Annotated in this window: 47 protein-coding genes and 2 tRNA genes (1 of these 49 cut by a window edge); 18 read left to right on the top strand and 31 right to left on the bottom strand. The window is 63.3% G+C overall.

Annotation, left to right across the window (positions count from 1 at the left end):
* Positions 1-23 (bottom strand) — tRNA-Val (locus tag RT131_RS01200) (it extends 152 nt beyond the left edge of the window).
* 96 nt (positions 24-119) lie between these two features.
* Complete coding sequence (gene uvrB, locus RT131_RS01195) at positions 120-2,138, bottom strand: excinuclease ABC subunit UvrB (RefSeq protein WP_313169544.1); 2,019 nt, start codon at positions 2,136-2,138, stop codon at positions 120-122.
* A gap of 152 nt (positions 2,139-2,290) precedes the next feature.
* On the opposite strand from uvrB, the gene RT131_RS01190 reads away from it, so the two are divergent.
* On the top strand, positions 2,291-2,836 hold the full coding sequence (locus tag RT131_RS01190) for a GspH/FimT family pseudopilin (RefSeq protein WP_313169542.1): 546 nt from the start codon (positions 2,291-2,293) through the stop codon (positions 2,834-2,836).
* A 35-nt stretch (positions 2,837-2,871) separates the two neighbouring features.
* Here the strand turns inward: RT131_RS01190 and RT131_RS01185 are convergent.
* The 12 genes from RT131_RS01185 to grxD form a co-directional block, all read right to left on the bottom strand.
* A tRNA-Asn gene (locus RT131_RS01185) sits at positions 2,872-2,948 on the bottom strand.
* Between the two features lie 46 nt (positions 2,949-2,994).
* Positions 2,995-3,426 carry a type IV pilin protein gene (locus tag RT131_RS01180; RefSeq protein ID WP_313169540.1) on the bottom strand — a complete coding sequence of 144 codons (432 nt, stop codon included), beginning with the start codon at positions 3,424-3,426 and terminating at the stop codon, positions 2,995-2,997.
* A gap of 12 nt (positions 3,427-3,438) precedes the next feature.
* A complete protein-coding gene (locus tag RT131_RS01175) occupies positions 3,439-8,094 on the bottom strand; it encodes a PilC/PilY family type IV pilus protein (protein WP_313169538.1) in 4,656 nt (1,551 codons plus the stop codon).
* The gene (locus tag RT131_RS01170) at positions 8,091-8,525 is read right to left on the bottom strand and encodes a PilX N-terminal domain-containing pilus assembly protein (protein ID WP_313169536.1); all 435 of its coding nucleotides are present in this window, start codon (positions 8,523-8,525) and stop codon (positions 8,091-8,093) included. Before RT131_RS01170 ends, RT131_RS01175 begins: the two co-directional genes overlap by 4 nt.
* Positions 8,526-8,580: 55 nt before the next feature.
* Positions 8,581-9,765: a PilW family protein gene (locus RT131_RS01165; RefSeq protein ID WP_313169534.1), complete on the bottom strand. Its 1,185-nt coding sequence runs from the start codon at positions 9,763-9,765 to the stop codon at positions 8,581-8,583.
* Positions 9,762-10,238 (bottom strand): type IV pilus modification protein PilV, encoded by a 477-nt coding sequence (gene pilV / locus RT131_RS01160; protein ID WP_313169532.1) that lies wholly within the window; start codon positions 10,236-10,238, stop codon positions 9,762-9,764. The genes RT131_RS01165 and pilV overlap by 4 nt, the downstream gene beginning before the upstream one ends.
* The gene (locus RT131_RS01155) at positions 10,235-10,750 is read right to left on the bottom strand and encodes a Tfp pilus assembly protein FimT/FimU (protein WP_313169530.1); all 516 of its coding nucleotides are present in this window, start codon (positions 10,748-10,750) and stop codon (positions 10,235-10,237) included. Before RT131_RS01155 ends, pilV begins: the two co-directional genes overlap by 4 nt.
* Positions 10,751-10,909: 159 nt before the next feature.
* A complete protein-coding gene (gene ppnN, locus RT131_RS01150) occupies positions 10,910-12,298 on the bottom strand; it encodes a nucleotide 5'-monophosphate nucleosidase PpnN (protein ID WP_313169528.1) in 1,389 nt (462 codons plus the stop codon).
* Positions 12,299-12,410: 112 nt separating this feature from the next.
* The gene (locus tag RT131_RS01145; protein ID WP_313169526.1) at positions 12,411-15,689 is read right to left on the bottom strand and encodes a carboxypeptidase regulatory-like domain-containing protein; all 3,279 of its coding nucleotides are present in this window, start codon (positions 15,687-15,689) and stop codon (positions 12,411-12,413) included.
* A gap of 239 nt (positions 15,690-15,928) precedes the next feature.
* Entirely contained in the window at positions 15,929-16,522 is a 594-nt protein-coding gene (locus RT131_RS01140; RefSeq protein ID WP_313169524.1) for a YhgN family NAAT transporter, read from the bottom strand.
* Entirely contained in the window at positions 16,519-17,262 is a 744-nt protein-coding gene (locus tag RT131_RS01135) for an SDR family NAD(P)-dependent oxidoreductase (protein ID WP_313169522.1), read from the bottom strand. Before RT131_RS01135 ends, RT131_RS01140 begins: the two co-directional genes overlap by 4 nt.
* Positions 17,259-17,579 (bottom strand): Grx4 family monothiol glutaredoxin, encoded by a 321-nt coding sequence (gene grxD / locus RT131_RS01130; RefSeq protein WP_313169521.1) that lies wholly within the window; start codon positions 17,577-17,579, stop codon positions 17,259-17,261. The genes RT131_RS01135 and grxD overlap by 4 nt, the downstream gene beginning before the upstream one ends.
* Positions 17,580-17,696: 117 nt before the next feature.
* Here grxD and RT131_RS01125 point away from each other — a divergent pair, with 117 nt between their 5' ends.
* A complete protein-coding gene (locus RT131_RS01125; protein ID WP_313169519.1) occupies positions 17,697-18,275 on the top strand; it encodes a Fe-Mn family superoxide dismutase in 579 nt (192 codons plus the stop codon).
* Positions 18,276-18,398: 123 nt separating this feature from the next.
* On the opposite strand, the gene RT131_RS01120 is transcribed toward RT131_RS01125, so the two are convergent.
* From RT131_RS01120 to purE, 3 genes are read right to left on the bottom strand one after another with little or no spacing between them, the layout of a single operon-like run.
* The gene (locus RT131_RS01120; protein ID WP_282267792.1) at positions 18,399-18,734 is read right to left on the bottom strand and encodes a carboxymuconolactone decarboxylase family protein; all 336 of its coding nucleotides are present in this window, start codon (positions 18,732-18,734) and stop codon (positions 18,399-18,401) included.
* 45 nt (positions 18,735-18,779) lie between these two features.
* Positions 18,780-19,940: a 5-(carboxyamino)imidazole ribonucleotide synthase gene (locus tag RT131_RS01115; RefSeq protein ID WP_313169516.1), complete on the bottom strand. Its 1,161-nt coding sequence runs from the start codon at positions 19,938-19,940 to the stop codon at positions 18,780-18,782.
* The gene (gene purE, locus RT131_RS01110) at positions 19,937-20,440 is read right to left on the bottom strand and encodes a 5-(carboxyamino)imidazole ribonucleotide mutase (RefSeq protein ID WP_313169514.1); all 504 of its coding nucleotides are present in this window, start codon (positions 20,438-20,440) and stop codon (positions 19,937-19,939) included. The genes RT131_RS01115 and purE overlap by 4 nt, the downstream gene beginning before the upstream one ends.
* Before the next feature lie 59 nt (positions 20,441-20,499).
* Here purE and RT131_RS01105 point away from each other — a divergent pair, with 59 nt between their 5' ends.
* The 4 genes from RT131_RS01105 (at position 20,500) to RT131_RS01090 (ending at position 23,082) form a co-directional block, all read left to right on the top strand.
* Positions 20,500-20,769 (top strand): Trm112 family protein, encoded by a 270-nt coding sequence (locus RT131_RS01105; protein ID WP_313169512.1) that lies wholly within the window; start codon positions 20,500-20,502, stop codon positions 20,767-20,769.
* A complete protein-coding gene (gene nadC, locus RT131_RS01100; protein ID WP_313169510.1) occupies positions 20,769-21,626 on the top strand; it encodes a carboxylating nicotinate-nucleotide diphosphorylase in 858 nt (285 codons plus the stop codon). The genes RT131_RS01105 and nadC overlap by 1 nt, the downstream gene beginning before the upstream one ends.
* Before the next feature lie 118 nt (positions 21,627-21,744).
* Complete coding sequence (locus RT131_RS01095; protein ID WP_313170196.1) at positions 21,745-22,662, top strand: DUF2272 domain-containing protein; 918 nt, start codon at positions 21,745-21,747, stop codon at positions 22,660-22,662.
* 69 nt (positions 22,663-22,731) lie between these two features.
* Positions 22,732-23,082: a DUF3301 domain-containing protein gene (locus RT131_RS01090; protein ID WP_313169509.1), complete on the top strand. Its 351-nt coding sequence runs from the start codon at positions 22,732-22,734 to the stop codon at positions 23,080-23,082.
* A 313-nt stretch (positions 23,083-23,395) separates the two neighbouring features.
* On the opposite strand, the gene RT131_RS01085 is transcribed toward RT131_RS01090, so the two are convergent.
* The 6 genes from RT131_RS01085 to RT131_RS01060 form a co-directional block, all read right to left on the bottom strand.
* Complete coding sequence (locus RT131_RS01085; protein WP_313169507.1) at positions 23,396-23,830, bottom strand: ClpXP protease specificity-enhancing factor; 435 nt, start codon at positions 23,828-23,830, stop codon at positions 23,396-23,398.
* Between the two features lie 80 nt (positions 23,831-23,910).
* Entirely contained in the window at positions 23,911-24,546 is a 636-nt protein-coding gene (locus RT131_RS01080) for a glutathione S-transferase N-terminal domain-containing protein (RefSeq protein ID WP_313169506.1), read from the bottom strand.
* A gap of 143 nt (positions 24,547-24,689) precedes the next feature.
* Positions 24,690-25,433 (bottom strand): cytochrome c1, encoded by a 744-nt coding sequence (locus RT131_RS01075; RefSeq protein WP_313169504.1) that lies wholly within the window; start codon positions 25,431-25,433, stop codon positions 24,690-24,692.
* Positions 25,426-26,688, bottom strand: coding sequence for a cytochrome bc complex cytochrome b subunit (locus RT131_RS01070; protein ID WP_313169502.1), 1,263 nt, complete (start codon positions 26,686-26,688; stop codon positions 25,426-25,428). Before RT131_RS01070 ends, RT131_RS01075 begins: the two co-directional genes overlap by 8 nt.
* Before the next feature lie 2 nt (positions 26,689-26,690).
* The gene (petA, locus tag RT131_RS01065; protein WP_313169500.1) at positions 26,691-27,311 is read right to left on the bottom strand and encodes a ubiquinol-cytochrome c reductase iron-sulfur subunit; all 621 of its coding nucleotides are present in this window, start codon (positions 27,309-27,311) and stop codon (positions 26,691-26,693) included.
* A 178-nt stretch (positions 27,312-27,489) separates the two neighbouring features.
* On the bottom strand, positions 27,490-28,413 hold the full coding sequence (locus RT131_RS01060; protein ID WP_313169498.1) for a lytic transglycosylase domain-containing protein: 924 nt from the start codon (positions 28,411-28,413) through the stop codon (positions 27,490-27,492).
* 208 nt (positions 28,414-28,621) lie between these two features.
* On the opposite strand from RT131_RS01060, the gene miaB reads away from it, so the two are divergent.
* The 8 genes from miaB (at position 28,622) to RT131_RS01020 (ending at position 37,549) form a co-directional block, all read left to right on the top strand.
* A complete protein-coding gene (gene miaB / locus RT131_RS01055; RefSeq protein ID WP_313169496.1) occupies positions 28,622-30,040 on the top strand; it encodes a tRNA (N6-isopentenyl adenosine(37)-C2)-methylthiotransferase MiaB in 1,419 nt (472 codons plus the stop codon).
* A 628-nt stretch (positions 30,041-30,668) separates the two neighbouring features.
* Positions 30,669-31,655: a PhoH family protein gene (locus RT131_RS01050; RefSeq protein WP_313169495.1), complete on the top strand. Its 987-nt coding sequence runs from the start codon at positions 30,669-30,671 to the stop codon at positions 31,653-31,655.
* Complete coding sequence (gene ybeY, locus RT131_RS01045; RefSeq protein ID WP_313169493.1) at positions 31,652-32,137, top strand: rRNA maturation RNase YbeY; 486 nt, start codon at positions 31,652-31,654, stop codon at positions 32,135-32,137. The genes RT131_RS01050 and ybeY overlap by 4 nt, the downstream gene beginning before the upstream one ends.
* A 267-nt stretch (positions 32,138-32,404) precedes the next feature.
* The gene (locus tag RT131_RS01040) at positions 32,405-33,013 is read left to right on the top strand and encodes a hypothetical protein (protein WP_313169491.1); all 609 of its coding nucleotides are present in this window, start codon (positions 32,405-32,407) and stop codon (positions 33,011-33,013) included.
* A gap of 71 nt (positions 33,014-33,084) precedes the next feature.
* Complete coding sequence (locus RT131_RS01035; protein ID WP_313169489.1) at positions 33,085-33,963, top strand: transporter associated domain-containing protein; 879 nt, start codon at positions 33,085-33,087, stop codon at positions 33,961-33,963.
* Positions 33,964-34,025: 62 nt separating this feature from the next.
* Entirely contained in the window at positions 34,026-35,198 is a 1,173-nt protein-coding gene (locus RT131_RS01030; protein WP_313170194.1) for a DUF4105 domain-containing protein, read from the top strand.
* A gap of 14 nt (positions 35,199-35,212) precedes the next feature.
* Positions 35,213-36,226 (top strand): magnesium and cobalt transport protein CorA, encoded by a 1,014-nt coding sequence (locus tag RT131_RS01025; RefSeq protein ID WP_313169487.1) that lies wholly within the window; start codon positions 35,213-35,215, stop codon positions 36,224-36,226.
* A 30-nt stretch (positions 36,227-36,256) separates the two neighbouring features.
* The gene (locus RT131_RS01020; RefSeq protein WP_313169486.1) at positions 36,257-37,549 is read left to right on the top strand and encodes a Xaa-Pro peptidase family protein; all 1,293 of its coding nucleotides are present in this window, start codon (positions 36,257-36,259) and stop codon (positions 37,547-37,549) included.
* Between the two features lie 310 nt (positions 37,550-37,859).
* On the opposite strand, the gene RT131_RS01015 is transcribed toward RT131_RS01020, so the two are convergent.
* The 7 genes from RT131_RS01015 to RT131_RS00985 form a co-directional block, all read right to left on the bottom strand.
* On the bottom strand, positions 37,860-39,227 hold the full coding sequence (locus tag RT131_RS01015; protein ID WP_313169484.1) for an NAD-dependent succinate-semialdehyde dehydrogenase: 1,368 nt from the start codon (positions 39,225-39,227) through the stop codon (positions 37,860-37,862).
* 296 nt (positions 39,228-39,523) lie between these two features.
* Positions 39,524-40,369 carry an ABC transporter permease subunit gene (locus RT131_RS01010; protein WP_293706776.1) on the bottom strand — a complete coding sequence of 282 codons (846 nt, stop codon included), beginning with the start codon at positions 40,367-40,369 and terminating at the stop codon, positions 39,524-39,526.
* On the bottom strand, positions 40,366-41,292 hold the full coding sequence (locus RT131_RS01005) for an ABC transporter permease subunit (protein ID WP_313169483.1): 927 nt from the start codon (positions 41,290-41,292) through the stop codon (positions 40,366-40,368). Before RT131_RS01005 ends, RT131_RS01010 begins: the two co-directional genes overlap by 4 nt.
* On the bottom strand, positions 41,289-42,419 hold the full coding sequence (potA, locus tag RT131_RS01000; protein WP_313169481.1) for a polyamine ABC transporter ATP-binding protein: 1,131 nt from the start codon (positions 42,417-42,419) through the stop codon (positions 41,289-41,291). The genes RT131_RS01005 and potA overlap by 4 nt, the downstream gene beginning before the upstream one ends.
* 571 nt (positions 42,420-42,990) lie before the next feature.
* On the bottom strand, positions 42,991-44,115 hold the full coding sequence (locus tag RT131_RS00995; RefSeq protein ID WP_312914405.1) for a polyamine ABC transporter substrate-binding protein: 1,125 nt from the start codon (positions 44,113-44,115) through the stop codon (positions 42,991-42,993).
* Between the two features lie 380 nt (positions 44,116-44,495).
* Positions 44,496-45,890 (bottom strand): glutamine synthetase family protein, encoded by a 1,395-nt coding sequence (locus RT131_RS00990; protein ID WP_313169480.1) that lies wholly within the window; start codon positions 45,888-45,890, stop codon positions 44,496-44,498.
* Positions 45,887-46,651 (bottom strand): gamma-glutamyl-gamma-aminobutyrate hydrolase family protein, encoded by a 765-nt coding sequence (locus RT131_RS00985; protein ID WP_313169478.1) that lies wholly within the window; start codon positions 46,649-46,651, stop codon positions 45,887-45,889. Before RT131_RS00985 ends, RT131_RS00990 begins: the two co-directional genes overlap by 4 nt.
* Positions 46,652-46,819: 168 nt before the next feature.
* Between RT131_RS00985 and RT131_RS00980 the strand changes: the two genes are divergently transcribed.
* The 3 genes from RT131_RS00980 to RT131_RS00970 all read left to right on the top strand — a co-directional run bounded on the left by RT131_RS00980 (position 46,820) and on the right by RT131_RS00970 (position 50,151).
* Positions 46,820-48,112 carry an FAD-binding oxidoreductase gene (locus tag RT131_RS00980; RefSeq protein WP_313169476.1) on the top strand — a complete coding sequence of 431 codons (1,293 nt, stop codon included), beginning with the start codon at positions 46,820-46,822 and terminating at the stop codon, positions 48,110-48,112.
* 126 nt (positions 48,113-48,238) lie between these two features.
* Complete coding sequence (locus RT131_RS00975; RefSeq protein WP_313169474.1) at positions 48,239-49,567, top strand: diguanylate cyclase; 1,329 nt, start codon at positions 48,239-48,241, stop codon at positions 49,565-49,567.
* Positions 49,568-49,689: 122 nt separating this feature from the next.
* On the top strand, positions 49,690-50,151 hold the full coding sequence (locus RT131_RS00970) for a bacteriohemerythrin (RefSeq protein ID WP_313169472.1): 462 nt from the start codon (positions 49,690-49,692) through the stop codon (positions 50,149-50,151).
* Between the two features lie 145 nt (positions 50,152-50,296).
* On the opposite strand, the gene RT131_RS00965 is transcribed toward RT131_RS00970, so the two are convergent.
* On the bottom strand, positions 50,297-51,595 hold the full coding sequence (locus RT131_RS00965; RefSeq protein WP_313169470.1) for an MFS transporter: 1,299 nt from the start codon (positions 51,593-51,595) through the stop codon (positions 50,297-50,299).
* Between the two features lie 592 nt (positions 51,596-52,187).
* On the opposite strand from RT131_RS00965, the gene RT131_RS00960 reads away from it, so the two are divergent.
* The gene (locus tag RT131_RS00960) at positions 52,188-52,622 is read left to right on the top strand and encodes a PepSY domain-containing protein (protein WP_313169469.1); all 435 of its coding nucleotides are present in this window, start codon (positions 52,188-52,190) and stop codon (positions 52,620-52,622) included.
* Positions 52,623-52,932: the final 310 nt, after the last annotated feature.

Raw genomic sequence — 52,932 nt, 5'->3', positions numbered from 1 at the left:
CTCTACCGCTGAGCTAACCGCCCTTCTCAACAACAATTAAGCGTTGCGAGGGCGCGTATCTTAACCCTGCTCTTCACGAAGAACAACCGTTTTCTGGAAATATTTCACACCGGGCCGCCTCAGCCCAGATTGGCTTCCTTCAGGCGGTGGATCTGGTCGCGTATGCGCGCAGCATCCTCGAACTCCAGATCGCGGGCGTGCTGGTACATCGTCTGCTCCAGCTCCTTGAGGCGTGCAGCCAGCTTGGCCGGCTCCAGCGGCAGGTAATCCGCCTCGGGCTCAGCCACGCGCCGACCCTTGCCCTTCGCATTGGACTTGGGCGAGCTTTCCTCATGCGCGCCTTCCAGGATGTCGACGATGGGCCGCATCACCGACTGCGGCACGATGCCGTGCGCCTCGTTGTACTCCACCTGCTTCTGCCGGCGTCGATCCGTCTCATCGATCGCCGCCTGCATCGAGCGGGTGATCTTGTCGGCATACAGGATGGCCTTGCCTCGCACATTGCGGGCCGCACGGCCGATGGTCTGGATCAGCGAGCCGGTTGAACGCAGGAAGCCTTCCTTGTCGGCATCGAGGATCGCGACCAGCGACACCTCGGGCATGTCCAGGCCTTCGCGCAGCAGGTTGATGCCAACCAGCACATCGAACTTGCCCAGACGCAGATCGCGGATGATTTCCACGCGCTCGACCGTATCCACGTCCGAGTGCAGGTAGCGCACGCGGATGCCGTGTTCACCCAGATACTCGGTGAGGTTCTCGGCCATACGCTTGGTCAAGGTGGTGACCAGCACGCGGTCGCCCATCTTGATGCGCTCGGTCGCCTGCGACATCAGGTCATCGACCTGGGTACCGACCGGGCGAATCTCCACCTGCGGATCGATCAGGCCGGTCGGGCGCACCACCAGCTCGGTGATGTCATCGCCCGACTCGCGCAACTCGTACGGACCCGGCGTTGCCGACACATAGATGGCGCGCGGCGACCGCGCCTCCCACTCTTCGAAGCGCAGCGGCCGGTTGTCCAGCGCCGAAGGCAGGCGGAAGCCGAATTCCACCAGGGTTTCCTTGCGCGACCGGTCACCCTTGTACATGGCACCGATCTGCGGAATGGTCACGTGCGATTCGTCGATGACCAGCAACGCATCCGGCGGCAGGTAATCGAACAGTGTCGGTGGCGGATCGCCAGCCGCCTTGCCGGTAAGGTGACGCGAGTAGTTCTCGATGCCGTTGCAGTATCCAACCTCGGCCATCATTTCCAGATCGTACTGGGTGCGCTGCGCCAGCCGCTGTGCTTCGACCAGCTTGTTCTGCGCATACAACTGCTCCAGCCGCTCCTTCAGCTCGACCTTGATGGTCTCGACCGCCGCCAGCACACGCTCACGCGTGGTCGCGTAGTGGGTCTTCGGATAAATGGTGTAGCGCTGCATCTTGCGCAGGCTTTCGCCGGTGAGCGGATCGAACATGCTCAGTTGCTCGATGTCACCATCGAACAACTCGATGCGCAGCGCCTCGCTGTCCAGCTCGGCCGGGAACACATCGATCACCTCACCGCGCACCCGGAAGGTGCCGCGCTGCAGCTCGTACTCGTTGCGGGTGTATTGCAGCTGAGTCAGATGCTTGATCAGGTCACGCTGATCGATTCGCTCACCCTTGGACAGGATCAGACGCAGCGACAGATAGTCTTCCGGCGCACCGAGGCCATAGATGGCCGACACAGTCGCCACCACGATCGCATCCGGCCGCGACAGCAGGGTCTTGGTCGCGGCCAGACGCATCTGCTCGATGTGCTCGTTGATCGAGCTGTCCTTCTCGATGAAGGTGTCCGACGACGGCACATAGGCCTCGGGCTGGTAGTAATCGTAGTAGCTGACGAAGTACTCCACCGCGTTGTTCGGGAAGAACGCCTTGAACTCGCCGTACAACTGCGCGGCCAACGTCTTGTTCGGCGCCATCACCAGCGTCGGACGCTGCACCTGCTGCACCACATTGGCAATCGTGTAGGTCTTGCCGGAGCCAGTCACGCCCAGCAGGGTCTGCTTGGCGATGCCGGCCTCGAAGTTGGCCACCAGCTTTTCGATGGCGGCCGGCTGGTCGCCGGCAGGCGAATACGGCGATACGAGCTGGAAGCTGTCGTCTGACATGGCAAAGGGACCTCAAGTGACCCCTCAGTATATCCAGCGCCAGCGTGACAGCCCGCCATCCCGGCTACCTACGATTCATCCCGGGCTTGGACGATGGGCCGAAACACGCCGGCTGACGATGATGATCGCCCAGCTGCGGGCAATGAACGACCATGAAAGCGCAAATCGGCAGCCGTTCAGCCTCTGCTGGCATCAACCTGCTGGAAATACTTATCTGCGTGGCGATCCTGATGCTGACGGCCGCCATTGCACTGCCCCACACCACACAGATGCTGACCCAGCAACGGATTCGGCAACAGATGCTGCTCCTGCATGCACAACTCGCCATGGCCCGCAGCACCGCAATAACCCGCAGCACCCCGGTCAGCCTGTGTCCAAGCCGGGATGGCGTGTTGTGCCGGACAGACAGCGACTGGAGCAGCGGCCGCCTCATGTACCTGGACGGCGGCCGCAAAGCACAGCCGGGAGCACCTGCCGACGTCCTGCTCGCCACGCCCCAAGAACCCCTGCCCGCTGGCGCGACGATCAGGACAAGCACCTCGCGCAAGCGCATTCGCTTCCAAGCCGATGGTCGCAGCGCGGGTAGCAACACTACCTTCTACTTCTGCCACGCAGGCCAGTTGCAGGGAAAAGTGGTGATAAACAACCTTGGCCGCACGCGCAGTGAGCGCCCTCGCCAGCCAGAACCCTGCACATAAAAGAAGACCACGATCACTCGTGGTCTTTTCAAAAATGGCGCCCGAAGTTGGACTCGAACCAACGACCCCCTGATTAACAGTCAAGTGCTCTAACCGGCTGAGCTATTCGGGCGAGGTGCGCATTCTACAGAGTCAAACCGCGGAGGGCAACACCAGGATCACCAGCAATCCGCCGTCGACCCCTTGGTGTTGCCCTTGGCACCCGCCTGGGAGATGGAGAGATTGCCACACTTGTCCTTGGCCTGGGCCGTACTCGCCGAAACCGTTGCCACCAGCGTGATGGCATTGGCAGTTGCCGCCGGGTTGATGGCGATCGTGTACCACGCTGTGCCACCTTCGCGCGGTGAACGCTGCTGTTGCGCCTCCAATGTGAAGCCAACATAGGTGTTGTTGACCGTGTGATAACGCTCGGCCAACTGCATGTACTCGACGATGTCCGCCTTGGCCTGCGTACGCCGCGCCTTGCGCACGTACTCCTGATAGGACGGATAGGCGATCGCGGCAAGCACCGCGATTACCACGACCACGATCATCAGTTCGATCAGGGTGAAGCCACGGACGGCCTTCTTCAATGCGAAACCAGATTTCATTTTCATCCCCCGTTACCGGACCTGACGCCAAGACTGTCGCCCACACGGCCGCGGCATGTATAGCGGCGGCGCACCAACAGCGCGCAGGACGAAGGTGCACATTTCACTCTGGATCTGCTTGTCCAGCGTACAGGCCGGATCCGTCGGGTCGCATGGCGCAAGTTTCGGCACGAAAATACTCGAGTCCTTCACGGGTGGTGATGTCGGGTTGTCCGCGTTGTTCAGGGAAACACCACCGCAGTTCCCGGTGCACATCGGGTCACCACCGGGCGTCAAACTCAGCCCGGACAAGCCACCTGCCCCGGAAAGGATATCCAGACCGTACAGCCAGTTCACGCCGCCACCCGCCGAGCACGCCGCCTCACCCGGCGTGAAAGTCGTGAAGAACACCTTGCCGTTCTGGATGCTCGGCGTACCGATGAAGCGCTCACCGACCGCGTTGCCGGTCACAACCTTCAGGTCAACATACCAGCCACGCTTGCTGACATAACTGACCGGGTTATTGGTCACGCCTCGAATCTCGTGCCCACCGGACGCAGTAGCCGCCATCACCGCCTGTCCAACCAGTGCGTCACGACCGGTGGTGATGGCGGTTGTCGAAAGATCATCGGTAATGCCGTAGAGGCTCTGCACCGGCAATCCGGTACCGCCGGTATTGTCACCTACCGCGAAGTAGCGGCCGGTACCGAAGAACAGGCTGACGCCACCACCCGGGCCCGCCGCAACCTCGATACCGCCGGTAATCGGCTGTGCCACGCCATCCTTGGCCGCAGTGAACAACGGCGTACCCGAGAAGGCCACCGACCACGCACTCGGCGTCGGGCTGGAAAGGTTGTACTTCCAGATATTTCCCTGCATGTCGCCGGCATAAACAGTGTCCGCCAAGCCACTGCTGTTGTTCAGCGATACCGCCGCGACATTCATCACACCATTGCGCCCGGCGTATGCCGCATCGGTAGGCCTCAGCTTGGCCAGTATTTCGCCGGTCTGGATATCGACCACGAACAGCACAGCACGGCCACTGGCCGAGTTGACGCCATTGCCGAAGATCGCCACGAAGCGGACGCCAGTGGCGCTGGCTATCGGCACGATGACAGGCTTGCCCAGCGCGAAGCCCATGTCACTGTCATTCTTGCCGGTGATCTCCCAAAGCACCTTGGTCTGATCAAAGGTGGTGGGGGCCGATACATCCAGGCCGAACATCGAACCAAACCCGCCAACCGTCGCCGATGGCGCAACCGAGGCGGCGCCAGCGCCGGTGGAGCCCACCAGCACGGTCTTCCAACTGCTGCCGTAATAGACGTCCGATGTCGCGATCAGGCCGTCGACGTAGTAGCGGTGCACGTAGCTGGGATTGGCCAGCTCCGCCATATGCGACAACGCCGTGGATGGAATGAAGCCAAACCGCTCCACACCGCCACTGGTGTCGTTGGATGCATCAAACGCATGCAGCATGCCGTCGTTGGCGCCCACGTAAACCATCGGCTTTGCAGAGGACAGCTTGGAGGCAAGGAAGGTCTTGTAACTCACCCCCAACCCGTTTTTCCAGGCCAGATCGGTCTGCCCTGCCCATCCACCAAACCCATAGTCATCGCGCGGCGTGACCACTACCGGCGACGAATTCACGACATCCCCCATCAGCGAGGAGCGCGTGCGCAAACCTGCAACCGCACCGCCCTTCAGATAGCCGATAAGCGTATCGACCGTGCGCGATCCGAACCAGGTCGGGATTGTCTCCAGTCCCATTGCCGCCAGCTTCTGCTCCCGCGTTGTGCCCGGAACATTGGCGCTGGTGAATGCACCTGCGGTGACAGGCACATTCGCACCACTGCCATCGACGTTGTTGGCGGTCTTCACCATGTAAATACGGCGTGCACTCGGGTCCAGCTTGGCCGCCGCACTCCACAGCACAGCACCGTCGGTGCCGTCGGCAGCGACGCGGGTTGCAGAGACATCACCGGTCCAGTCGTTCGAGTCGATAGGCACGTTGAAACCCGCCGTCACCGTCAGCGAGTCGGTAGAGATGCGCGCACCCGCCGAGCCGCCCGAAACCTTGGAGTTGCTGCCAGCCGCGGCTTCAAAGATATCGCCCAGACGCTTGCCCAGCTCCGCCGGGTTGCGCGCCAGGAAGTAATTGTCCGGTGACCCCGCCTTGATCGAGTCCCACTCGCCCGCGTCGGGGATGCCATTCCTGTTCTTGTCATTGAAGCCGCCGTACTTGGCGGCGTACCACAACGGACTCTCCAATGCGCCGGTGGACGAGGTCCCCAACCGGAAGCGCAACACCTGCGCCTTGGTCCAGGAATTTGGGGCGGCATCGGTCGTGCTCAGCACAGAGCCATTGTTGTCGCCCGGCCGCAGCAGCAGGCGCTTGACACCGTCATTGTTCGAACCCGAGATCGAATAGCCGGTGAGCATTGCGTTGCCGGCATAGGCGGAAAGATTCTCGATCCGGATCAGAACCTCGTTGTCGCCCACATTCAATTGACCGGCGGTGCAACCACCACCATCGGCGCGCCAGCAGATGTCCTTGGTGGTGGTTGTATTCTTGGGGTTGGTTTTATCGTCACAGGTGGCACCGATGCAATAAGTCAGCATCGACACCACGTCGTTATCGTGGTCGTTGCCCCACAGCGAGTCTTCCCACACCAACGAGAAGCTACCCGCCTTGCCATCCGTGCGCAGCGCCCTGCCGTACACGTGGTTAGGCGACACGGTGGCAGTCTTCGCACCAACACCAACGGAACCCAGGAAGCAGCTGCGCCAGTTGCTGGTGGCAGCAGTTGCCGTGCCCGAGTTGTTGGCCTGGCATAGCGGCGCCAGCGAAATCTTGCCGCCAGGCAAGGCAATATCGAACTTGGGCAGCGTCTCCGCCATCGCCACCGCATAGGTGGTCGTTGTCACCTTGTGCGTTGTGTCGTCCTTGCCCTGCAGCCCCGGTCGCAGATCAGTAGTAGCGCCCGCATAGGCAAGGCCAGCCAGCAGGTAACTACCCTCCATCGAAGGAATATCGGGGCAGATGCCTCGCGCCAAGCCCAGATCGGTGACGTTCTTGCTGGTACAAATATCTTCATGCGTAGGCAGGGAGGTGTAACGCGGCGTTTCCCCGACGCGCCCTATCGAATAGGCATGACCGTTGATCCCTTCTGCAGCACCTACCGCCGTTGTTGCCGCAGCCGCACTCTGCAGACGGGGAACCGACTGCACGTTGTCGCTGTCAAACGACGGCAAGCCCGACGACATCACCAGGATGTTGCAAGCGGCGCAGTAGGAGTTGCCGCCCGCCGAGGGCGCGCGATAGGGATCAAGCCAGGCCACCGACGTCGGCAGACCGGCCTGATCACCACTTGCACTGTAGGCTGCGGTTCGCGTCGTTCCGATGTCGCCGAAGTAGCGCAGTGCCTCGGAATACATCTCCGCCAAGGGGTTACCCCAGGCGCTGCACTTGTAGCTGCCATTGCCCGGATCGGTGAGCGTCTTGTCGCCCTGTCGATTCAAGATGCCATAGGAATTACAGCCATCCCAGTTGTTGCTGTAGTTCCAGCCTTCGAGTTTGAAATTCGAAATGGTCTGGATGACGCTGCCAACGGTATTGGTGTTCTCAGTACAGAATTGCCCTGTCGAGAGATTGATCTCATCGCCCGAGCCCGCCGTGCAATTCCCCGTGCTGTTACCCGCCAGCTTGCCGATATTCTTGCGCAGCACGCCACCATCGCGGGGATTGGCATAGGTGCCGGAAATCAGGCCGAAGCGAAGCCGTCCACTCTCTCCATATTCCTGCAGCAGACCCGCCGGCTTATAGGAGTCCGCACTGCCGTCACTGTACTTGCGACAGAAAGATTCGCGCCGATTCGCGGTGGCCGCCGCGGCGGCTGGATCGCAGACCTCCACCCGAACCGTCATGTTGGTTGCACTGGAGGGCGCATCGTTCTTCGCCTCGCCAGAGCGCGGCGCGCCGCACTGGTAGCCGGCCGTCGAGGCCCATTCGGTATATGCCGTATTGCCCGCCGCGACCTGCATCAGTGGCGCACCACCACTGCTTGTCGTCGCATTGCAGATGGAGACGATCTTTTCGGTCTGCGGCGTCAGCTTGCTCAGATCCGAACCGCTGTACACCTTGACCCAGGCATGCAGATCGTTGGGAATGGGCGCACGTTCAAGAACAGTCTTGTTGTTGGTATCCGTGCTGCGCTGGCCGCCGTAAAGCACCTGCCGCAGAATATCCAGACGACTCATCGTCGCCCAATTCAGGAAGTTGCCCGACCAGCGCCCAGTCGCCGAGTCACAATAGTGCCCATTGGCCGGACCGGTCGCCTTGAACGTGGAAGACGACGTGGTATAGGCGTAACACAGCTTCGAATCGAAGTAGCCCGCATACTCGAACGAATTCTTGTACGTGGTTTCGATGCCGTCGTTATCGTCGGGATTGAGATCGGTGTAGTCGCTGTACGCCTTGTTGAACAGCTGCTCGTCGCGCGACATCACCATCATCATCAATGGCGGCTGCGATTGCGACAGATACAGCGGCGACTGCGACAGGTTGTAATCACCCAACGCTGCCGGCAGGTTCGACACCACCAGCAGCAAGCCACCGATGGCCCCCAGGCCACCACCGATCTTGAGCCACTTTGATCCGGCCACGGATGAGAGACGACGTTTCATGTTCATGGGATAAAGATCGTGTCGATGACCGCCGTAGCGGAGGCATTTGCAGGGTCGTCGCTGGACAACACTGTGACTTCGTAGATATTGCCGGTCTGCTCGCTCTGCTTCGCGCCGAGTTTGAGGCTGGACGCCGCAAAACATTTGTCAATCCGCCGGGTGTAGGTCGCGCTGGCAGCGGAGATGCCTTCTGCCCAGGTCAGCGGATCGAACACCGGCGAACAGATTTCCTGATTGGCGGGATAAGTGCCGCTGGCGCCGTCAATGGCGGTCTGGATGTTTGTTTCGATGACGCGTGCAGCCATCTCTGCCTGCTGAAACGCCTGATTGGTGCGCATGTAGTTGGCCGACATGCGCTCCTGCATACCAGTGACCCGCATGCCGACGATGCCGATAAGGGCAAGCAATATCAAAAGTATCAGCGCGATATAGAGCACTGCACCCTGCTGCGCGCGCCGTGGCCGGAACCCTCTCATTCTGTACATGGCTCCCTCAATTGCCATAAAGGCGATTCCGCAGTGCAATGGTGCTCTGGTACACCGAGCGGAAGCGCCTGTCCGCCGGTGCCGCAAACGTCACTCCCAGTGCGTTGAGCTTGTTTGCAGCACTTGCCTGATCAGCTGCCGCCCGATCGGGACTGGCCATCACCAAGCCAACCTGCACCGCACCCACCCGACGCCAGGCGTTCTCGATTGCTGTTGGTGAATTGGTCTCGATGACCGCGGCGGTATATTGCCGGTCGATGTAACCCGTCGGCGGATTATTCGCATTGAGCTCACGATCCTGCCCAAACAACAGCTGCATGCTCTCCACGCCTTCGACCAGCTCTTCCTTGTCGACCACGGGGTTGGCCGCGTTTGGCGCAAACAGGAAGCGTAGCCGGTACAGGGAACGCCCGCCGGTGGCATTGGTGGCCACGTAATAAATCGCGTTTTCTGCGCGGTACAACACCGCCTGGCCAGGCGTGAACACCTTGCTCAAGGCGACCGTATTGTTGGGCGGCGCGCCCAGCGTCACCGTGCCCGCCGCCGCTCCGGTGGCCTGCGCCTGAAACACTGCCGCGCCCATGCAGTCGCCCACGCCGAAAACACCGGGATTGGCCACTCCGCTCTGCAGCACGCTCCAGCGACTGCTGTCAAAATGGAACACCGGCGCCGCGGACGTACCCGTCGTCGAAGTAACCGGGACACCCTCCGGCGCCAGGTAACGCAGCACGATCACGTCACTGCCGGCCACCGCATCCGCCATCTGCGCGGAGAACTCCGCAGGCAGGGCCGGCGCAAAGTCAGCCGCACCGGTTGCCGACAAGGAAACGTCATTGCTCCCCGGCCCGGTTCCCGTCGCCTCATAGCCTTGAATGGATACGCCAAAATTGAGCGCTGGATGCGCGCCGGCGGCAAACGTCGTACTCAACGCCGGCGGGTTCTGCCGCATCATCGCCTGGTCATTGACGCAGCCGAAATGGCCAGCCATACGAATGTCGCGTTGCAGGTAATCCATTGCAAAGCGGCCGTTTTCCTGCACCCGCGCCAAGCCTTCGGAGAGCTGGTAAGCGGCGCGCGAACTCGCAAACACCTGCACGATGCCGAGGATGAGGATCGTGCCGATCAGCATTGCAATCATCAGCTCGATCAGCGTCAAACCGCGCATGCGGTAGAGGGTAGACAGACGACTCATAGCTGCGATCTCAAAACAACCTGCCCATCATTCCCGCCATCCCGCCAGCGCTCGTCATCCCAGGTCATCGTCACAGTGACTACATCTCCGTTGACCACCACCGCCGCAGTGCCGTCAGCCCCAAGCACCTTGCCGATCCTGCATTGCAAGGCCTTGCGGAACAACGCTGGCGTCACATTGGCGCCGGTTGGCGCCACGCAGTCCGCATCTGCGGTCAACGCGGCGTAGTTGCCCGCATACGCAGCCTTGGAGATGCGATTGGCGCGCACCTGATCAAGTACCTCGTAGGCCAGATTAGTCGCCTGGGTACGATAATTGGCGCTCTGCACGAAGCGAACGTTCATCGTCTGCAACAGCGCCAGACCCAACAGGCCAACGCCAAGCACAAGAACTGCAATCATCACTTCGATCAGGGTGAAGCCAACCTGCCCCTGCCTGCCGATGGTGCGGCGCATATGACGAACTCGCTTCATGGGCAGGCACCCTTGGCAACCTTGGTCTGCCCGGTCTGGTTGATGGACACCGTGCGCAGCAAGGCCTGCCCGCCGCAATCGGCAGGCTGCAGGGCAATGGCCTGCGCGGCCTGCGAACGGCGACGCCCACGCGAATCGAAGGCGATTACCAGGTCGGCGTCGTCGGCGACAACCTTGGGACTGCCAGGGGAAACACGCACTACGGCTTCACCGGCGTCGAACGCACCGTTGCCATTGGCATCCGTCCAAACCATCCAGCCGTCGCCCCAGGAAGCGCCATCACAGGCTGCTCCCGCGGTACTGGCGCAAACACCCGCGCCGCGGGCGCTCTTGATCGCCTCGGCACGGGCCAAGGACAAGGACGCCAATAATTCGTTGGTGGTTGTCGCAACCTGATTCGAGCGCATCACGCCCTGAAAGTTAGGAAACGCGACGGCCGCAAGAATAGCCAAGACCACCAAGGTGATCATCAGTTCGACCAGGCTGAAACCTGCTCCCCGTTTACCGCTCATGCAATACGCTCCCCAGCGTGCTGTCCGCAGCATGCCACCACGCCTCTTGCGAGGCAAGGAAAAGACAGAACGAAGAATTAATTAATGTGAAGAGGACATGAAAAGCCCTCTTCCATCACAAATTCAGGCCACCACCTGCGGACAGGCGGTGGCGTTCGTTCACGCCACCACTTGATAACAGGGATGGTACTCGCCTGAGATCTTCATGCGGCGCTGCTCGACGAAAGCCCGCAACAGTTCATCCAGGGCCTGCATCATTTCGGCATCGCCATGGATCTTGAACGGGCCGAACTCCTCGATCCTGGCCATGCTCTCTTCCTTGACGTTGCCGGCGACGATGCCGGAGAACGCGCGGCGGAGGTCGGCCGCCAGGTCCGGGGCCGGACGCCCCTTGTGCAGGTCCAGGCCAGCCATCGCTTCATGGGTGGGCACGAAGGGCTGCTGGTAGGCCAGCGGAATGTCGACCTGCCAGTTGTAGAAGAACGAATCGCGCTGCGCCAGGCGGAATTCGCGCACCCGCTTGATACCCTGCGACATCTTGCGGGCCACGCCGACCGGGTCACCGACGATGATCTCATAGCGTTCGGCCGCCTTGTCCCCCAGGGTCAGGCGGATGAATCGGTCGATCTGCTGGAAGTAAGGTGCCGCGATGGCCGGGCCACTGAGGATCAACGGGAACGGCAGGTCCTTGTTCTCCTCGCGCAGCAGGATGCCCAGCAGGTAGAGGATCTCCTCCGCCGTGCCGACGCCGCCGGGGAACACGATGATGCCGTGGCCGAGCCGCACGAAGGCTTCCAGGCGCTTCTCGATGTCCGGCATGATCACCAGGTGGTTGACGATCGGGTTCGGCGACTCGGCCGCAATGATGCCCGGCTCGGTGATGCCGATGTAGCGCGTATTCGTCTTGCGCTGCTTGGCGTGGGCAATGGTGGCGCCCTTCATCGGTCCCTTCATCGCACCCGGGCCGCAGCCGGTGCAGATATCCAGGCTGCGCAGGCCCAGCTCATACCCCACCTGCTTGGTGTACAGGTATTCATCACGCGAGATCGAGTGACCGCCCCAGCATACGACCAGGTTCGGGTCACTGGGCTGCAGGATGCGCGCATTGCGCAGCACGCCGAACACCGCATTGGTGATGCCGTCCGAGGTCTCCAGGTCGGAGGCGTACTCCGGCCCCAGTTCGATGGCCATATAGGCCAGGTCGCGAACCACCGAGAACAACAACTCGGCAATACCGCGGATGATTTCACCATCGACGAATGCAGCCGCCGGCGCATTGCTCAGATCGATGCGAACGCCGCGATCCTGCTGGGTCACCTGGACATCGAAGTCCGGATACAGATCGCGCGCAGCGCGCGGGTCATCGGAGGCACTGCCACTGGTCAACACCGCCAGCGCACACCGGCGCAACAGCTCATGCATGCCGCCACTGGAAGCGTCGCGTAACCGCGCCACTTCCGCCCGCGACAACACGTCCAGACCACCGCGCGGATAGATGCGTGCGTCCTGCACCGGCAGCGCCCTCGCTGCCACGTCATTCTTGCTCATTTCCACAACTGCTCCTTCCTCTATGGCGATCGACTTTAGCGCTCCCCCCATTAAAAAGAAAACGGCCGGGTTGCCCCGGCCGTTTTCGGTTTACATCCGATCAGTCAAACGATCAGAACTTGTAGCGGAAGCCGATCTGCATCGACCAGCGCGATTCCCAATCGGTCAGGTTGACCTTGGTGACCTTGCTCGCGTCGAAGTCGTAGATGTACTTGCCGGTGGCCTGGTCGATGCCCTTGAAGGTTGCAGCACCGCGGTCGCTGAACGGCGAGGCGTAGCTGACCTGTCCCCAGTCCTTATTCAGCAGGTTGCCGACGTTCATGATGTCCAACCAGATCTCAGCCTTGTGACCCTTGAAGAAGGTCGGCAGTTCCTGGCTGATACGCACGTCGAAGGTGTTGACCCAGGCATTGCGCTGGCTGTTGCGCGGCGCAACCTTGCCGCCGTAACCAGCCAGGCCTTCCTGGCCATCCAGCCATGCGAAGAACGCGTCTTCCATCGAAGCGCCACCAACGAACTTCACGTCGCCACGGCCAGCCGGCACGTAGAACAGGTCGTTGCTGTAGCCATCGCCGTTGGCGTCGTTCAGGAAGCGCCAGCTGTACGGCAGGCCCGAACGGCCTTCGTAGAACATCGAGAAGGTCGTGTAGTTGTCACCGAAGAACGCCTTGCGGAACTGCAGGCTGCCGGTGAAGCGGTTCTTGACCTCGTAGTTGGAGGTCGAAGCAACCACGTCGTTCGGATTCACGCCGGCGATGTTGTTCCAGTTGGAGATCGCACGCGACGAGGTCAGCGGGCTGACTTCGGTAGCGTCGGTGTAGGTGTAACCCAGCGACCAGCCCCAGACGTCGGTCAGCGGCTTGCTCAGGCTGGCGGTGAACTGGTAGCTGCGACCCTTGTCGGTGTTCTTCAGCAGGATCACGCCATCGTTGTGCCAGCCGGTCACGTTCTCGTAGCCCGGGATGGTGTCAGCGATAGCGCCGACGCCGGTGTTGCTACCGGCGCGCACGCCGCTCGCGGTGTACGGGTTCACCCAGTACATGTCACGGCCGTCCTGGCCGCGCACGGCATTGACGTTGCCCAGATCCAGGCGCTGGAATGCAATCGCATCCTTGACCTTGGTGTACAGCAACTCAACCGAGCCCACGACGCCGTACCACGGCAGTTCGTGATCGAACGCCAGGTTGGCCTTCCACACCGACGGCTGTGCGATGTCCTTTTCCATCAGGTTGACCATCATCGCGTAGCCCGAGGCCGGCGACGGCACGGTCGGGTTGTTCGGATCCAGCGAGACCGGCAGGTTCGCCCAGATCGCTTCGCGCTGCGCTTGGGTCATGCTGGCGTTGATGCGCTGGTTGTAGCCGATCAGACCGAAACCACTGTTCTGGTAGGAGTTACCCACCCACACATTGGCCGCTGCACCCTGGAACAGGCCCAGGCCACCACGCAGCTGCGTCGGACGGTCGTAGTCGAAGGTGTAGTTGAAGCCGAAGCGCGGCTGCACCAACGCCTTGTCCAGGGTCTGGCGGTTGTCATAACCGTAGATCTCCTGCACCAGCAGGTTGTGCACCGGCACGTCGTCCAGATCCGGAATGTCGACGCGCAGGCCGAACATCAGGTTCAGGTTGTAGTTGACCGCCCAGGTGTCCTGCACGAACAGGCCGGTGTTGCGATGCTTGTATTCCATCGCCACCGAATCCATGCCCTTGCCCGGAACCGGCGCATTCAGGTCATACACCCAGTAGTGGCCATTGCGGAAATCATCCAGGTTGGCAAAGCCATAGGTGCCCCAGATGTTCTGCGCGTACAGGTTGTAGATTTCGTTGGATTCCCAATCGAAACCGAACTTCAGGGTGTGATCACCCAGGTACCAGTTGGCGGCGCCATAGGCATTGGTGGTCTTGGTGCTGATGTCGTTGCCGTGACGGAATTCGTCGGCACCGGCATTGAGGTACGGCGGAGCAACTGCAGTGTTGCCCGGGCCACCGCCGATGATGATCTGCGGCAGCTTGGAGTAGACGTTGCTCAACGAGTCATAGGTACGGCGGCCGACCTTGAACTCGGTGGAGAAGTTCTCGTTCCAGTCGCTGAACAGCTGGATGACGTTGGTCTTCACTTCCTTGTTGATGTCGTACCAACGGCTGCTCAGGCCCAGCGCCGGACCGGCAGTGGACATGTTGTGACCGCCGTAGGAAGTGGAGCGGCTGCTGCCGACCAGGTTCGGGTCAACCTGCTCCAGCTTGGAGAAACGTGCCGAGACGCGGTGGTCGTCGTTGATGTTCCAGTCCAGCTTGACGGCGTACTCTTCCACTTCCTGCTTGGTTTCAGCCGGAGCGTCCAAGGTACCGATGTCGACGCCGTAGACGTCCTTGGCGATCTTCTGTGCTTCAGCGATGAAGGCCGGATCGATGTCGACCACGTTGGTGGCGTTGGAGCCACGCGGGCCGTAGGACTGGGCGGCGCGGCTGCGCTCGTACTTCTCGTAGTTTGCGAAGAAGAACAGCTTGTCCTTGATGATCGGGCCGCCGAAGGTGGCACCCCAGGTCTTCTCGTCTTCAAAGCCGGTGAACTTGGCGTCGGTGACCGGGTGATCACCCACCATGTCCTTGTCACGGTAGGTGCCGTAGACCGAGCCATGGAATTCGTTGGTACCCGACTTGGTCACTGCGTCGACCACCGCACCGGTTGCGCCGGTGATGGTGGTGTCGTAGTTGGACACGTCGATGTTGATGGCTTCGATGGCATCCATCGAAACCGGCTGACGCATGGTCGGGAAGCCGTTGGATTCCAGGCCGAAGGTATCGCTGGTGTTGATGCCGTCGATGCGGATGGCGTTGAAGCGCGGGTTCTGGCCACCAACGGTCAGTTCGCCACGCGACTTGTCGCTCTGGCTGATGCGCGGATCAAGACGCACGTAGTCCTGGATGTTGCGGTTGATCGACGGCAGCGCTTCGATCTGCTGCTGCGACACCGAGGTACCGGCACCCATCTTGTTCGCGCTGAACACGTCCGAACCACCGGCCACGGCCATCACCTGCACGGCTTCCAGGTTGGTAGCGGCAAGATCGCCACCCAGGGTGCCGTTGACGGTGTTGGTCTGGCTCAGGCTCAGGTAGACGCCTTCTTCGGTCTTGGTGCCTTCACCGGACTTGATGATGGTGATGGTGTACGGGCCACCCACGCGCAGGCCGCGTGCGTTGTAACGACCCGACGCATCGGTGGTCGCGCGGCTGACCGTGCCCGACTCAACGTGGGTGATGGTGACTTCAGCACCAGCAACCGGCTGGCCGCCGTTGTTGGTGACCTGGCCGCCGACGCCGGCGGAGGTGTTCTGGGCGAAAGCCGGAGCAGCCGCAAGTGCGGCGACAAGACCAAGGGTAAGCTTGGACATCCGGATGCGAGGGTGATTCATTATGGGTAGCCTCGATACGAGTTGGCGATTGAGAAAAAACGCGATCCATCAGCCCCGGGGTCAACCGAGCGCCTGATCGTCTTGAATCTTGGGGGTCCCTTCCGAGGCGGTTTCAGCCGCAACGGTTAAGATAAGGTTAACACGGTAATGACAATTTATGACTGCAATAAGACAACGATGTTGCGTTGCGGCAGTTTTCCCCGCGTACGATCAAGCAGTTAGCGCACTGACGCCAGATAGGTTCCCAGGCCATCCAGCAACATCTGCACCGAGATTGCGACCAGCAACATGCCCATGAGCCGTTCCAGCGCGGTTAGCGCGCGGGCGCCCAGTAGCTTGTAAAGCAGGGTTGCCGACATCAGGATCGCGGCGGTTGCCCCCCAGGCCAGCAGCAGGGCCAGGCTCCAGTCAGCCAACCGCTCCGGTTCATTGCTCCCCATCAACATCACCGCCGCCATGCCCGAGGGGCCGGCCACCAGCGGGATCGCCATCGGCACGATGAAGGGCTCACCATCCGGCACCGCCCCCATCAGCCCTTCCGGGCGCGGGAAGATCATGCGGATGCCGATCAGGAACAGCACGATGCCGCCCGCGATGGCCACCGACTCCTGGCGCAGATGCATCAGCTCCAAGGCGTATTTTCCACCCCAAAGAAACGCCATCAGCACTGCCAGCGCAATCAACAGCTCGCGCACCAGCACTATCCGCTGGCGCTTCGGCGCCAACGGCTTGAGCAGGCTCAGGAACACCGGAATATTGCCCAGCGGGTCCAGGATCAGGAACAACAGCAGGGCTGCTGAAAGGATCGTCACGGAGCCAGGTCCAACACCTTTCCTCGCCACGGCGTACCGGAGGCGGCAAGCAACTGCACGCAGGCGGCAGCGTAGTTGGCTGGATCCACCGGCGCCGCGTCTTCTTCATGGGTAAACGCACGCGCCCGCAGCCCGGTACGCATCGGCCCCGGCTGCATGCCACAGACCCGGACCGGACCATTGCGCAGCTCATGGTGCAGGCTCTCGACCAGCCCGCGCAGCCCGTACTGGGCTACCCCGTAACCGCCCCAATAGGCCTGCCCCACCCGTTGCGGATCATCCAGCGCGAACACCACCGCTGCGTCCTCACGCTGCCGCAGCAAGGGCAGGCAGGCCTGGGTCAACCAGGCACGGGCGGTCAGGTTTACGTGGATGGCCCGGGCAAAAGCGGCCGGATCACCGGAAGCAAACGGGGTCAGCCCGGCGAAATCGGCGGCGCAATGCAGCACGCCGTCCAGTCGCCCGAGCTCGGACTCCAGCCGTTCGGCCAGGGCCGCGTAGTCATCGGGGCTGGCCCCCTCCAGATCCAGCGGGTACAGCATCGGCTCTGGGCCAAGCTGTGCGGCACTGTCGTAGACCCGATTGAGCTTGGCGACCTTGCGGCCCAGCATCACTACCGTCGCGCCGGCCTCCGTGCAGGCCCGGGTCGCCGCCGCACCCAGACCGCCCGCAGCACCCGCTATCAGAATTACCCGACCAGCCAGGTCGGCGCCCACGTCCCCCCGGGGCTGGGCACTCACGCTTGCCCGGCCTCGGCAACGATACGCTTGAGTTCACCGGACTCGAGCAGCTCCAGGATGATGTCGCAGCCGCCAATCAGCTCGCCGTGCATGAAAAACTGCGGGAAGGTAGCCAGATTCGAATAGCGCGGCAGGTTGGCGCGCACCTCCGGGAACTCCAGCAGATTGACCGTGCGCAGATTGATCGCACCGGCGGCCAACAGCGCCTGCACGGCACGACTGGAAAAGCCGCACATCGGGTACTGCGGCGTACCCTTCATGAACAGGACGAGGGGGTGTTGCTCCACCTCAGCCTGGATTTGCTCCATCACCGGCATTCGAATTCTCCCTACTGCGAAAGAACGGCCCGTCCTGGTCGGATAGACTTTCCCGTGGTTGACCATTGTAAGCCGAGCCGGCCGACTCCCGGCGCCCTGCCCCGAAAAGAATGCCCGATGCCCGTCCAACTGCCTGAACTACCCTACTCCCGAACCGCGCTGCAGCCACACATCTCTGCCGAAACATTGGATCTGCATCACGGTCGGCACCACCGTGGCTATGTGGAGACGGTCAATGCACGCATCGCCGGCACCGAGCTGGATGCACAGTCGCTGGAGGAAATCGTACGCAACAGCCAGGGCAGCCTGTTCCAGGCGGCAGCGCAGGCGTGGAACCACGACTTTTTCTGGCAGTGCCTGCATCCGCGCGCAGGCGGCGACCCGCACGGCGTATTGGCCGAGCACATCAATCGCCAGTTCGGCGACGTGCAGAAGCTGCGCGAGGAATTCAATCGGGCGGCCCTGGGCGTGTTCGGCTCGGGCTGGACCTGGCTGGTGCAGCACCCGGACGGCAAGCTGGCCATCGTCAGCACCCGCAACGCCAACACCCCATTGACCGGCGACAGCACGCCACTATTGGTCTGTGATGTATGGGAGCACGCGTATTACAGCGACTACCAGAATGATCGCGCGCGTTTTCTACAGGCGTTCTGGAAGCTGGTGAACTGGGATTTTGTAGCCGCGCAGCTTCGCTGAACTTGTTTGGAGCCAGCAGGTTCGCGTTCCGCATTTCGCGACCAAATCCGCTACTCGCCATTCCCGCGCAGGCTGGAATGACGAGTTGAAAGCTCCCTGAGTGAGCCAAAAGCACCGCCCGCCTCACTCGTGCGCAGCCACCGCGTCCAGCACGCGCGCCGAATAGACCAGCGCCGCACCGGCATTGAGCGCCACCGCCACGCCGAGCGCTTCGGCGATCTCCTCGCGACTGGCACCCTGCTTCAAGGCCGCGTCCACATGGGTGGTGATGCAGCCATCGCAGCGCGTGGTCACCGCCACCGCCAGCGCGATCAACTCGCGGGTCTTGCCATCCAGGTGATTGGTCTGCGCGCCCGCCCCGCTCAAGGTGATATAGCCCTTGAGCGTATCCGGCGAGAGCTTGCCCAGCTCACCGATGCGGCCCTTCAACTCACGGCGGTAATCGTTCCAGTCGAGCATGGCAGGTTCTCCAGTTGGGACGGGAGAACCTTACGCCGGCAATGATTAGCTCGCCGTCATGCCGCCGCGACGCAGGACATCAACCACCGGTGCGACCTGCGCCTGCCGGCCCAAGGCCTCACCGACGCGCGACAAAGCATCCGCCAAAGCCGCCGGGGCGTCATCCCGCAGGTTGGCATGGCCGACCTTGCGGCCTTCACGTGCCTGCTTGCCGTAGTCATGCCAGTGACCGGCAGCCTCGCCCAGCACGGCCTTGGCGTCGGGCATCTGCCCCAGCCAGTTCAGCATGCAGGCGTGGCCGAGCATGCGGGTATCGCCCAAGGGCAGGCCAAGTACGGCGCGGATATGGTTCTCGAACTGCGAGGTTTCAGCGCCGTCGCTGGTCCAATGGCCCGAGTTGTGTACGCGCGGCGCCATTTCGTTGGCCAACAACGCATCGCCACGACAGAACAGCTCCAGCGCGAATACGCCTACATAATCCAGGCGCTCGGCAACGCGGCGTGCATAGGCGATCGCAGTGGCCTGCTGATCGGCAGACAGCGCCGCCGGCGCCAGGCTGGCCGACAACACACCATCCACGTGCCAGTTGGCGGTCAGCGGCCAGGCACGGAACTCACCGTCGCGGCCACGCACGGCGACCACGCTGATTTCGCGGTCAAACGCCACGAAACCCTCGAGTATCAGCCCGGTCTTGTCGACCTGCGTGCCCAGCGTCTGCCAGGCTGCATCGATATCCGCCGCTTCGCGGATGCGAAACTGGCCCTTGCCGTCATAGCCCAGCCGACGGGTCTTGAGGATGCAGGGCATGCCGAACTCGGCGACCTTGGCCGCCAGTTCATCCCGGCTGCGGATGTCGGCAAATGCCGGCAGCGCGATGCCCAGTTCCTGGAACAAGGTCTTTTCGCTGAGCCGGTCCTGCGCCACCGCCAATGCGGCCGGATTCGGGAACACCGGCTTGCGCTCGGCCAGCCAGCGCGCGCTCGCCGCAGGCACATTTTCGAAGTCGAAGGTGATCACGTCGACCTTGGCAGCGAACTCAGCCAGCGCCTGGGTGTCATCGAAGTTGCCCACCTGCAACGGCGCCACCTGCCCCGCGCAGGCATCGGCCGCCGGATCGAACACCATGAAGCGCAGTCCCAGCGGAGCTCCCGCCAGCGCCATCATCCGGGCCAGTTGCCCGCCACCGAGAATGCCAACCGTAATCATTGGCGCGGATCGTCCGCAGCCATCACATCTTCGGTCTGGCGCGTGCGGAAGGCGTCCAGCGCAGCGCCAATCTGCGGCTGCTCGGCCGCCAGCATGGCCGCGGCGAACAGGGCCGCATTGGATGCGCCAGCGTTGCCAATGGCAAAGGTCGCCACCGGGATACCGGCCGGCATCTGCACGATCGACAGCAGCGAATCCATGCCATTGAGTGCCTTGGACTGCACCGGCACGCCCAGCACCGGCACCGCGGTCTTGGCAGCCAGCATGCCCGGCAGGTGCGCTGCACCACCAGCCCCGCCGATGATCGCGCGCAGACCACGCGGGCCCGCCTGCTCGGCGTAGCTGAACAGCACATCCGGGGTACGGTGCGCGGAAACTACCTTCACTTCGTAGGGAACGCCCAAAGCATCAAGCTTCTGGGCGGCGTGCTGCATGGTTTCCCAGTCTGAGCGGGAACCCATCACGATGCCGACTAGCGGCGCGGGGTGGTCGAGGGTCATTGGCCGTCACCTGCTGCAAAGACGTATTCTAGCCGTCTTCCCAGCAAGACCACGACCTGATGGACCGCAAACTGCTCGACCTGCTCGTTTCCCCCGATACCCGCCAGCCGCTGTTCGTGCTGGAAAACGCCGGCCTGGAAGCCCTCAACCGTGCCATCAGCGCCGGCAGCGTGACCCGCGCCGACGGCAGCGCTCAGGCCCAGCCCCTGCGCGAAGCCCTGGTTACCGGCGACCGCAAGCAGGTTTTCCGCGTCGATGACGGCATCCCGGTGCTGCTGGCCGACGAAGCCATCGCCACCGCCCAGATCACCGACTTCCCGGCCAAATAATGCTGCCGCACCCGCCGCTGGCCCCGCCACAGGAACAGATTGACGCCGATGTCGCCCGCGCCCTGGCCGAGGACATCGGCAGCGGCGACGTCACTGCCGCGCTGCTGCCCGATGTCGCCGATATCGCCTACCTGCTGTGCAAGCAGGATGCGGTGATCGCCGGCCGCCCCTGGTTCGACGCCACCCATCGTGCGCTGGACCCGCAGGTACGGATCGACTGGCGGGTACTGGAAGGTGACCGCGTCAGCGCCGGCACGGTGCTGGCAACCCTGAGTGGACGCAGCCGCAGCCTGGTCAGCGCCGAACGGACCTCGCTCAACTTCCTGCAGACCCTGTCCGGCACCGCCACCATCACCGCCGGCTACGTCGCGGCGGTAGCCGGCACCAGGGCACGCATCCTCGACACCCGCAAGACCCTGCCCGGCCTGCGCCTGGCGCAGAAGTACGCGGTGCGCTGCGGTGGCGGCGACAACCATCGCATCGGCCTGTTCGATACGGTGATGCTGAAGGAAAACCACATTCGCGCCGCCGGCTCGTTGACCGCTGCCGTGCACGCCGCACGCGCGCAACAACCCAAACTGCCGCTGGTGGTCGAAGTCGAGGACCTGCAACAGTTGCAGGAAGCCTTGGCCGCCGGTTGCGAGCGCATCCTGATCGACGACTTCAGCGCGGCGATGCGGCGCGATGCCGTGCGCATCACGGCCGGGCGGATTCCCCTGGAAGTCTCCGGCAGCGTCGACATGACCACGCTGCGCGCCATTGCCGAAGATGGCGTGGACTGCATTTCCATTGGCGGGCTGACCAAGCACGTGCAGGCCATCGATCTGTCGCTGAAGCTGGGCCCGCCCCCGGGCTGACTCACGGCACGCACACGTCCCCCGCTGCGACACTCCCCCAATATCCCTCGCGGAGCCTGCTGTGGCATATCGATTTCTGTTGTGCGGCCTGACCCTGCTGCTGCCCGCCCTGCCGGCGATGGCGGCCGAAGCCTGTGATGTGCCGCCGCGCTATGGCCTGAGCGAAACCGCCAAAGCCGTCGTCGCGACGGCCTGCGGTGAACACCGGTTGTGGTACCGCCCCTTCATCGACCGTGAGGGCCGCATCGCCAGCCTCGGCGTTACGGAAGCCGAGAACGAGCATCTGGCCGACAATGGCCTGATCGCCTGGCAGCGCGTTGTCGGCTATTGGCGCGATAGCGGCACGCTTGGCCCGATGGGTGCCATCGCCGGCGCCAGCAGCTGTGCGCAGCCGGCAGGCAACCGGTATACCGACAGCGATTGCCGCGCCTTCCTGATCGACAACCCATGGTCGGCCGCCTTCATCTCCTGGGTGATGACGCGCGCCGCCGTGCCGGGCTTCACCCGCTCACCCCGGCATATCGACTACATCCGCGCTGCCTACCAGAGTGGCAGCAATGGCTCGCCCTATCGGCTGGCCGACCCGGCAAGCGAGAAGCCCGCCCCCGGCGACATGCTGTGCTTCCTGCGCGACCGCAGCAGCACCTTGAACTACGCGGGACTGATCCAGGCACTGGGCAGTGGCCGCGCTGGCAACTGGAAATCGCATTGCGAGATCGTGGTCAGCGCCAACATGGGCGGGGACCGCACGCTTTACCTGGTCGGCGGCAACGTCGCCAACTCGGTGGTCATGCGCAAGCTCATGCTTGACCGTACCGGCCTGCTCGAACTGCCCAAAGCCAACGCCGCGCAGGCATCCGGTTATCCGGTCGAGACCAGCTGCTCGCCGGGGCAGGAGGAAGAATGCAACCTCAACCGACAGGACTGGGCAGCGCTGCTGAAGCTGACCGCGACCACCCCAACGCCGACGTTCAACTCCACCGCACCCTTGCCGCCACCACCAGACGAACCCATCCCGGCACCGGTCACCCACTGAAGCCCGCGCACGCGTTCGCGGCCAACGAAATAGCTGCGCATGCGTGAGCGGATCGCCTAAAGTGCGTGCATGCCTACCCTTCTCATCCTGATGATTGTCGGCGCGATTGGTTTTGCTTTCTGGGACCGCTCCCGCGCCGCTGCCGACCGCGCCACCGAACTGGGCCGCAACGCCTGCCGCGCCGCCGACGTGCAATGGCTGGACCAGAGCGTGCACAGCACCGGCCTGCGCCTGTGTCGCCTGCCCAATGGCTGGGTTGGCTTCGAGCGCAGCTTCCGTTTCGACTATTCCTATGATGGCCAGGATCGTCACACCGGCCGCATGGTCCTGCGCGGCCGCGAATTGATTTCCTTCAGCGGCCCTGCCGCCGCGCAGATCGGCCGCCTGCGCAAAAGCACCGAAGAAGCCGAAGACATCTGATCCAACCGCTAGTGCCGAGCCATGCTCGGCAGAGGCCTTACCAGCACACCCGAACCGTAGTGCCGAGCCATGCTCGGCAGAGGCTTTACCGAAACATCTGCCGGACTGCATGCACCTTTGTAGGAGCGGCGTCAGCCGCGAAGCTGATGCACTGGAAGTTGCGGACACGCCAGCGACCTGACAGAACCTTGGCTTCGCGGCTGACGCCGCTCCCGCAAGCAGCTGTTGGCCTCTCGTGGAAAGCCCCAGCCGAGCATGGCTCGGCTCTACACAAAGCCGCAAACAGAACCGCCGCCTTGCGGCGGCGGTGGAATCATTTGACGACCCGCAGGAACGGGCGCTTTGCAGCTGGCTGCGGGCGCTCAGGCGGATCGGTCGGCGGCGTATCGTCATCGTCAGGACTGGTGTCAGTACCGGGGATATCGTCCGGCAACGCCATGCCCTGCCCCGTCTCGCGTGCGTAGACCGCCAGCACCGCGGCAATGGGTACGTATACCGGGAAACTGGTTCCGGAAAAACGCGCCGTGAAGCTCACCGCATCATTGTCGATATGCAGGCCAACAACGGCGCGCTCGGCGATATTGAGCACCACCCGCTCCTCCTTGACCGCGCTGCTCGGCACCTGCACGCCTGGGACCCCAGCATCGACCATCACGTGCGGCGTCATGCCATTGTCGTTGATCCACTCCACCAGCGCCCGCAACAGATACGGGCGGTGGCTGCTCATCCGGAAAGTTTCTTCAGTCATGGCACAAGTGTACGCGTCATTGACGCACGATCACCGACTGCCGGCGGTGATCGATTAGTTCGGATACAGCCGACAGCAGCTCAGCCCGGCAGTTCGCGCAGCTTCTTTTCCTGGTCGGTCAGGCTGCGGACGAAACCCGGATGCCGGAAGATACGGTTGCCATAGTCCTCGATCGCCTTGCCATCCTTGGGCAATGCCACCCCCAGTGACTCCAGGCGCCAGATGATGGGCGCAATCGCGCAATCGGCCAGGCTCATTTCCGGGTTGAGGAAGAACTTCGAGGCTTTGAACAGCGGCACCGACTGTGCCACCAGCTCCTTCAAACGCTTGCGACCCGCCTCGGCCTGGGTCTTGTTACCCATCTGAATGGCCTGCACCTGCGGCACCCAATCATGCTCGATGCGCAGCATCGCCAGCCGCAACCGCGCCCGCGACAGCGGGTCGACCGGCATCAATGGCGGGTGCGGATAGCGCTCATCCAGATATTCGCTGACCACCGAAGCCGCGTACAGCACCAACTCACGCTCAACCAGGGTCGGCACGGAGTGATACGGATTCAGGTCGATCAGGTCTTCCGGCGGGTTCTGCGCGTCGACCGGCACCAGATCGTAAGTCACGCCCTTGGCCGCCAGCACCAACCGCACCCGATGACACAGGGCATCATCGTTTGCAGAGAACAAAGTCAGGGTATTACGCATACGCACACTCGCCGCCATCAAAGGCTCTCCATCGGTCGGATTCCGCCAACCTTACGGCCCCGCCAGCACATTGCCGACGGTGGCCACGGTTACCCGAGTGTGCCAAGCCACAGGCGCAGTTGCCAAGGGCCCCTGCGCACAGTCCCCGGCCTGCACCCACCTCAATGCACGTCTTTCCAGTACTCGGTCTTGACCAGATAGGCCAGGAACGTGAGCAGGGCCAGGAACAACACCACCCACACACCCAGGCTCTGCCGCTTCAATGCCGCCGGCTCGCCGGCGTATTCGAGAAAATTGGTGATGTCGCGGACCGTCTGGTCATACGCCCGCGGATCAACCTTGCCGGGCGATGCAAGCTTGAAACCCACGACCGGCGGATCAATGCCTTCCTGCTCGGCCTTGCCATGGATCGCATGCTGCATGCCTTGCAACTCCCACAACGGGTTGGGCATGGACGCATTCGGAAACACGCTGTTGTTCCAGCCCAGCGGTCGCGATTCATCGACATAGAACGATTTCAGGTAGCTGTAGATCCAGTCACTGCCACGTACCCGCGAGATCAGGCTCAGGTCCGGCGGCATCTTGCCGAACCACTTGGTCGCCTCATCGTGCGGCATCGCCACCTGGATCTGCTCGCCGTAGGCGGCGCCGGTGAAGTTCAGGTTGTCCATCACCTGCTGTTCGGTCAGCCCCAGGTCCTCACCCATGCGGGAGTAACGCAGGTACTTGAGCGAGTGACAGCCCGAGCAATAGCTCATATAGGCCTGGGCACCACGCTGCAGCGACGCACGATCGCCCAGATCGTTGCCTGCCTGCATCAGCTTGCCACCACCTGCAGCCAGTGCCGGGACACAGAACAACATCGCGGCAGCCATGGCCAACCGCACAATCCATTTGTCAGTCATGCGTCGTCACCCGGTCCGGTACCTGCTTGGTGCTGTCGATCTTGGTCCACAGCGGCATGGTGATGAAGAAGGCGAAGTACAGGAAGGTCAGCACGCGACCCACCCAGGTCTCCCAGATCGCCGTGCCCGGACCGGAGCCAATCACCCCCAGCCAGACGAAGCACACCACCAGAATGCCCAGCATCACCTTGGAAATCGGGCCACGGTAACGCACCGACTTGACCTTGGCCTTGTCCAGCCAGGGCACCAGGAACAGGATGGCGATGGCCGAGAACATCACCATCACACCACCGAGCTTGTTCGGCACCACCCGCAACATGGCGTAGTACGGCGTGTAGTACCAGACCGGCTTGATGTGCTCCGGCGTCACCAGCCGGTTGGCCTCGGTGAAGTTGTCATGCTCAAGGAACAAGCCGCCGAACACCGGCGCGAAGAAGATGATGAAGGCCGCCAGGGTCAGCAGGAAGCCGACACCCACCAGGTCCTTGACCGTGTAATACGGATGGAACGGGATGCCATCGGCCGGCGCGGTCGGCGACCAGCGATTGCCCTTGGGACCCTTCTTGATTTCCACACCATCGGGATTGTTTGAACCCACTTCGTGCAATGCGCCGAGGTGCAGCACCACCAGCAGCAACAGCACCAGCGGCATGGCGATGACGTGCAGGGCGAAGAAGCGGTTGAGGGTGGCATCACCGGGCAGGTAATCACCCATGATCCATTCGGTCAGGCCATTGCCGATCACCGGGATGGCACCGAACAGCGAGATGATCACCTTGGCACCCCAGAACGACATCTGGCCCCAGGGCAGCACATAACCCATGAAGGCCTCTGCCATCAGCACCAGGTAGATCAGCATGCCCAGGATCCACACCAGCTCACGCGGCTTCTTGTAACTGCCGTACATCAAGCCGCGGAACATGTGCAGGTAAACCACGATGAAGAACAGCGAGGCACCGGTGCTGTGCATGTAGCGGATCAGCCAGCCCCACTCCACGTCGCGCATGATGTACTCAACCGACGCGAACGCCTCGGCCGCGCTGGGCTTGAAGTGCATCGTCAGGAAGATGCCGGTGACGATCTGGTTGACCAGGATCACCATCGCCAACGAGCCGAAGTAATACCAGAAGTTGAAGTTCTTCGGCGCGTAGTACTCGCTGACGTGCTTGCGGTAGACCGGCATCAGCCCAGGCGCACGCTCGTTGACCCAGTTGGCCACGCCAGTGGCGGTACGGCTAAGGATATTGTCGGCCATGATCAGGCTGCCCCCTGCGGATCGACGCCAATGACGATGGTGTTGTCATCCACATAGTGATGCGGCGGCACCAGCAGGTTGATCGGCGCGGGCACGTCCTGGAACACGCGTCCGGACATGTCGAAGCGCGATTTGTGGCAGGGGCAGAAATAGCCCCCCTTCCACTGTGCGTCATACGGCTCGGGGCGGATCTCGGCCACCATCTCCGGCGAACAGCCCAGGTGGGTACACAGACCTACCAGCACGGAGATATCCGGCTTGATCGAGCGGAACTCGGGATTGGCCTTCAGCACGTAATCCGGTTGCTGGTCCTTGTTACCGGACTCCGGATCCTTGAGCCGCGCATCCAGGGTAGGCAATGCCTGCAGGATGGCCTTGGAACGCTTGACGATCCAGATAGGCTGGCCGCGCCACTCCAGGATCAGCCGCTGGCCTTCCTGCAACGCGCTGATATCGGCCGTCACCGGGGCACCGGCCAGTTTGGCGCGGGCGCTGGGATTCCACGACTTGATGAAAGGAACTGCTGCGAAACCAACGCCGACTGCCCCGACCACTGCTGTAGTCGCTGTCAAAAACCGCCGACGTCCGGTGTTGACTGGATCATTTACCCCATCGTTTGCCATCCGGCACTCCGATATTGATTAGGTAGCTAGAGGCTGCCAGCGGTCTGGTGGGGGCCATCCCGCTCTGAATCGAATCGTTCCCGAGTGTAGCGGAACGCTTAACGGTCACACAACGCGATCAAACACCAGTCCGCGAAATTTGTCACGGCCTGCTGCAACAGAAACGTCGAGGGTCTACTTACTGGCGCGTGGCCAGCTCGCCACGGTAGCGATCGGCCAACTGCGCGACTCGCTGCACGTAGTACTGGGTTTCCTTGTAAGGGGGGACACCGCCATGACGGTCCACGGCACCTTCACCGGCGTTGTAACCGGCCGCAGCCAGGGTGAGGTTGCCATTGAAACGACGCAGCAACCACGACAGGTATTGAACGCCCCCGCGGATGTTCTGGCCCGCGTCATAGGAATCGGACACGCCAAAGCGTCGCGCCGTGGGAGGCATCAACTGCATCAGGCCCTGGGCACCGGCACGGCTGAGCGCCGTCGGATTGAACGCCGATTCGGCATGGATGATGGCCCGCACCACCGCTTCCTCAACGCCGAATTCGCGTGCGGCCGAGGCGATCTCGGTGCTGTAGGCCTGGGTGTTCAGGCGCACCGAGCCGAAGTTGACCCTTGAGTTCACGCCGCAGGCAAAACAGCGCTCGATATAGCTGTACTGGATGGTACGCACCGCGCCGATGTTGGCCACCTGAGCCGGCCGGCTGCTGGTGTAGTGGCGCACCCCATCCTTCATATAGGAGTAGACCTGACCACTGATCACCCGCTGCGCCCGTCCTGCCGTTGTTGGCGCTGGTGTGGGTGGCACTGCGGTGGAGGCAGCCTGTGCAGCCACCGCCGTCGAACTGTCATTGGCTTGGCTCGCCGGAGCCGCAGCAGCAGCCACCGGGGTGGCGACGGGCGCCGGGGTCGGCGGCACATAACGCGGCACGTCGCGGGTCGGCCGATAACTGCTGACCACGCTGCAGCTCGCGCCACTGACGCGTTTGCTGACGTAATTGGGCACCCCATCGCTGCCGACACACTTGTACAGCGTGCCGGCACTGGCCGGCGAGGCGACCAATGCTGCAGCGAGAATGCCGGTGATCCCCAAAATCCCCTTCATGGGCGGGAGTCTCCCAGCTTCGCCGGGGCTTGCCAAGTATTTGACGCAGCGGCTTTCGTGCTCGGGCCCGCGGACCGATACAATAGGCGGCTACGAATGCAGCCCCAGTGGCTGCGTGCCCGCCCACCCGTCTGGAATAAGCGCCATGCCCGGGACGCCAGCAACTCCCCTGCCGATCACGGCCGGCTCCGCCGTGCCTACTGTTGAAATGACCACACCCGAACTGATTCCCCTGCCCGGCCAGCGGCCGACGGTTGCCGGCGGCGCACGCGGCAAGCCCAGCGATGGCTCGCCATCGCGCGGAAAGCTCTATATCAAGACCCACGGTTGCCAGATGAACGAGTACGACTCGACCAAGATGGCCGACGTACTCGCCGCCGCCGAGGGCCTGGAGCTGACCGACAACCCCGAAGAAGCCGACGTGGTGCTGGTCAACACCTGCTCCATCCGCGAGAAGGCACAGGAAAGGGTATTCAGCCAGCTCGGCCGCTGGAAGGCGCTCAAGGCCAATGGCCGTGACGTCATCATCGGCGTCGGCGGCTGCGTGGCCTCGCAGGAAGGCGAAGCCATCGTCAAGCGCGCGCCCTACGTGGACCTGGTGTTTGGCCCGCAGACCCTGCATCGCCTGCCGGAGCTGATCCGCGCCCGCCGCGAGCAGAACAAGCCGCAGGTGGACATCAGCTTCCCCGAGATCGAGAAGTTCGACCGCATGCCCGAGCCGCGCGCCGAGGGCCCTTCGGCCTTCGTCTCGATCATGGAAGGCTGCTCCAAATACTGCTCGTTCTGCGTGGTGCCCTACACCCGTGGCACCGAGGTCAGCCGGCCGTTCGAGGACGTGGTGGTGGAATGCGCACAGTTGGCCGAGCAAGGCGTGCGTGAGATCAACCTGCTCGGCCAGAACGTCAACGCCTACCGTGGCCCCTACGGCGACGGCGAGATTGCCGACCTCGGCCTGCTGATCCGCACCCTTGCCGAAATCGACGGCATCGGCCGCATCCGCTTCACCACCTCGCACCCGCTGGAGTTCAGTGATTCGCTGGTGGACGCCTACCGCGACGTGCCGAAACTGGCCAACTACCTGCACCTGCCGGTACAGGCCGGCAGCGACCGCGTGCTCAGCGCGATGAAGCGCGGCTACACCGCGCTGGAGTTCAAGGCCAAGATCCGCAAGCTGCGCGCGGTCCGCCCGGACATCTCGATCAGCTCGGACTTCATCGTTGGCTTCCCCGGTGAAACCGATGCCGATTTCGAGAAGACCATGAAGCTGATCGAGGACGTGGGCTTCGACCAGAGCTTCTCCTTCATCTATTCGCGTCGCCCCGGCACCCCGGCGGCCGACCTGGAAGACACCACCAGCGACGCCGACAAGCACGCCCGGCTGTCGCGTTTGCAGGCACATATCAACGAGCACGCAGCCGGCATCTCCGCGCGCATGGTCGGCACGGTACAGAACGTGCTGGTCGAGGGCCCTTCGCGCAAGGACCCGAATGAGCTGACCGGCAAGACCGAGAACATGCGTTCGGTGAACTTCCCGGCCAGTTCGCGTCTGATAGGCCAGTTTGTGGATGTGTTGATCACCGAAGCCTTCAGTAATTCGTTGCGCGGGCGGGTGGTTACGCAGGACTGAGGCCGACTGGCTCCGGATTGTCGGGTCTGGTTGGCGGGCCATGCTTCCTGCGGACCATGGCCCGCGAGGGTTGGGGCCGAAGTTCACCGATCCAAAGCAGGAGCGCCTTCACCCCTGCCCCCGCTCCGCCGCAGACCTTGCGCTTGGCGCAAGGTCGTTCGCTGGGCCGCGAATCCGTGGCCCGCAAGCCACCCCTCTCACCCCGCCAGCGGGAGAGGGGAGCAGCTGTCGTTGTTCGCTTCTGCTTTGAAAAGCCGGTACGGCCCGTTCTCACCTCTTGCCGTTCGCCTTTGCCCCGGCACAGCGGTCATTTATTCGCCACACCGACCCGGAGCCCGCCGTTATTGGGCTGCGCGCGGTTATCCACATGTTCATCCCGAATCGATCCACACAAATTGTGGACAACTTGTTACCTGCAAACCATCGAATGTGGCAGTTTTTTAACCAACCCGCCAAGAGGCTTATGCCGCAAGGGCCGGACAGGGATATCCACAGCTTGGCCCACGCCACATCCACATCGACTGTGGAGAACACTGAGAACCGCGACCGTGCTGGTGGTCGACGGGCCGCAGGGGTACCCTTCTCGGGTCCAAGGCACGGCTTCGCCGGCCAGTAACCGTTAGTAAAAATGACCACCACGACGCATCGCGACTTCACTCTTGACCCCGTTGACAACGAACGGCTGGCCAACCTGGCCGGCCCCTTCGACGAACATCTGCGCCAGGTCGAACTCAAACTGGGCGTGGAGGTTGCCAACCGCGGCCATGTCTTCCGCGTCAGCGGCCCGGGCAAGACCGCGCTGGAAGCGGAAAAACTGCTCAAGGCGCTGTATGCCGAGGCGGCCGACACCGTCTTCGACAGCCACGCCATCCATCTGCGCCTGAACCGCGCCAATGTCGATCACGTGACCGAGCAGGCCTATGAAGCGCAGGAAGTAGCGGTCAAGGTCAAGCGCGGCACGGTGCGCGGGCGCGGTGCAAACCAGTCCAAGTACCTGCACCAGATCGCCACCCACGACATCAGCTTCGGCATCGGTCCGGCCGGTACTGGCAAGACCTTCCTGGCAGTGGCGATGGCCGTGGACGCACTGAATGAGTCACGCGTGCAACGCCTGATCCTGGTGCGCCCGGCAGTTGAAGCCGGCGAGAAACTGGGCTTCCTGCCCGGCGACCTGACCCAGAAGGTCGACCCTTACCTGCGCCCGCTGTACGACGCCCTGTACGAAATGCTGGGCGTGGAAAAGGTGGCCAAGCTGCTGGAGAAGAATGTCATCGAGATCGCGCCGCTGGCCTATATGCGCGGCCGCACCCTCAATGACGCCTTCGTGATCCTCGACGAGGCCCAGAACACCACCATCGAGCAGATGAAGATGTTCCTGACCCGCCTCGGCTTTGGCTCGACCGCGGTTGTCACTGGCGACCTGACCCAGACCGACCTGCCCAAACACGTCAAATCCGGCCTGCGCGATGCCATCGAGGTACTGCGTGGCGTGGACGGCGTCAGCTTCACCTTCTTTGAATCGCGCGACGTGGTACGCCACCCCCTGGTGGCCCGTATCGTCAGCGCCTATGACCGTCGCGATCTGCAACAGGTCAAACCCGGAGCAAGTGAATGACCAAGGGTCCTGTGCGTCTTGATGTCGCGATCAGCTACGCCCTGCCCCGCGCTGGCCTGCCGGCAGCGGTGAGCTTCCGCCGCTGGGTGGCTGCCGCCTTGAAAGGCCGCATCCGCGAAGCTGATCTGGCCATCCGCCTGGTCGACGCCAAGGAAGGCCAGTCACTGAACCGCCACTACCGGGGTAAGGACTACGCCACCAACGTGCTCAGCTTTCCGGCCGAGCTGCCCGAAGGCCTGCCCAAGGGGGTGAAGTTCCCGCTACTAGGCGACCTGGTGATCTGCGCCCCGGTGGTCGCCCGCGAGGCCGAGGAACAGGACAAGGCGCTCAACGCCCATTACGCCCACCTCACCGTGCACGGCGTGCTGCATCTGCTCGGCTGGGACCACGAGGACGACAAGGAAGCCGAAGCCATGGAACAGCTGGAGCGCGAGATCCTGGCCGACCTGGGCATCGCCGACCCCTACGCCAACGAGCAATAGGCACAGGTAGTCCCGAGCCATGCTCAGCAGAAGCTTTCCTGGCAATGCCCGGTAGTGCCGAGCCATGCTCGGCAGAGGTCTTCCCAGCAAAGCCATGTAGTGCCGAGCCATGCTCGGCAGAGGCATTGCCCGCAATGCCCGGTAGTGCCCGGCAGAAGCTCTACCGGTAAAGCCCCCGCCGAGCATGGCTCGGCACTACCCACGCGTGCTCCTGCAACACAGCGCCGCACCACGATGCGGCTATCATCGGCTCCTGCACTTCACCGAATGAATGCCGTGCGCTCGATTTGCCTGCTCCCCCTCTTGCTCGCCGCAACCGGCTCGGCCGCCGCCCAGCCCGCCATCGACCTGCCCGCGCTGATAGAGTGCCGGCAGAGCGTCAGTGAGTTCGCGGCATTGGCCCCCATCGCCAATGATCCGCTGAAGGCCGTTGCATTGGGCTGGCGGCCCTTGCCGCAGGGCAACCTGTTCATGGCCGAGTACATGCTGAACACCCCGATCACGGTGTTCGGCCACAGCGCCGACCATATCGCCATGGCCGGCGGCACCATCATCGCCATCCTCGACATGCCGGACCCGCACCCGCTGGCCAAACAACTGGAGCTGGAAACCGGCTACGACGCCCCGGACAAGTTCATGGCCGGCCGCGAGCTGGTCAGCCGCGACGTCAACGACGCCAAGACCGGCGAGGCGCTGATCGAGTCGGTGATCCTGGGCGTGTCCACGGTCAAATCCCACCCCGGCAAAACCCTGGCGGGCTGCACCTACAGCCTGGACCTGCCTGCCGAGGAAGATACCCCGACCGCCCCCGACACCCCCGTCGAAGCCCCGTCCGTGCCCCCCAGCGTGCAGACCCCTACCCCATCGCCTGCTTGAACAGGGCGCGGCAAACATCCTGCTAGACTTGTCGGCACCGCCCGGCCTGCCGGGTGCAGTCAAACCAAGAGATGTCTGAAGACGACAGTAGTACCTCGCCCGAGAACGGCGAGAAGAAACGCAGCTGGTTGGAGCGCCTGGGTTCGGCGTTCTCCAGCGAACCCCATACCCGCGACGAGCTGGTCGCCACCCTGCAGACGGCACAGCAGGACGGCCTGATCGCCGCAGACACCCTGCGGATGATGGAAGGCGCCATTTCGGTGGCCGAGCTGACCGTCGGCGACGTGATGATCCCGCGCTCGCACATGGTGTCCCTGCCCGTCGAATGCCCCTTCATCGAACTGATGAAGCAGGTGGTCGACTCCGGCCATTCGCGCTTCCCGGTACACGGTGAGAACAAGGACGACATCCTTGGCATCCTGCTGGCCAAGGACCTGCTGCGCGGCGTGGTAGCCGACAACAGCCATGCCAGCGTACGCGAACTGCTGCGCCCGGCGGTGCTGATCCCCGAGGCCAAGAAGCTCAACGTGCTGCTCAAGGAGTTCCGGCTCTCGCGCAACCACATGGCCATCGTGGTCGATGAGTACGGCGGTGTCGCCGGCCTGGTCACCATCGAGGACGTGCTGGAGCAGATTGTCGGCCAGATCGACGACGAGCACGACGAGACCGAAGACCACACCTCGCAGATCGCCATCCTCGCCGATGGTCGCTACGTGGTGGACGCGCTGACCACCATTGGTGACTTCAACGAGCGCTTCGGTGCCGACTTCTCCGACGACGACTACGACACCATCGGTGGACTGGTCACCGAGGCCGTGGGCCATCTGCCGGAGATCGGTGACGAGCTGACCCTGGAGCGTTTCGTGTTCCGCGTGGCCAAGGCCGATGCGCGCCGCGTGCAGGCCTTCCACGTCACCATCCTGCCGCCCGAAGACCAGGACGAAGCTTGATCACCCTGCGCCTGCCGCGGCTGCTGTCCGCGTTTGCGTCGTTGTTCCTGCTGCTGGCCGCGATGGCCAGCAGCGCGCAACCTGTCGCCAACCAAGCCAGCCAAACCAATGCACACCCGGCACCACGCATCGGCGTGGTGACCATGCTGCCGGGCGAAGTGTTCTTCGAGCGCTTCGGCCATGACGCGCTGGTGGTGCTGGACCCGGCGACCGGACAGGCGACCTCGTACAACTTTGGCTTCTTCGACCCGTCCGAGCCGGACTTCATCGGCAACTTCGTGCGCGGCAAGATGATGTATTACCTGGTCGCACTGCCGCTGGAGCAGGACCTGGCGCAATACGAGAGCGTTGGGCGTGGGGCAAACATCCAATGGCTGGACCTGCCACCGGCGCAGGCACAGGCATTGGCTGATGCACTGGCCGAGCGCGCCAAACCCGAAAACGCGCGCTACCGCTACGACTACTTCACCGCCAACTGCGCCACGATGGTGCGCGACAGCCTGGACCAGGCCATGGGCGGCGCCCTGCAATCGCAGCTGGCCGGCCGCTCGCGTGGCAACAGCTACCGCAGTGAATCGGTGCGACTGGCCTCGCCTTCGCCATGGATGTGGCTGGGCTTTGACCTTGGCCTGGGCCCAAACGCTGACCAGCCGCTGTCACGCTGGCAGGAAGCCTTCGTCCCCATGCGCCTGGCCGACAGCCTGCGCGAAGTACGCAACAGTGAAGGCCGGCCGCTGGTACAGGCCGAACAGGAACTGCTGCCGCAGCGTCTGCCGCCGGAGCCAAAGGAAAAGCAGCGCTCCTGGCTGCCGTGGCTGCTGATCGGGCTGGCAGTTGCTGCTGCGCTGTACGCCGCACGCCGCAAGCCACGCCTGATCGGCGGATTCGCACTGCCGTTCTGGCTGCTCTGTGGCGTTGCCGGTGGCCTGCTGACCTTCCTGTGGGGCTTCAGCGAACACCAGGCCGCATGGGCCAACCGCAACCTGTTGCTGCTCAGCCCGCTGGCATTGCTGTTGCTTCCCGGCGCATGGAGCCTGCTGCGCGGGCGCCAACCACGCGCCTGGTTCCGGGTCGTCCTGTGGCTGATGACCGGCATTGCGCTGCTGGCGCTGCCGCTGCATTGGCTATCGCTGCAGGCGCAGTTCAACATGCAGTGGATCGTGCTGCTGCTGCCCATCCACATCACGCTGGCGCTGATCCTGGGGCGCCGCAGCTTGGCGTTAACGGCCAGCTGAGGCACGATGCCGGGATGACTACCGGCATCACTCCAGCTCCCGTCCAGGCCAACCCGGCCTGCGTGATCAATTGCACCTGGTACGGTGCCGACGGCACCCAGCGCCCGCTCGACCTGGACAGCATCAGCGACGTACTCGCCGGTGATGCCAAGGGTTTCGTCTGGGTTGGCCTGTACGAACCCAGTGACGCGATCCTGGACAAGGTGCAGGAAGAGTTCGACCTGCATCCACTGGCGATCGAAGACACCCGCAAGGCGCACCAGCGCCCCAAGATCGAGACCTACGGCAATTCCCTGTTCGTGGTGGTGCACACCGCGCAGGTGGTGGATGAGCGCATCCGCTACGGCGAAACCCATGCCTTCCTGGGCCCGCGCTTCCTGGTGACGGTGCGCCATGGCGCTTCGCTGTCGTATGCGCCGGTGCGCGCGCGACTGGAGCAGGAGCCCGAGCTGCTGGCGATGGGCCCCTCGTTCTGCCTGTACTCGGTGCTGGATGCGGTGGTCGATCACTATCTGCCAATCACCGACAGCTTCCGCGACACCCTGGACCTGCTCGAGAAGGACATATTCGCCGACAGCTACAAGCGGCGCACAGTGATCCGCCTGTACGAACTCAAGCGCGAACTCAACAAGATGCGCCTGGCGGTTGCGCCGCTGCAGGATGCCCTGGCCCAGCTGCAGCGCAACCAGGCGCAACTGATCAACGAGGAAGTGCGGCTGTACCTGCGCGACGTGCAGGACCACGCCGCACGCGTCAACGACGCCATTGACACCTTGCGCGAGATGCTGGGCACCGCACTGAGCGTGAACCTGTCGCTGGTGACACTGGCGCAGGGCGAGACGGTCAAGCAGCTCGGTGCCTGGGCAGCGCTGCTGGCTGCGCCAACCCTGGTCACCAGCTGGTACGGCATGAACTTCGCGCATATGCCGGAGTTGGCCGGGCGCTTCGCCTATCCGCTGCTGATGCTTGGCGTCGGCGTGATCTGCGTGGTGTTGTACCGCCTGTTCAAACGTTCCGGCTGGCTTTGACCAGCTACCCAGTCTTTCCAGAGAGCAACCATGCAGCACGACCACACCAACCCTGCACGCCGCAATTTCCTGCGCAATACGCTGATCGCCGGTGCCGCCGCGCTGCCCTTGTCGCAGATCGCGTCCGCAAAGACGGAAGCCACTTCCGACAACACGTTGCCCGAATCGATGCGCACCCTGAAATCGGTCGCTGCGCAGGTTGTACCAATTGGCAATGACGAGCGAATCGCGCGCGTGGCCAAGGCCCAGCGCCTGATGGCCGAGCACGGCATCGATGCGGTGTTCATTGGCGCTGGCAGCTCGCTGACCTATTTCACCGGCATGCACTGGTGGGACAGCGAACGCCTCACCGGGGTAATCCTGCCGCGCAAGGGCGAACCGGTCTACATCACCCCGGAATTTGAGCGCGTGCGTACGCTGGAGCAGATCAAGCTGGGCAACGACGTGCGTGGCTGGCAGGAAGACGAAGACCCCTACGTCCTGGTCGCCAAGGTGCTGCGTGACATGGGCCATGCCACTGGCACCTTGGGCATGGAAGAAGCCGTGCCCTACTTCCGCGCCAAAGGCATTGCCGACGCCCTGCCGCAGGCCAAGGTGATACCCGCGTGGCCGGTGGTATCGGGCTGCCGCAGGGTCAAGAGTCCGGCCGAGCTGGCATTGATGAAACTTGCCAATGAAGCCACGCTGGCAGTGTATGAAGCCGTGTGGAAAGCACTGAAGCCCGGCATGACCGAGCAGGACATCAGCGGCCTGCTGGCGATGGCCTATGCCCGCACCGGCTTGAGGGGCGATGCCAGCGTCAACGTCGGCAAGTACACCGCATCACCGCATGGCTCCGACAAGCCGCAGCACCTGGTCGAAGGCACGCCGATCATCTTCGACGGCGGTTGCCGTGCCGGTGGCTATACCAGCGATATCACCCGCACCGTGGTGTTGGGCCAGCCCGATGACGAGATCCGCAAGGTATTCGACATCGTACTGAAGGCGCAGACCGCCGCATTGAATACGGCACGCCCGGGCGTGGCGATGGGCGATGTGGATGCCGCTGCCCGCAAGGTGATCAGCGATTCCGGCTACGGCCCGGACTACCGCTATTTCAGCCACCGCCTCGGCCACGGCATCGGTCTGGACATGCACGAATGGGACTACCTGGTGCGCGGTAATACCCACTTGCTGGAACCCGGCATGACCTTCAGCGACGAACCCGGCATCTACATCCCGGACCGCTTCGGCGTACGCCTGGAAGACATCCTCTACGTCACCGAGGATGGCGCCGCACTGATGACCCCGCAGAGCAAGTCCATCGACCAACCGTTCGGTTGATGAGAGCGGCATTTGTGTTCTTGTAGGAGCGGTGTAAGCCGCGAAGCAACTGCAAAATCAGAAGCCGAAAAGCCGACCCCTCCCCAACCCTCCCCTTCGCTGCGCGAAAGGGAGGGAGCTGCATCCGTAGTGCCGAGCCATGCTCGGCAGGGGCTTTACCAGCAGCCCGTATCAGAGCGGCGCAAGCCGCGAAGCCGCTGCTGGTCAAAACCTTGCCCAGCCTGCACCTGGTTCACTGCAGTTGCAGGATTTCGTGGGCCCTTGTGGGATTACCAGCTTCGCGGCTTACGCCGCTCCTACAACTTCGCCGTCAGGCGACGTACACCGTTTTGATGTTCATGAACTCATGAATACCCGGTCCCGCCAACTCACGCCCGAACCCGGACCGTTTGGTCCCGCCAAACGGAAGCCGCGCGTCGCTCTTCACCACTGAATTGACGAAGGCCGCGCCGCACTGCAGCTGCACGGCAACATTCTCGCCACGCAGCACATCACGGGTCCAGACACTGCCACCCAGACCAAAACTGGTGTCATTGGCGACACGTACCGCCTCGGCTTCGTCCTTGACCCGGATGATCGCCGCCACCGGCCCGAACAACTCTTCTTCGTAGGCAGGCATGCCCGGCCCGACATTGTCGAGGATAGTTGCCTGATAGCCCGCATTGCTGCCAGCCACAGGTGCGCCACCCAGCAACACCTTCGCGCCCTTGTCGACGCTGGCGCACACCTGCTTGTGCAGCTCGGCGCGCAGGTCGGCGCGCGCCATCGGCGCGAGCGTGCTTTCCTCGTCCTGCGGATCTCCGTACGCGCGCGCCTGCGCGCCCTCGATGTAGCGCTGCACGAAAGCATCAGCAATGGAGTCAAGCAGGATGAAGCGCTTGGCAGCAATGCAGGTCTGCCCGGCGTTGTCGAAGCGCGAGCGCACCGCTGCAGCCGCCGCCAGATCCAGATCGGCGTCATCCAGCACCACGAAGGCATCACTTCCGCCCAGCTCCATCACGCACTTCTTCAGCTGGTCGCCCGCGTTCGCCGCAATCGACCGCCCTGCACGCTCGCTGCCGGTCAGGGTGACCGCCTTGATACGACGATCACGCAGCACCTCGGCGGCCTGATCGTTGTCGATGTGCAGTACGTCGAATACGCCCACTGGAATACCCGCGGCGGTGACAACCTCGCGCAGCAGATCGGCACAGCCGGGCACATTGCTGGCGTGCTTGAGCAGGGCGACATTGCCAGCCATCAAGCCCGGCGCGAGGAAGCGGATCACCTGCCAGATCGGGAAATTCCACGGCATCACCGCCATCACGCAGCCGATGGGCTGGTAGATCACGTAGCTGCGCTGGGCCTCGGTCGGGATCGGCTGCGGCTTGAGGTAATCGGCCGCGTGGTCGGCGTAATACTCGCAGGCCGCCGCGCTCTTCTCGATCTCAGCCAGGGCTTCGCGGCGCAGCTTGCCCATCTCGGAAGTCATCACGCGCTGGATTTCGTCGCGGCGCTCGCGCAGGCCGGCGGCGACCTTGCGCAGATGGTCGCCACGCTGCTCCAGTGACAAACCCGACCATTGTGGGAACGCCGATTCAGCTGCGGCCAGACGCTGCTCAATGCCAGCGGCAGTCAGCAGCTCAACCGTGCGCACGACCTCGCCATTGAAGGGATTGATAGTCTGATACGACGCCATGGACTCACCTGCATTCAACGAATGCAGGAATGGTAGCGCCGCGAATGTTGCGCGCAGGTAAATCCCAAGCCGGCCCTGTAGTGCCGAGCCATGCTCGGCAGGGGCTTTTAGCAGCCATCCATCAGCCGGCCGCATCATTGTGGGAGCGGCGTCAGCCGCGAAGCTGGCAGCGTTGAAATCACCAGCATGGCTGCGATCTGACCGCTCAACGGCTTCGCGGCTGACGCCGCTCCGACATTGGTGATGGATTGCTGGGAAAGCCTCTGCCGAGCATGGCTCGGCACTACATTTGCCCCTCAGCCGTTTTCCTGCAGCGCCAGCTGCATGTCGCGCTGGCGACGCTTCTCTGCGCGGGCCGAAATCCACCAGCCCAGCACCGCCACCGTCGACACCGCCAGCACCATCAACGTGGCCAGGGCGTTGATCTTGGGGCTGACGCCCATGCGCACCGAGGCGAAGATCTTCATCGGCAAGGTGGTCGAGCTGGGGCCGGCAACGAAACTGGCAATCACCACGTCGTCCAGCGACAGGGTGAAGGCCAGCAGCCAGCCGGACAGCAGCGCCGGGGCGATGATTGGCAAGGTGATCAGGAAAAACACCTTGATCCGGTTCGCGCCCAGGTCCATCGCCGCCTCTTCCAGCGAGCGGTCCAGCTCCTGCAGGCGCGAGGACACCACCACCGTCACGAAGGAAATGGTGAAGGTGACATGTGCGATCCAGATCGCCACCACGCCCTTGGACGGCAGGCCGAACAGGCCGCCCATCGACACCAGCATCAGCAGGATCGACAGGCCGATGATCACTTCCGGCATCACCAGCGGCGCGGTCACCAGGGCACCGAAGATGGTTTTGCTGGGGAAACGCTTGAAGCGGGTCATCGCCATCGCCGCCATGGTGCCGATCACCATCGCCGCGCTCGCCGTCCAGAACGCGATCTTGATGCTGATCCACGCCGCCTGCAGCAGCTGGCGATCGCGGAACAATTCGCCATACCACTGCGTGGAGAAGCCGGCCCATACCGTCGCCAAGCGCGAGGAGTTGAACGAATACACCATCAACAACAGGATCGGCAGGTACAGGAACGCAAAGCCGAGCAGCAGGATGCTCCAACCCAACCAGGAACTACGCCGGGTCATGCTCATGCCAGCTTCCCTTCCAGCTCACGCTGCTGGGACCGGTTGAAGATGATGATGGGGATCAGCAGCAGGATCAGCATCACGATCGCCACCGCCGAGGCCAACGGCCAGTCGCGGTTGTTGAAGAACTCGCCCCACAGCACGCGGCCGATCATCAGCGTATCCGGGCCACCCAGCATTTCCGGGATCACGAACTCACCCACCGCCGGGATCATCACCAGCATGCAGCCAGCAATGATGCCGCTGCGCGACAGCGGCAAGGTGATGCGCAGGAAGGCCTGCCAGGGCTTGGCACCGAGGTCGTAGGCGGCCTCCAGCAGACGGTGGTCGAGCTTGACCAGGTTGGCGTACAGCGGCAGCACCATGAACGGCAGGTAGCAGTAGACGATGCCGATATAGGCTGCGACCGGGGTATAGAGGATGCGCAGCGGCTCATCGATCAAGCCGATGCTCATCAGCGTGCGGTTGATCAGGCCGTTGCTGTCGAGGATGCCGATCCAGGCATAGACGCGGATCAGGAACGAGGTCCACGACGGCAGCACCACCAGCATCATCGCGATGTTGCGCGCCGACGGCGACATGCGCGAGATCACATAGGCCATCGGGTAGCCGATCAGCAGGGTCAGCAAGGTCGAGATCACCGCGATCTTGATCGAGCTCAGGTAGGCCACCACGTACTGGCTGTCGGTGAACAGCGCGGTGTAGTTGCCCAGGTTGAGATTGACCGTGAACGCGTTGTCCACGTATTCCACGATGGAGGTATACGGCGGCATCGCCACCGCCATCTTGGCGAAGGAGATCTTCAGCACGATCAGGAACGGGATCGCGAAGAACAGCAGCAGCCACAGATAGGGCACGCCGATCACACCGGCGCGCGCACCCGGCAGCCAGCGCCGCCACCCACCCAGGTTCGGCCCGATCGCGCTCATGAGGTCAGCACCACGCCGTCGTTGTCGTCCCAGGACACCCAGACTTCGTCGTTCCAGGTAATGCCGTCACTGTCCCAGCGCTTCATGTTGGCGAAGTTGGACAGGATCTTGGCACCACTGGGCAGGCGCACGTGGTAGACCGAGTGGCTGCCGAAATAGGCGATGTCCTCGACCACGCCAAACGCCTTGTTGGTTTCACCCTCCGGCTCTTCCTTCGCGATATGCACCTTTTCCGGGCGCAGCGCGAACGCCACCGGCTGACCTTCGTAACCGGTGATGCCGTGGCCGACATAGATCGGCGCCGGGAAGTCGGCGGTGCGCACGGTGACGTACTCGGGCAGATCCTCGTCGATCACGCCCTCGAACAGATTGACCGAGCCGATGAAGCTGGCGACGAAGCGGTTGGCCGGCTGTTCGTAGATATCGTCCGGCTTGCCGATCTGCTGGATCCAGCCCTGGTCCATCACCGCGATGCGGGTGGCCATGGTCATGGCTTCTTCCTGGTCATGGGTGACCATGACGCAGGTGACGCCCAGTTGCTCGATGATGTTGACCAGCTCCAACTGCATCTTCGAGCGCAGCTTCTTGTCCAGCGCGCCCATTGGTTCGTCCAGCAACAACAGCTTGGGGCTCTTGGCCAGCGACCGCGCCAGCGCCACGCGCTGCTGCTGGCCACCGGAGAGCTGGTGCGGCTTGCGCTTGCCCAGCTTCTGCAGCTGTACCAGCTCCAGCATCTCGCCGACGCGGCGGGCGATCGCATCCTTGGCCATGCCGTCCTGCTTCAGGCCGAAGGCGATGTTCTGCTCCACCGTCATGTGCGGGAACAGCGCATAGGACTGGAACATCATGTTGATTGGCCGCTCGTAGGGCGGCAGCGCGGTGATCGGCTGGCCGTCGAGCAGGATGCTGCCCTTGGTCGGCGTCTCGAAGCCGGCCAGGCAGCGCAACAGGGTGGACTTGCCACTGCCCGAACCGCCCAGCAGGGCGAAGATCTCGCCCTTGCGAACGTCCAGGTTGACGTCATCGACGGCGACAAAGCCATCGAATTCCTTGCGCAGATCGCGAATGGACAGATAGCCGGGCTCGCTGCTGAGGGCGATCGGGTCCGGCTTGGCGTCAACGGGCATGTAGGGGCTCCGGAAGCAGGCAGGTGAACAAACGGGCGTAGTTTAGCCCCCCATTTTTGTCGGCGACACCGCTGGCTGTGGCGGTTGGGGCCGATGTGAAGGTGCGCAGGCCGTAGCAGCGGCGTCCGCCGCGAGGCTGGTAATGCGCGAAAGGCCACAAAGGCTTACCCCTCCCCAGCCCTCCCCTTGGCTACGCCAAAGGGAGGGAGACAAGCCAAGCCGCAGCGCGTGCGCCCCGCGGTAGTGCCGAGCCATGCTCGGCAGGGGCGTTCCGAGCAGAACCTGCAGGAGCGCCGTCCGCCGCGAAGCTGGCAACTCCCGAAGGGCCACAAAAACTTACCCCTCCCCAGCCCGTCCGGCCCGAAGGCGCAGCCTTCGGTCGTTCATCAGGCCGCGCGCCAATGGCGTGCAAGCAGGCCTTCTTCACCCCCTTGGCTGCGCCAAAGGGAGGGAGACAAGCCCTGCCTCGCCTTCTCCACTGGCAACCGACAGCGCGCGAACGCCGCAAACAACAACGCCTCCCTGCAAGAGGGAGGCGTTGTAAACACTCACACGCTAAACCTGCCTGGAATCAACGACCGGTCTTGATCTCGGTCCACAGACGGGTATACAGCTTGTCCGTCTCCGGGCTGTTGATCGCGTAGGTGAACATCTTGGCGGCCACATCCTCGGCCGGATAGATGGTCTTGTCGTCGCGGATGGCCGGGTCGACCAGCGAGGTGGCCGACTTCACCGGGTTGGCGTAGTGGGTCACGTTGGTGTTCTTGGCCGCTACCTCCGGCTCCAGCAGGTAGTTGATGAAGGCATAGGCGTTGCCCGGGTGCTTGGCATCCTTCGGGATGGCCAGCATGTCGAACCACTGCGGTGCGCCTTCCTTCGGAATGGAATACGCCACTTCCACGCCGTTCTTGGCTTCTTCGGCGCGGTCACGGGCCTGGATGATGTCGCCCGACCAGCCCACCACCAGGCAGGTGCTGCCGTTGGCCAGCGAACCCACGTACTGCGAGGAGTGGAAGTTCTGCACGTACGGGCGGATCGACTTGAGCAGGTCGGCCGCCTTCTGCAGCACGGCCGGGTCGGCGCTGTGCGGGTCTTCGCCCAGGTAGTGCAGTGCCACCGGGATCATGTCGGCCGGAGTGTCCAGCAGGGTCACGCCGCAGTCCTTCATCTTGGCGATGTTTTCCGGCTTGAACACCAGGTCCCAGCTGTTGGCGATGTCAGCGCTGCCGCCAAAACGTTCCTTCAGCTTGGCCACGTTGTAACCGATGCCGGTGCTGCCCATCATGTACGGCACGCCGTACTGGTTGCCCGGGTCCTGGCCGGCAATGCGCTGCATCACCGCCGGGTCGAGGTTGGCCAGGTTCGGGATCTTGCTCTTGTCCAGCGGCAGGAACACGCCGGCCTGGATCTGGCGGCCGAAGAAGTTCAGCGTCGGCACCACGATGTCGTAGCCGCTGTCGCCGGTCAGCAACTTGGTCTCGACCATCTCGTCACTGTCGAATACGTCGTAGGTGACCTTGATGCCGGTGGTCTTCTCGAAGTTCGGGATGGTGTCCTCGGCGATGTAGTCCGAGTAGTTGTAGACGTTGAGGACCTTGGCCTCGCCGCCTTCAGCGGGCTTGGCGCCCTCTTCCTTGCCGCCGCAGGCAGCGAGCAGGGAGATGGCGACACCAACGGTGAGAATGCGCAGATTCATGGGTTCTCCAGTGGGATCCGGGAGCGGTATGGGGGGACCGGCCAGGCCGGGAAGTGGGCATATTGTCCCATCTGCGGCGGCTTCGTGTGTAGAAGTTGGATGTAGGGCTTGTGGGAGCGGCGTGAGCCGCGAAGCTGGCAACACTTGAAACGCCACAGCAGAGCTCCCCCTCCCCAGCCCTCCCCTTGGCTTGCGCCAAAGGGAGGGAGCAGAGCTGCATGCACCGCCCCTCCCCTTTGGCACAGCCTAAAGAGGAGGCTGGGAGGGGGTAGCTGCAGCCGTTGCCTGCAGGCTTCAAACGCCGGAGCCAAAGCTCAACAGCAACCCCCTCCCCAACCCTCCCCTTTGCTACGCAAAAGGGAGGGAGCCAAGCCTTGCGGTCAAACATTCAGCAGCAGGAATTCGCGCTCCCAGGAGCTGATCACGCGGAAGAAGGTCTCGTATTCCTTGCGTTTGACCGAGACATAGGCGCGGCAGAAACGGCGCCCCAGTAGCTCCTGCAGGGCTTCGCAGCCCTCCAGCGCATCCAGCGACTCGCCCAGCGAGCGCGGCAGTTCGTAGCCCAGCTCCTTGGCGTTGCCGCTGATCGGGGTGGTCGGGGTCAACTTCTCGCGGATGCCCAGCAGGCCACAGGCCAGCGTCGCCGCCATCGCCAGGTAGGGATTGGCGTCGGAACCGGCAAAACGGCTCTCCACGCGATTGTTCTCCAGGCTGTCCATCGGCACACGCAGGCCGCAGGTGCGGTTGTCGAAGCCCCATTCCACATTGCTCGGCGATACCTCGCCGAACACCAGCCGGCGATAGGAGTTCACGTTCGGGGCAAAGAAGCCCATCGCCGCAGGCACGTACTTCTGCAGGCCAGCCAGGTAGTTGTCGAAAGTCTCGCTGTACTCGCCTTCGGCGTGGCCGGCAAACACATTGCGACCATCGACAATGCGCACCAGGCTCTGGTGGATGTGCATGGCGCTGCCGGGTTCGGTCTCCATCGGCTTGGCCAGGAAGGTGGCATAGATGCCGTGACGCAGCGCCGCCTCACGCATGGTTCGCTTGAACAGGAAGACCTGATCGGCGAGGGACATCGCGTCGGAATGGGTGAAATTGACTTCCAACTGCGCGGCGCCGGATTCGTGGATCAAGGTATCCACGTCCAGCTTCATCGCATCGCAATAGTCGTACATCAGGTCGAGGATGGGATCGAATTCATTGACCGCATCGATCGAATACGATTGCCGGGCGGTTTCCGGACGACCGGAGCGACCAGCTGGCGGCAGCAGCGGGAAATCCGGGTCGGTATTCTTCTGCACCAGGAAGAACTCCACTTCCGGCGCCACCACCGGCTTCAGTCCAAGCTCTTCATAGGCGGCCAGGACCCGCCGCAATACATTGCGCGGTGCCAGCTCATGCGGCTGGCCATTCTTTGTGTAGCAGTCGTGGATGATCTGCGCGGTCGGATCAGTCGCCCACGGCACCATCCGCACGGTGTCCGGGTCCGGCCGCAGGATCATGTCCGCGTCGGCCGGCGAGGTCAGCTCGTAGTAATCATCCGGGTAATCGCCGGTCACCGTGGTAGCGAAAATGCCCTCGGGCAGACGGGTGCCGTAATCGTGCGAGAACTTGTCGGCCGGGATGATCTTGCCGCGCGCGTTGCCGGTGATATCCGGCACCAGACATTCAACCTCGGTGATGTGCCGCTCCTTGAGCCAGCGCAGCAACAGGCTTTCTTCCTGTACGGCAATGGCGGTTTTACGGCTGCGGGTGCGGGGGCGCGACGTCATGGGGAACCAACTTGTTTGTGTGACCGATAGCGGCGACAGGCCTCGCCGAAGGCTTGGAATATGCCCAGATAGAACGGGTTTTCGGTAACCCGCCATTCCGGGTGGAACTGCAGGCCGAGCAGGAACGACGGTCCGCTGCCACGAAACGCCTCGATCAGCCCGTCCGGCGCGCGGGCCTCGACCTGCAGCCCTTCGCCCAGCCTGGCCACGCCTTGCCCGTGCACCGAGTTGACCATCACCTCGCTGCCGCCGGCAATGCCTGCCAGCAAACCACCCGGGCTCAGTTGCAACGCATGCGCCGGCCCATATTGCACTTCCAATGATGACGCCGGGTTTTCACGGTGATCGGCCAGCCCCGGCACTTCATGTACTTTCGGATGCAGGCTGCCGCCAAAAGCGACATTCACCTCCTGGAAACCACGGCAGATCGCCAGGATCGGCATGCCCAGCGCCAGCGCCTGCGGGATCAGCCCGAATACGTTGGCATCGCGCGCCGGATCGTGCGGATTGCCCGGCCAGCTGTCGCCGCCATCGTAGTGGTACGGCTCGATGTTGCTGGTTGCACCGGTCAGCAGCAGGCCATCCAGCGTCGCCAACCAGGCTTCCGGCGGTAGCGGCGGTTGCAGCAAAGGCAGCAGCAGCGGCATGGCCTGCGCGCCGTCGACAACGGCCCGCACGTATTTTTCACCAACGACAAGAAACGGATGGGAGCCGATCGGTTTGCTGTCGCTGGGCAAGCCGACCAGCGGCAGGCTGGCCATGGATGAAGCTCATGAGACGTGCCTGCACGCTACCCCTGCCCCGCTGTTTAGGCAACCAAGCGCCATCCGCGATTCAAGTAAGGCAAGGCACACTATGCGGGTTCTTCACCGGCCTGCGCACGCTGCATACGCCGGTGTCGCTACACTTCCCACCCCTGATTCGGCCAGATGTCCGTGGACGCCGCTGCATCCGTTTACCCCCCAAGCTGGTATGCCGCCAGCCAACCCGAGCTTCCGCTACGCGCGCCCCTGCGGGGCCAGGCGCGCGCCGATGTGGCCGTGCTCGGCGCCGGCTACACCGGCCTGACCGCCGCATTGGCACTGGCTGAAAAGGGCTACAAGGTCACCGTACTGGAAGCCGAACGCGTGGGCTGGGGCGCTTCTGGCCGCAACGGCGGCCAAGCCATCGTCGGCTATGGCTGCGAACAGGACACGCTGGAAACCCTGGTGGGTGACGCCGATGCGCGGCTGCTGTTCGATTTCTCGCGCGAAGGCATGCACATGCTCAAGCAGCGCATTGCTCGCCACGGCATCGACTGCGACTGGCGCGACGGCCACGCCAGCGTGCCGATCCAGCCGCGCCAGGAACGCGCCCTGCGCAATGACATCGAGCGCATGGCGCAACGCTATGACTACCCGCTGGAATGGTGGGACCGCCCACGCCTGCAGCAGGAACTGGCCAGCGAACGCTACCTGGGCGCGGTCTACGACGCTGCCAGCGGCCACCTGCATCCGCTGGCTTATGCGCAGGGCCTGGCCCAGGCCGCTGAAGCCGCTGGTGTCACCATCCATGAGCAATCCGCGGTCACCCGGCTTGAACGCGGCCCGCAAGCAGCGCTGATCACCGCCCACGGCCGCGTTGACGCCGATTTCATCATCCTGGCCGGCAACGCCTGGCTGCAGGACATCGCCCCCGAGCTGGAAACCCGGATGATGCCGGTCGGCACCTATATCGGCGCCACCCGGCCACTGGGCGCCGAGCGCGCACGGGCACTGATCCGCAACGACATGGCCGTGGCCGACGTCAATTGGGCGCTGGACTACTTCCGCCTCAGTCGCGACCACCGCCTGCTGTTCGGCGGCCAAGCCAATTACTCCGCGCTGCCGCCACCGGGACTGCGCGCCAGCATGACCCGACGCATGCGCCGGGTATTCCCGCAGCTGGCCGATGTGGAGATGGAATACGTCTGGGGCGGCTATATCGACATCACCCGCAACCGCGCCCCGCACTGGGGGCGGATCACCCCGAACGTGTACTTCGCGCAGGGTTTTTCCGGCCACGGCGTCGCCAGCACCGGGCTGGCCGGTGAAGTGATCGCCGCCGCCATTGCCGGCCAGGCGCAGCGCCTGGACGTATTCGAACGCATCCCACACGGCGTATTCCCGGGCGGCAAGGCCTTGCGCATGCCGATGCTGGTGGCGGCAATGTCCTGGTACAAGCTGCGCGATCTGTTGTGGTGAGGCGGGGATTGGGGACCGGGGATGAAGGGCGCGGATCACCGCGAGTGCAGGGCTGGCGCTTGCCAACCCCCACTCCCGGTCACATACAACCTCAAGCTCTTGCGCCCGCGGCCGCTATACCTTCCGATGCTCCCTACTCTCGCCACTACTGCCAGCACGCCACAGGCCGCCTTTGACAGTCCGTCGATCGCGCCCCTGCCCCAGCGCATCCTGTTGGTGGAGAACTCGCGCACCTTCACCACGATGCTGCGCGAGGCCATCGAGCAGCGACTGGAACTGCCGGTCAGCGTCGCCTCCAGCCTGGCCGAGGCCGGCGAACTGCTGGACCGTGAAGACGGCTGGTTCCTGGTCCTGACCGGGCTGGTGCTCGCCGATGGCGACCGCGACCAGGTGGTGCAGTATTTCGTCGACCGCGGCCTGCCCACCATCGTGGTCAGCGGTGTTTACGACGAGGACCTGCGCAAGCGCGTGCTGCAGCAGCAGATCATCGACTACGTGCTGAAGAACACCCCCGGCAGTGTCGATTACCTGGTCTGGCTGGTGCAGCGCATGGAGCGCAATCGCCGGATCGCCGCCCTGGTGGTGGACGATTCGCCGTCTGCACGCGCCTACGCGTCTGCGCTGCTGACGATGTACGGCTACCACGTCATCGAAGCCGACGACGGCAACGCGGCACTGCGTGCCATCGAGGCCGATCCGGCGATACGACTGGTCATCGTCGACGAGGAGATGCCGGGTATGCAGGGCGTCGAGCTCACCCGGCGGCTGCGCGCATTGCGTGCACGCGACAAGGTGGCGGTGATCGGCATTTCCGGCAATTCGGACCCGTCGTTGATCCCGCGCTTCCTGAAGAACGGCGCCAATGACTTCCTGCGCAAACCGTTCTCGCGCGAGGAATTCTTCTGCCGTGTGTCGCAGAACGTGGACCAGCTTGAGCTGATCGGCACGCTGCAGGATCTTGCCACGCGCGACTTCCTGACCGGCCTGCCGAACCGCCGCAGCTTCCTTGAGCAGAGTCAGCGGCAGCTCAGTGCCGTCGACAACGGCGGTATGGTCGCCGTGGCCATGGTCGATATCGATCACTTCAAGCATATCAACGACAGCCTTGGCCACGAGGCTGGTGACCAGGCCATCCGCGCGGTCGCCTCGGTACTGCAGGCCAACACCCGCAGCCAGGACATCAGCTCACGCTTTGGTGGCGAGGAGTTCTGCCTGATGGTTTCCGGACTGGATGCAGCCGCCAGCGCCGCGCACTTCGAGAAAGTGCGGCAATCGGTAGCCGCCTTGCGACTGCCATTCGGCGACAGCATCCTGAGCATGACGGTGAGCATCGGCGTCTGCCGCATGCCCTTGCACAGCGGCAACCTGCACCAGCTCATCACCGAAGCCGACCGCCAGCTGTACCTGGCCAAGGCCGCCGGACGCAACCGCGTCTGCAGCGCCGATACGCACTGAAAGCCCTCACCGCCATATCTGAATGAAATCCTTGCCCCGCTACAGGCATTGATCCAGATCAACGCGCCTTCCCGGCCCGCTCCCTACAGTGCAGCTCAAAGCACACAGAGGGAGAAGTGGCGGTGGCACTACTGGTCTGGCAAGACGATCTCAATACGGGCGTGGAGGTCATCGACCACCAGCACATGCGCATCGTGGAGATGCTCAACCACCTGCACGTCGCTCAAAAGAGTCTGGAGCGCGTCGCCGTGGCTGAAGTCATCGACGAACTGGTGGACTACACCATGTCGCACTTCGCCTTTGAAGAAGAGTTGATGGAAGAAGCCGGCTACCCCTTCTGCGCGGCCCACAAACGCGTGCACGAAGTATTCGGCAAGCGCGTCTCCGAGTACCGCATGCGCTTCCAGTCCGGCGAGGACGTCACCGACGAGCTGCGCAACATGCTGTCACGCTGGTTGTTCAACCACATCCGTGGTGATGACAAAGCGTATGCCGAGCACGTCAAGCGCCACCTCAACCAGTTCGCCAAGGAGCACCAGGAGGGCAGCTGGCTGGGACGCACGCTGAAGCGCCTGTTCCGCTGATCTGCTGATCCGCTTTGCGGGAGTGGCGCGGCTGCGTGAAGCCCAGCAGGTATCGCAACACCGCTGCTCCTGCGTTTCATCGCTGCAGGAACGCCGCAAGGCGCACACGTCGCCGGTCTTGTGTGGGACCGGCAGTAGTCGCGACTTACGGCGTCCCTGCGGCACCCTGCCGCTGCCAACGGCGGATTGCCAACAACGCAAGTGCCGTCAGCAGCGCGGTGCCGCACAGATAGCCGCCAACCGCGGCGATGCCGAACTTTCCGGCCAGCCAGGTCGCCGCATAAGGCGCGGGGGCGGCGCCCAGAATCCCCGCCAGATTGAATGACAACGACGCGCCGGTATAGCGCACCTGCACCGGATACAGGCTGGCCAGCATCGTGCCGCAGGGTCCGTAGGTCAGGCCCATCAGGAACAGGCCCAGCGACAGGAACAGCAATACCTGCAAGGGATGCCCGGCCTGGAACAGGGGTTGGAACAGCAGGCCGAATACAAAGATGCCCAGCGTCGCCCACAACATCGCCTTGACCGTACCATGACGATCGCCGTACAGCGCCGCCAATGGAATGCCGGCAGCGAAGAACAGGATGCCGACCATCTGCAGCAGCAGGAAGTCCTCGCGCGCATAGCGCAGCACCGACGTGCCGTGGCCCAGCGTGAACACCGTCATCAGGTAGAACAGCACGAAAGTGGCGAACGCCGCCAAGGTGCCAACGACCACCGCGAAGCCATGGCGGACCAGCACCTCACGCATTGGCAGGCGCACGCGCTGGCCCTGGTCCAGCGCCTTCTGGAAATCCGGCGTCTCGCGGATGTTCAAGCGCACCCACAGCCCCACGATCACCAGCAACGCACTGGCGACGAACGGCACGCGCCAGCCCCAGGACAGGAAACTGGCATCGTCCAGAGCCCGCCCCAGCAACAGGAAGGTACCGGCCGACAGCAGGAACCCCAGCGGCGCACCCAACTGCGGGAACATCCCGTACCAGGCGCGCTTGCCCGGCGGCGCGTTCTCGGTCGCCAGCAACACCGCGCCGCCCCATTCCCCGCCAAGCCCGAGGCCCTGCCCAAACCGACAGAGTGCCAGCAACAGCGGCGCTGTCACGCCGATGTCGTGATAGGTCGGCAACAGCCCGATCGCCACCGTCGACAATCCCATGGTCAGCAGTGCTGCAACCAGTGTTGCCTTGCGCCCGATCCGGTCGCCGTAGTGCCCGAACACCGCCGAGCCCACCGGCCGCGCGATGAACGCCACCGCAAAAGTCGCCAACGACTGCAGCAGCGCGGCGTCATTGCTGCTCTCGGGAAAGAACAGCTTGGGAAACACCAGCACCGCCGCCGTGGCGTAGATGTAGAAGTCGAAAAACTCGATGGTGGTGCCGACAAGACTCGCCGCCAGGACGCGGCGCGGGGAGTTCAGAGGGGCGGAGCTGGCTGCGGTGGACATGGCCGTGACAGGAGAAATAATGGCCGCAGTCTGCCATGCAGCGCCGCCGCGGCCGTCATTTGGTTGCAGCCGACACCGTTGCTTGCCGACGCTGCCATCTTCACCGGGAGGGCTGGAAACTGTTGGCACTGGTGGTGGTCACAGCATCGCCCCTCGCATGGATGCATTGCCCATGGCGGTGACTTCCAGACGTTTCCGTCATCGCCTCGCCCATCTGGACGCGTTGTGGGAGCGACGCAAGCCGCGAAGCATGCGTCACATCAGCGATAGGCATCTCTGCGACCCGGTGGTTTGTCGGCTTCGCGACTCACCTCGCTCCTGCACGTCTGCGCACGCCCAGCTGATCTGCAAAGCCCCTGCCGAGCATGGCTCGGCACTACAGCTGCCGGTTGTCGCGCACCGACCCAAGCATCCACTGCGGCAGGAATGAACATCCTGAAAACATTTTTTTGCACTCCTATGCACATCCATTAACCGCATCCGATTGTCGCCTGTTGAAGCCGCACAAATTCACGGATCGATACAGGTTGGCGGGGTTAGCGTTGATCCCGCGTCAGAAGCGCGATGAAGATGAACCCGAAGGAGCAGACCAATGAACAACCGACCGCTAGGTACCGCATTGATTGCAGCCGCGCTGACATTGGCCGGCAGCGGCATCGCCCAGGCACAGGATGCACTGACCGCGCCGCAGGTGCGTGCGCACCTTGAGTCGCAGGGCTATACCAACGTCAAGGACGTCAAGTTCGATGACGGCATGTGGGAGGCCGATGCAACCAGCGCAGATGGCAAGCAGGTCGACGTGAAGATCGACCCGCGCAATGGCACCGTTTACCCGGACAAAGCGGTATCGCAGCTGAGCGAGGCAGATATCCGCGCACAGCTCGCCGGCGCCGGCTACACCGGCGTCAGCGATGTAAAGCTGGATGACGGCATGTGGAAGGCCAAGGGCCGAACCGCCAGCGGGGAGAAGGTCGAGGTGCGTTTGGACCCGGCGACCGGCGCGGTGGTTGCGCAGGAAAAGGAGTAACCCAATGTGAACTCAGGGCTGCACGCACCGCCCCTCCCCTTTGGCGTAGCCAAGGGGAGGCTGGGAGGGGGTAGCTTTTGCTGTTGCTTGCAGGGTTTCAAACGCAACAACCGAAGCTCAACAGCCAACCCCTCCCCAGCCCTCCCCTTCGCTACGCGAAAGGGAGGGGGCAAAAGCCCCTCCCCTTTGGCGCAGCCAAGGGGGAGGTTGGGAGGGGGTAGCTTTTGCTATTGCTTGCAAGGCTTCAAACGCAATAACCGAAGCTCAACAGCCAACCCCTCCCCAGCCCTCCCCTTCGCTACGCGAAAGG

This window comes from Stenotrophomonas sp., assembly GCF_032066555.1.
Taxonomy (GTDB): Bacteria; Pseudomonadota; Gammaproteobacteria; order Xanthomonadales; family Xanthomonadaceae; genus Stenotrophomonas.
This window is presented reverse-complemented; position numbering and strand designations above follow the sequence as displayed.

Coding starts and splice junctions, on each gene's coding strand:
- RT131_RS00975 (WP_313169474.1), top strand. CDS start 48,239: ATGCTCCCTACTCTCGCCACTACTGCCAGCACGCCACAGGCCGCCTTT.
- RT131_RS01190 (WP_313169542.1), top strand. CDS start 2,291: ATGAAAGCGCAAATCGGCAGCCGTTCAGCCTCTGCTGGCATCAACCTG.
- RT131_RS01090 (WP_313169509.1), top strand. CDS start 22,732: ATGCCTACCCTTCTCATCCTGATGATTGTCGGCGCGATTGGTTTTGCT.
- grxD (WP_313169521.1), bottom strand. CDS start 17,579: ATGCCGGTGATGGAGCAAATCCAGGCTGAGGTGGAGCAACACCCCCTC.
- RT131_RS01120 (WP_282267792.1), bottom strand. CDS start 18,734: ATGCTCGACTGGAACGATTACCGCCGTGAGTTGAAGGGCCGCATCGGT.
- RT131_RS01035 (WP_313169489.1), top strand. CDS start 33,085: ATGTCTGAAGACGACAGTAGTACCTCGCCCGAGAACGGCGAGAAGAAA.
- RT131_RS01125 (WP_313169519.1), top strand. CDS start 17,697: ATGCCCGTCCAACTGCCTGAACTACCCTACTCCCGAACCGCGCTGCAG.
- RT131_RS01145 (WP_313169526.1), bottom strand. CDS start 15,689: ATGTCCAAGCTTACCCTTGGTCTTGTCGCCGCACTTGCGGCTGCTCCG.
- RT131_RS01050 (WP_313169495.1), top strand. CDS start 30,669: ATGACCACCACGACGCATCGCGACTTCACTCTTGACCCCGTTGACAAC.
- purE (WP_313169514.1), bottom strand. CDS start 20,440: ATGACCCTCGACCACCCCGCGCCGCTAGTCGGCATCGTGATGGGTTCC.
- petA (WP_313169500.1), bottom strand. CDS start 27,311: ATGGCAAACGATGGGGTAAATGATCCAGTCAACACCGGACGTCGGCGG.
- RT131_RS01005 (WP_313169483.1), bottom strand. CDS start 41,292: ATGAGCGCGATCGGGCCGAACCTGGGTGGGTGGCGGCGCTGGCTGCCG.
- RT131_RS01175 (WP_313169538.1), bottom strand. CDS start 8,094: ATGAACATGAAACGTCGTCTCTCATCCGTGGCCGGATCAAAGTGGCTC.
- RT131_RS01010 (WP_293706776.1), bottom strand. CDS start 40,369: ATGAGCATGACCCGGCGTAGTTCCTGGTTGGGTTGGAGCATCCTGCTG.
- RT131_RS01165 (WP_313169534.1), bottom strand. CDS start 9,765: ATGAGTCGTCTGTCTACCCTCTACCGCATGCGCGGTTTGACGCTGATC.
- nadC (WP_313169510.1), top strand. CDS start 20,769: ATGCTGCCGCACCCGCCGCTGGCCCCGCCACAGGAACAGATTGACGCC.
- RT131_RS01095 (WP_313170196.1), top strand. CDS start 21,745: ATGGCGGCCGAAGCCTGTGATGTGCCGCCGCGCTATGGCCTGAGCGAA.
- RT131_RS01115 (WP_313169516.1), bottom strand. CDS start 19,940: ATGATTACGGTTGGCATTCTCGGTGGCGGGCAACTGGCCCGGATGATG.
- RT131_RS00965 (WP_313169470.1), bottom strand. CDS start 51,595: ATGTCCACCGCAGCCAGCTCCGCCCCTCTGAACTCCCCGCGCCGCGTC.
- RT131_RS00985 (WP_313169478.1), bottom strand. CDS start 46,651: ATGGCCAGCCTGCCGCTGGTCGGCTTGCCCAGCGACAGCAAACCGATC.
- RT131_RS01020 (WP_313169486.1), top strand. CDS start 36,257: ATGCAGCACGACCACACCAACCCTGCACGCCGCAATTTCCTGCGCAAT.
- RT131_RS00995 (WP_312914405.1), bottom strand. CDS start 44,115: ATGAATCTGCGCATTCTCACCGTTGGTGTCGCCATCTCCCTGCTCGCT.
- RT131_RS01085 (WP_313169507.1), bottom strand. CDS start 23,830: ATGACTGAAGAAACTTTCCGGATGAGCAGCCACCGCCCGTATCTGTTG.
- RT131_RS01075 (WP_313169504.1), bottom strand. CDS start 25,433: ATGACTGACAAATGGATTGTGCGGTTGGCCATGGCTGCCGCGATGTTG.
- ybeY (WP_313169493.1), top strand. CDS start 31,652: ATGACCAAGGGTCCTGTGCGTCTTGATGTCGCGATCAGCTACGCCCTG.
- RT131_RS01025 (WP_313169487.1), top strand. CDS start 35,213: ATGACTACCGGCATCACTCCAGCTCCCGTCCAGGCCAACCCGGCCTGC.
- RT131_RS01015 (WP_313169484.1), bottom strand. CDS start 39,227: ATGGCGTCGTATCAGACTATCAATCCCTTCAATGGCGAGGTCGTGCGC.
- ppnN (WP_313169528.1), bottom strand. CDS start 12,298: ATGAGCAAGAATGACGTGGCAGCGAGGGCGCTGCCGGTGCAGGACGCA.
- RT131_RS01180 (WP_313169540.1), bottom strand. CDS start 3,426: ATGAAATCTGGTTTCGCATTGAAGAAGGCCGTCCGTGGCTTCACCCTG.
- RT131_RS01060 (WP_313169498.1), bottom strand. CDS start 28,413: ATGAAGGGGATTTTGGGGATCACCGGCATTCTCGCTGCAGCATTGGTC.
- RT131_RS00990 (WP_313169480.1), bottom strand. CDS start 45,890: ATGACGTCGCGCCCCCGCACCCGCAGCCGTAAAACCGCCATTGCCGTA.
- RT131_RS01030 (WP_313170194.1), top strand. CDS start 34,026: ATGGCCAGCAGCGCGCAACCTGTCGCCAACCAAGCCAGCCAAACCAAT.
- RT131_RS00960 (WP_313169469.1), top strand. CDS start 52,188: ATGAACAACCGACCGCTAGGTACCGCATTGATTGCAGCCGCGCTGACA.
- RT131_RS01105 (WP_313169512.1), top strand. CDS start 20,500: ATGGACCGCAAACTGCTCGACCTGCTCGTTTCCCCCGATACCCGCCAG.
- RT131_RS00980 (WP_313169476.1), top strand. CDS start 46,820: ATGTCCGTGGACGCCGCTGCATCCGTTTACCCCCCAAGCTGGTATGCC.
- RT131_RS01080 (WP_313169506.1), bottom strand. CDS start 24,546: ATGGCGGCGAGTGTGCGTATGCGTAATACCCTGACTTTGTTCTCTGCA.
- potA (WP_313169481.1), bottom strand. CDS start 42,419: ATGCCCGTTGACGCCAAGCCGGACCCGATCGCCCTCAGCAGCGAGCCC.
- RT131_RS01155 (WP_313169530.1), bottom strand. CDS start 10,750: ATGAGCGGTAAACGGGGAGCAGGTTTCAGCCTGGTCGAACTGATGATC.
- miaB (WP_313169496.1), top strand. CDS start 28,622: ATGACCACACCCGAACTGATTCCCCTGCCCGGCCAGCGGCCGACGGTT.
- pilV (WP_313169532.1), bottom strand. CDS start 10,238: ATGAAGCGAGTTCGTCATATGCGCCGCACCATCGGCAGGCAGGGGCAG.
- uvrB (WP_313169544.1), bottom strand. CDS start 2,138: ATGTCAGACGACAGCTTCCAGCTCGTATCGCCGTATTCGCCTGCCGGC.
- RT131_RS01070 (WP_313169502.1), bottom strand. CDS start 26,688: ATGGCCGACAATATCCTTAGCCGTACCGCCACTGGCGTGGCCAACTGG.
- RT131_RS01040 (WP_313169491.1), top strand. CDS start 32,405: ATGAATGCCGTGCGCTCGATTTGCCTGCTCCCCCTCTTGCTCGCCGCA.